Genomic DNA, 56450 nt, shown 5'->3' on the forward strand with positions numbered 1-56450 from the left:
AAAACGCTTCGCCCCACCACTCGGCACCTCGCCCAGGCTCGGTGTGCCCGTAATCCGACAGTGATTTGGGTGGCCGCCGCCACGCGCCATCCATGGCGCGGGGCGGCTAAACCGGCATCCCTGCCGGTTTACCCCCCAAATCACTATCGAATTCCGGCCAGCGTGGTTTAACGGGGCGCCTGAGATCAAGATCAAGATCTAAAGCAAGATCAAGAGCGGCTCGCTTCGCATCGTGGTTAGCGTTGGCTGCTACACAGCAGTGTAGGTGGCGCAGACAACCCCAGTCGTATCGCGAGCTGAGCTGTTGCTCTGTTTTTGATTTGGATCTTAGGCGCCCCGTTAACCACGCTGGCCGGAGTGAGGGCACACCCCCACATTTTGAATTACGGTGTTCAGCGGGTATTTGTCCTTGCGGGTATCCAGGATTTTCTGGTGCGCGGCGATCAAGCCCGACAGCGGTGGCGATAGTTTGAAATTTCTCATGAAAACTTCCCGCGTCTGCCGCACCATTGCGCCCAACAGGTTTTAAGAGGAACACCGCGTCCATGAGCGCACTGATAGAAACCCGCGCCCTCACGCGCATGGACGAGCGCCGCCAAGTGCCCTTGCTGCAGCCCACGGATTTCACCTTGAACCGCGCCGACCGGGTGTCGATCACCGGCGCTTCCGGCTCCGGCAAGAGCGTGTTGCTGCGCGCATTGGCGTTGCTGGATGCGCCTACCAGCGGGCAGGTCCTGTGGAACGGCCAGCCGATTGCCAATGCCGAGATTCCCCATTACCGCAGCCATATCAGCTACCTGTCCCAGCGGCCGGCGCTGCTTGAAGGCACGGTGGAGGACAACCTGCGCTTTCCCTTCAGCCTCAAGACCCTGCGTCAGCGCCGCTTCGACCGGGACGCGGTGACCATTTTGCTGGGGCATGCCGGCAAGGCGGTCGATTTTTTGACGAAGAACGCGCTGGACCTGTCGGGTGGCGAATCCCAGGTGGTCTCGCTGATCCGCACCCTGCAACTCAACCCCGAGGTGCTGCTGCTGGACGAGCCCACCGCGGCCCTCGACCCCACCTCATCCCGTGACGTGGAAGCGTTGATCAGCGCCTGGTTTGCCGGTGATAACGCTCGCGCCTATCTCTGGGTGTCCCACGACCTCGACCAGGCGCGGCGCATGAGCGACATCCACTGGCAGATGAGTGCCGGCGTGTTGAGCAAGGCGGCCCAGCCATGAACTATCAAAACCTCACCGCCCTGGACATGGGCATCGCCGCTGCGCTGATCCTGGTCAACGGTGCGCTCTCCCTGCTGCTGCGCCTGGGCCTGGGCCGCCAGTTGCTGTGGGCGGCGGTGCGCACCGTGGTGCAACTGTTGGCCATCGGTTACCTGCTGGGCTGGGTGTTCGAGTTCGCCTACTGGTATGTGGTGCTGCCGTTGATGTGTGCAATGACCCTGATCGCCGGGCTGTCGGCGGCGGGGCGTGGGCGCCGCACGTACCGTGGGCAAAGGGTCGACAGCATCCTGTCGGTGTGGGGCAGTTCGTGGCTGGTGACGGCAGTGGGTTTGTTTGCGGTGATCCGCATCCACCCGTGGTACGAGCCGCAGTACGCGATCCCGATCCTCGGCATGATTCTCGGCAACACCCTCACTGGCGTGTCCTTGGGGATTGAGCGCATGACCCAGGAGCTGACCTCGGGGCGCAACACCATCGAGATGATCCTGGCCCTCGGCGGCTCACGCTGGGAAGCCGCCCAGGAAGCGATCCGCCAGGCGGTGCGTGCGGGGATGATCCCGACGCTGAACCAGATGACCGTGGTCGGCATTGTCAGCCTGCCCGGCATGATGACCGGCCAGGTGCTGGCGGGGGAGAGCCCGGTGGACGCGGTGCGCTATCAGATCGTGATCATGTTCCTGATTGCCGCGTCGTCGGCGTTGGGTACGGTGGGGGCGGTGTTGCTGACCTATCGGCGGTTGTTTTCCAGGAGCCACCGGTTTTTGCGTGAGCGCTTGCAAGAGCGCTAAGCGTTCATTTGGCGAAGGGGTTTTCTGTGGCGAGGGAGCTTGCTCCCTCGCCACAAGAATCTTGCTGACCGGAAGGGCTCGTCACAGGTTCAAGGCTGATCCGCCACGCCAAAATCCAGCACCACCTTCATCGCCTGGGTCTTGTCCGCAGCCAGTTCAAACGCCTGCACGGCCTGCTCGAACGGCACCGTGTGGGAGATCACCGGGCGCACGTCGACGACCTGGCGATTGAGCAAGTCCACCGCCTGGGCAAACTCGCTGTGGAAGCGGAAGGTGCCGCGCAGGTCGATCTCGCGGCTGACCAGCAGGTTCAGCGGCAGCGACACCTCGCCGCCCAAGCCGACCGTGACCAGCACGCCGCGCGGGGCGATGCAGTCCAGGCCGTTACGCAGGGCCTGGGCGCTGCCGGAGACTTCGAACATCACCTCGAAATAACCCTTCTCGGCGGTGTAGCGCTTGAGCGCATCGATGCCGTCGGCGATGTTGTGGGTGCGCGTGGCGCCCATTTTTTTCGCGCAGGCCAAGGCACTGGCGGACAGGTCCACCGCGACGATTTCAGCGGCACCGGCGGCGCGCAGGCTGCCGATCAGCAGGTTGCCGATGGGGCCGCAACCGGTCACCAGCACGCGCTTGCCGAACACCGCGCCGGCCCGTTGGATCGCATGCAACCCCACCGACAATGGTTCGGCCAAGGCACCTTCGGCGAGGCTGACGTGATCGGCCAGCACATGGGCCTGATGCGTCTCGATCACCAGGCTCTGGCGAAACGCGCCCTGGATATGCGGGAAGGGCATCGCGCTGCCGTAGAAGCGCATGTTCAGGCAATGGTTGGGCAGGCCTTGATGGCAATAACGGCAAGCGCCGCACGGGCGCGATGGCGATACGGCAATGCGCTGGCCGACCTTGAACAGGCCGGCGTCCGCGCCCACGGCATCGATCACTGCTGACACTTCATGGCCGAGCACCATCGGCTCGCGCAGGCGCACGGTGCCGAAGCCGCCGTGTTGGTAGTAGTGCAAGTCCGAGCCGCAGATACCACCGCGGGCGATGCGCACGCGCAGTTGCTCGGCCCCCAGGGTAGGGGGCTCGTCCTGGGGGCTGACCCGCAGGTCTTTTGAGGCGTGGCAGACAATGGCGTGCATAAGGTTCTCCAGGGTTACAGCGACGCGGTGATGCCACCGTCGACATACAGGATATGACCGTTGACGAAACTCGCGGCATCGCTGGCCAGGAACACCGCCGCACCGGCCAGTTCGGCGACGTCGCCCCAGCGGCGGCTCGGCGTGCGTTGCACCAGCCAGTCGCTGAATTCAGGGTTGGCCACCAGGTTGGCGTTCAACTCGGTCTTGAAGTAGCCGGGGCCGATCCCGTTGACGGTCAGCCCGTGCGGGCCCCAGTCGATGGCCATGCCCTTGGTGAGCATCTTCAACGCGCCTTTACTTGCCGCATACGGCGCGATGCCCGGGCGGCCCAATTCACTTTGCACCGAACAGATATTGATGATGCGCCCACGCTTGCGCGGGATCATCGCCCGCGCCACGGCCTGGCCCACCAGAAAGGCGCTGTCGAGGTTGGTGCTGATCAGTTCGCGCCAGTGTTGCTCGCTGTAGTCTTCCAACGGCCCACGGCGTTGCATGCCGGCGTTGTTGACCAGGATGTCCAAGGGCCCGAGGCGTTCCTCGATAGTCGCCACGCCGGCCTGGATCGCCGCGCTGTCGGTGACGTCGAACGCCTGGGTGTGCACCTCCAGGCCTTCGAGGGTCAGCAGCGCGGCGGCGTCGCGCAAGGTGCTGTGGTTACGCCCGTTGAGCACCACCCGTGCACCGGCCTGGGCCAGGCCTCGGGCGATAGCCAAGCCGATACCGGCACTGGAACCGGTGACCAGCGCCAGCCGGCCGTCGAGGCGAAAGGTGTCTAGAACGCTTTGCATGGGCCTATTTCTCCAGGCGCGCTTGTGATAGTCAAAACGCGGGTTGATGAGCTTAACTTCACTCCTGTGTAGGGCGCAGGTCCAATGTTCATTTATGATCGGCTGATCAATATTCGTGATAACCGTGGAGGCTGGATGGAACTCAAGCACTTGCGCGCCTTTGTGGTACTGGCCCAGGAGCTGCATTTCGGCCGGGCGGCGGCGCAGTTGTCGATTGTGCAACCGGCGCTGAGCATGCAGATCAAGCTGCTCGAAAGTGGCCTGGGCGTACGCCTGCTGGACCGCAATCGCCACTCGGTGACCTTGACCGATGCCGGTCGAGTGTTTCTGCCCGAAGCCCAGGCGACCCTGCACCAGGCCGCGCGGGCGGCGGAGGCGGCGCGGGCTTCCAACCGGGGGGAAATCGGTCGGGTGCGCCTGGGCTTTGTGTCGTCGGTATTGCCGCAACTGTTGCCCGAGTTGATCCGCACGGTGCATCAGCGCTACCCGCGTATCGAACTGGAACTCAAGGACATGCCCGGCCCCGAGCAAGCCGCCGCGTTGAAGAGTGGCCGCCTGGATTTCGGCTTGATGCGCCTGCCCGCCGCCTACCCTGGGGTGCAGACCCGCGTGGTGTTGCGCGAGCCATTCTGCGTGGCCTTGCCGATGGATCATCCGTTGGCCACGCAGGATTCGATCCAGCCCGGCGACCTGCTCGACGTGCCGATATACATCCTCGCGCGGCGGTATGCGCCGGGGTTCTACGACGAATTTATCCAGGCCGTGGGTACCCCCTTGCAGATCGCATCCGAACTGGGCGAGTTCACCACCATGCTCGCGCTGGTCTGCGCCGGGTTGGGCGTCGGCGTCTTGCCGCAGCAGGCCGCGCGGGCGTTGCCGGCCAATTGCGTGTCGCGACCGCTGGCGTTGGGGGCGTTCCAGGCCAGCACGGGGTTGGCCTGGACCGAGTTGGACAGCGCGGTGAAGACCACACTGTTCACGCTGATCGTCGAATTGTTTGGCGAGTGATTGTTTCGCCCAGTGAAATGCTGGATTGTAAAACCTGGTGATTCCAGTGATCGGCGCAGCGGTGGAACATGCCGGGTGTCAAAACCCAACCCCTTGGAGCGTTACATGTCCCAGCCTGCGATCAAACTCTATGGTTTCCCACTGTCCGGCCATTCCCATCGGGCCGAGCTGATGCTGTCCCTGCTGGGGCTGCCCAGCGAATTCATCCTGGTAGACCTCAAGCAAGGCGCGCATAAAACCGCAGGTTTCACGGCGACCATCAACCGTTTCGGCCAGGTCCCGGCGATTGACGACGACGGCACTGTGCTGGCGGACTCCAACGCGATCCTGGTCTACCTCGCCACGAAATACGGCAAAGGCCAATGGCTGCCAAGCGACCCGGTCGGGCAGGCGCGCGTACAGCGCTGGCTGTCGGCGGCCGCCGGCCAACTGCACGCCGGGCCCGCCACCGCACGGCTGGCCGTGGTGTTCGGTGCCGACGTGGATGCAGCGGCGGCGATCAGCCGCGCCCATGCCTTGTTGGCACTGATGGAACAGCAACTGAGCGAAACCCGCTTCCTGGCGGGCGAGCAACCGAGCATCGCCGATATTGCGTTCTACACCTACGTGGCCCATGCGCCGGAAGGCAATGTGTCGCTGGCCGACTACCCTAAGGTGCGCGCCTGGCTTGCCAGCATTGAGGCCTTGCCGGGTTTCGTGGGCATGCCGCGTACGGCAGTGGGCTTGCAATCCCAGTAATCTTCAAGAGGTGCGCGGATGGACCGCTTCCATGAAATGCAGGTGTTCCTGGCGGTGGCCGAGGAGGAGGGATTTGCCGCCGCCGCGCGCCGCCTGAAAACCTCGCCACCCAGCGTGACCCGTGCCATCGCCGCCATGGAGGCGCGCATTGGCACCCAACTGCTGGCGCGCACCACCCGCAGCCTGCACCTGACTGAAGCCGGCCAGCGTTACCTCGAAGATTGCCGGCGCATCCTCGCCGAGCTGGACGAAGCCGAAGAAGCGGCGGCGGGCAGTTATTCGATCCCCTGCGGCCACCTCACGGTGACCGCACCGGTACTGTTTGGCGAGCTGTATGTGGCGCCGGTGCTGGGCGAGTACCTCGACCGTTTTCCGCTGGTGAATATCAATGCCTTGCTGGTGGATCGTGTGGTCAACATGGTCGACGAAGGGGTGGATGTGGCGGTGCGTATCGGTCATCTGCATGAGCCGGGGCAGCAGGCGATCAAGGTCGGTGAGGTGCGCCGGGTGGTGTGTGCGGCGCCGGCTTACCTGGCGCAGCAGGGCCGGCCTCGGCACCCGTCGCAGTTACGCGAGGCGAAGCTTGCTGCCTCGTCTTCCAGCCAATTGCTGAGCGAGTGGACATTTGTCGAGGGCGGCCAGCCATTGGCGGTGCCGGTGGAGCCGCGCCTGGTGGTCACGGCGAACAACGCGGCGATCAATCTGGCGAGAGTGGGTTGGGGCATCACGCGAGTGCTGTCCTATCAGGTCGCGGCGGCGGTGGCGGCGGGTGAGCTGGAGATTGTCCTGGAGGACTTTGAACCGGCAGCGCTGCCGATCCAGGTGGTGTTCCAGAAAAGCCCACGGGTGCCGGCCAAGATCCTCACCTTTGTCGATTTCCTCAGCCATCGCCTCGGCCAGGACGCGGCTTTGAACCCGGCGATGCAGCGGCGCGGCTGATGGAACGTTATCGCGACATGCAACTGTTCGCCGCGCTGGCCGGGCAACCGAGCCTGGCGTCGGCGGCGCGCAGTGCCCAGGTGTCCGGCCCGACCTTGGTGCGCGCCGTGGCCCGCCTGGAAGCGCGCCTGCGCGTGGCATTGCTGGCGCGCAGTACGCGCGGCGTCAACCTGACCGACGCCGGCCACGCGTACCTGGCCGACTGCGTGCACCTTCTGGCCGCCGTGGACGCCGCCGAAGCCTCGGCCAAGGGCTTGCATGTGCAGGCCCAGGGCAATCTGCGCGTGTTCATGCCGTTGCTGTTCAGCCGCTATGTGATGGCACCGCTGTTGGCCAGCTATATGGATCGGTACCCCGCGGTGCAGCTTGTCGCCCATTACCATGACTATTACCCCAACCTGCACGAAGAAGGGCTGGACGTGGCGATCCTGGTCGGCGAGTTGCCCAGCTCATCGCTGATCGCGCGCCCGGTAGGGCACGTGCGGCAGATCCTCTGCGCCAGTCCCGATTACCTGGCGGCGCACGGCGAACCCCGACACCCGGACGACCTCAAGCAGCATCGCCTGATCGCGAATGCCAACCCGGTGCATTGGGAATTCCAGGGTTGCCAGCTCAAGGCCCGCGCGCGGCTGAGTTGCGCCACGGTGCAAGGCGCGATCAATGCGGCGCTGCACGGCGCGGGGCTGGTTCGTTGCTTCAGCTACCCGGTGCATGAGCATCTGCTCGGCGGCCAGTTATGCCGCCTCCTGCCGAGCTACGAGCCAGCGCCCTTGCCGGTGCACGTGGTGTACCGCGAGGGCCGGCATGCGCCGATGCGCGTGCGTAGCTTCGTCGACCACTGCGTGGCGGCGCTGCGTGAGCACCCGGCATTTCAGTTGGCGTAATAGTGGATTGCCTGGGGTGGGCATTCTGCATTTGGCTGGCAGGGCGCAGCATGGGGGCAACCAACTTGAGGTGATCGCCATGAACCCTATCGAACAGTCCCCCTGGCATGCCGGCGAACGGCAGTTACAAGCAGCAGTCGGCGTGGCCGAGCGCATGGCGGTGGTCGGGCCCAAGGTGATACGCGATCACCTGCCGGAGCAGCATCGGGACTTCTATCCCTTGTTGCCGTACCTGATGCTCGGCGTGGTGGATGAGCAGGGGATTCCCTGGGCGACGATGGTCGAAGGCGCGCCGGGGTTTGCCCATTCTCCCGATCCTTATACTTTGCAGATTGACAGCCTGCCGTCTGCCAGCGACCCGGCTCGGGCCGCTTTGCACGAGGGTGCCGCAGTGGGCCTGCTCGGCATCGACCTGAACACCCGGCGCCGCAACCGCATGAACGGCCGTGTCGGCGGGCTTGATCAGTACGGCTTGTCAATCGACGTCGTGCAGACCTTCGGGAACTGCCCCAAATACATCCAACTGCGGCCGGTCGATGGGGTTGCGCGTAAACCCGGCACGCAAGTTGAGCGTATGGGCGGCCTGGACGCTGCAGCCGAAACCATGATCCGCAACGCCGACACATTCTTCGTCGCCAGCTACGTGGATGTCGACGGTGAACGCTCGGTGGACGTTTCCCATCGCGGCGGCCACACCGGCTTCGTGCGCGTGGAGGGCGACGTGCTGACCATCCCGGATTTTGCCGGCAACCTGTTCTTCAACACCCTGGGCAACCTGGCGGCCAATCCGGTGGCGGGGTTGTTGTTTATCGACTTTGAATCGGGGGACCTGTTGCAGGTCGCCGGGCGTACCTCGTTGATTCTCGACGGGCCTGAGGTCGCCCGCTTCGAGGGCGCGCAGCGGTTATGGACAGTGACCGTGGAACACGTGGTCCGCCGCCCGGTGGCGTTGGCGTTGCGCTGGCAGTTCGCGGAGTTTTCGCCGTTCAGTTTGGGGATGGGGAGTTGGTAGCGTGGGTGCCGTCCTGGTTAAAGTGAACCGTGTGCTAATGACAATAAGTAATAAAAAGTACGTGCTTAAACCTGTCATAAATCACAGGTTACGGACCTCATTTTTTTCTATCCAATACAGGTTGGCGCGGCAACTACACACTGATACTGGAGAGGAGATGAACATGTTTGAAGGTATCGAACTTCAGAAGCCGGGTAGAGGGACAGCCACCGGGACTATGACCGGGACGGTCAAGAACCTGTACACCAATGTAGTGTCGACCTTTAAGGCTGAATGGATCTGGCGTGACAACCAGGAGGGGACGTTGCGTTTCCATGGCACCGTGGATGATCTGGAAAAACCTGGTGAGACAGCGCTCATTGGCCTTCTGCTTGATCGCGAGGACGTTTCCAGCGGCACCTATAGGATTGGCGACACGCAGGTGAAACTGACGATGAGTTACATGACTTTTATCCGAGAGACCGGTGCAGGGAAAAGACAGTTCATAGGGCTTGAAGGTTGGGTTGAGTTGAAAAACAGCTACCCTGACAAACCGATTAGCGGAACGCTGTGGTTCAAAACCAAATCAATTGTGCTTAATAATTACGAGGTCAATCTGAACTTCGACATCACAGACTTTTAACCCTTCCAGGATCGCAGAGGCTCAGCGTTAATGGCAGGTCACCGTGGGCCCGGCCGTCTGGTTAGTTTGCGCAAGTGTCAGCGTTCAGTCTGGCGATGGGCAGTTGGTAACTTCACTGCATTTATCCTGCCTGATGAAGATCCAGTGCGGGCGTTGTCGAGCTTCAGCGAGGCTTCGATAGCGGCCGGTCAGTCGACGAATTGACCGCCCGCCCCGGCCCCATCGCAGCCTCGCTGAAGCTCGACAACTCCCACAGGGGGCTTTGCTGTGCTGATTGGATTTGCGCTGTGTGATCAGGCCGCCGGGCATTCCCGATTAAGCGTCTCATCCACCAGTAACTGCGCAATCTCGATCATCTGCACCATTGCCAGCACATGCCGGCGGTTGTGACCGTCAAGACGTTCGGCGCAGCCGTATGCGCAGACCGTGGCCGATTCAAGCATCTCGCTGGCGTTGCTCAACGCCGCTTCCGTACTCAGGCCGGGACGCACGGTGAAGATGACATCGGGGGGGATTTGCGGATTGTCATCCGAGGTGGGTAGCGGGGGATTGGGTGTGACTTTCTTCATACGGTTGCTCCTGGAGTTGAAGGAGCCGCCACAATCACTTCCACATGATGGGTGGCGACTGTACGCAGGTGTGGAAGACCGGACTCCAGGACCCCGGCGCACCCGAGGGTGCCCCGCGCACAGCCGCCATAACACTTTATCGCGGACATGAAAAAAGCGCCCGCTAAGGCTATGGGCGCTTATACGCCTGGAGAGTTCGGGCTTCCACACCCGTTCGCTGAATTTGCAGCGACCCGCGAAGGTTAGCGGCGAGGTTCATCAGACGCAACCCGAAAGTCGTGTAAGAGCGGTCCGATGAAAACCCGGATTGCGCTGAGATAAGGCCGCACGGCATTGGCGTGTGGCGAGTGGGCTTGCTCCCGTTGGGACGCGAAGCGGCTCCAAAACCTGTTGTGGCGGGCGCGGGGAGCACACCCGGTACGCAGCTATCAGCGTGACGCAGGGATAAACGCCACACTCCCATCCTCACGCTTGTGAAACAGCCGCTCGCCATTGTCCGGCTGGGTCGTGATCACCTGATGATCCGCCCCCAGGAATGCCAACGGCGTCGGATCCTCCTTGGAAAACTGCGCGACGATGATCGTGCGCTGCGGGTCGAAAGCCCGGCTGCTGGTTTTTTCCAGCCAGGCCATGAACGCGGCGCTGTCGCCCTGGCGGGGGAAGTCCTGGGTTTCGGCGACGTAGTAGAAAGGCTTGCCGCCATTTTGCAGGTACATCGGTACCTTGTTGTCGACTTCCACCAGCACCATCTGCCATTGGTTCCAGGGCGCGCTTTTCACGGCCTCGGCTTGCACATCCTCGGCGAAGCGGGTCACGCCGCCGTTGCCGTTGGACCAGGGATAGGCCACGCCAAGTATCAACAGCATGAGTGCGGCAGCGACCCCAAAGCCCTTCTGCCAGCGCGGCCAACTGGCGGGCTTTTTCAACACGCGCTCACTCACCCACCACGCCGCCAGCAACTGGGCAAACGGCACCAGCGGCAGCACGTAGTAGCTGCGCCGGCTGCCGCTGGCGGTAAAGAACACAAACAGCAGGCCCAGGCCCCACACCAGCCAGCGCACGTTGGGCGGGGTGTGGCGCCAGTGCCGCACGGCCAGCCACAGGCCCAGCAGCCAGCACGGGGTCCAGGGCAACGTGTAGGCGGGCAGGTAGATCAGGTAGGTGTAGATCGGTCCCATATGGTCGAACGGGTCGAAGAAGCGCACCACGTTTTCCCGGAACACCAACGCCAGGCCGCTCTCGCCATAGGTCGGTGCGCCGTACAAGTGCGACAGCACGAACGGCACGGCATACACGGCGGCCGCGATCAGCACGGCCAGCAGCAGGCGCAGATTGAGGTGGCGCTTGTAGCGCTGTTCGCTGAGCAGGTGCGGCAGCAGCACCAGGCCGGGCAGCACAAAGCCGATCAGGCCCTTGAACAACGACGTCAGGGCCAGCAACAAGAAAAACACCGTATAGCGCCACAGCCGCGTGTCGTCGGGGCCGCGCCAATACCACGCGACTGCCGCCAGCACGCCGCACACGGTGAGCACATCCGCCGTGGCCACGCGGGCCCAGAACAGGAAGTAGAAGGTGGTGGCGAGCATCCAGCCGGCGATCAGCCCTGTGCCCTTGCGGAACAGGCGTTCGCCGATCAGGTACACCAGCCACACACTCAGCCACGCGCCGATCACCGACGGCAGGCGCAATGACCAGGGCCCGAGGCCTCCCATCAGGTGCGCCGCGCCGGTGATCAGCCAGTAGGAGGGCAGGGGTTTGTCGTAATACGGCCCGCCCTTGAGGTATGGGTCGAAATAGTCACCGCTCTGTAGCATCTGCAAGGCGATATTCGCCCAGCGGGTTTCCGGGCCCCACAGGTCGCGCGCGCCCAGGCCGGTGAGCAGCAGCAGGGCCGAGACGGCCAGCAACAGCGGCAGGGCGCCGCGTTCGGTCTTGAGATAACCCGGCATCATGGCGCCTGCGGGTAGAGGATAAGTTCCAGGTAGCCCTTGTAATAGCGTTTGCCTCCAGGCGGCAATTGCCCGGCCTCGCGCATTTCACTGGTGCTGTTGACCCGCAGCAGCACGCCGACCGAGCCGTGTTGGCGGGCGTCCTTGAGCCAGGCTTGCACCTGCTCCAGATCGACTTTGCGCGGAGCCGAATCGGCATATTGCAAGCCGTAGCGCAGCTCGCCTTCGGTGTCATACAGCGTCACGTCGGGTCGTTGCAGGCGCCAGGCCAAGGCGCTGGCGCTCTCCAGTTCATTGCTCAGCAGCGCGTGGGTGTGCTGCAACTCATCCACATGCTCCAGCACAAATTGGTCGGGCATTTCGTTATCGGCGATGTAGGCCGGCATGCTCGACGGCAGCAGCACCACCAGCAGGCCGATGCCCAGGGCTGGCATTGCCCACAACGTCAGCGGCCGAAAGCTTTGCAGCAGGTTGGTGAGGATCCAGCCCAGCAGCACGATAAAGGCCAGCGACAGGCTGAACATCTCGGCATGGCTGTTGCCGTAGAGCGGCCTCGCGATTTGCAGGTAGATCAGGCCGATCATGGCGGCCATGCCGATCACGAAGTTGAACAGGCCATTGAGGCGCAGGGTTCGGGTTCTGCCTTGGCTGACCAGCTCGCTCAAGGTATGCCCCATCAGCAACGCCAGGGGCAGCAGGCACGGCATGATGTAGGTCGGCAGCTTGCCGTTGCTCAGGCTGAACAAACCCAGCGGCAGCAGCAACCACAGGGCCAGGAAGGCGATCGCCGGTTGGCGCTTTTCTGTCCAGGCCTGGTGCAGGGTGTTGGGCAGCAGCCCGGCCCACGGCAGGCAAGCCACCGCCATGATCGGCAGGAAGAACCACCATGGCCGCACGTGTTGCGCGTTGTCGGCGCTGAAACGGCGGATGTGTTCATTCCAGAAAAAGAAGCGCCAGAAATCCGGTTCCTGGTTGTGGATCGCCAGCACCCAGGGCAAGCACACCAGCACGGCCACGCCGATTGCCAGCGGGCCATACCGCAGCAACTCGCCCAGGCGCCGCTGCCAGAGCATATAGGGCACGGCGATCAGCACTGGCAGCGCCCACGCCAGGAAACCCTTGGTCATGAAGCCCATGGCACAGGCAAATCCCAACACGCCCCAGGCCACCAGGCGGCTGCGCAGGGTGCTGCTGTCGAGGGCAAACCACAGCGCCACCAGGCTGAGGTTGACCCACCAGGTGAATGGCGGATCGAGGTTGGAGTACCCCGCTTGCCCGGCCACCAGGCCAAAGCTCAGGTAGAGCAGGGCGCAGGCGAAACTTTTGCGTGGGGCATTCCACAGGCGGCGGGCGATCAGGTAAGCAAGCAGCACGCTCAACCCACTGGTCAGGGCCGAGGCGATGCGTACACCGAACAGGTTCTGGCCAAATACGGCCTGGCCCAGGGCGATCAGCCAGTAACCGGCGGCAGGTTTTTCGAAGTAGCGGATGCCCATGAAGTGCGGCGCCACCCAGTTGCCGCTCAGGAGCATCTCCTGGCTGATCTGGGCGTAGCGCGTTTCATCCGGTATCCACAAACCGTGCAGGCCCAGTGGCAATAGATAAAACGCGACGAAGGCCAGCAAGAGTACCGGCAGGGGTTTCAGGCGGGTCATGAAAACGTCGCTCCTTGACGTCTGGTGGTTGTTTTTTCAACTAATGAAGTAATGGATAAAGTCGTCACAGCGTTCACTAAGTAACAGGAAATAGTCATAACGACCTTAATTAAAGGGCGCAACTAAACATGCCAGAACAGGGCTGTCTTTTTGCTGAACATATGCCGTAGTGGCGGGAAGGGAATGACTTAGATTTGTTTGAGTGCGGCTGGCCAATCCTGGTTTTTCATGATGCCCAGGGCCTTGAACTTGCCGTTGGCCAACACCTGTACGAACAGCGCGCTGCCGTACTCGGAAAACTTGGCGTGGGGGAAGCCCAGGGCGGTTTCGAAGTCGGCGATGCAACCGCTGTGGGTGACGAATACGAGGTTGCGTCCAGCCTGTTTGTGGCTGAGCAGTTCTTCGCCGATGGCCTTGCCGCAGATGGCTTGTTCGCTGGAGGTCGTGTCGGTTTTGCCGAACATGAAGCGCGAGGTCTGGGCGGTGCGAATGGCGGGGCTGGAGAGTACGTCGGTGCCGTCCATGCCCAGTGATTTAAAGGCTTTTCCAAGGTTTTCGGCGTGTTGGCTGCCATTGATCGTCACGCCTTCCACCGGGCCCAGGCAAGGGTTGGCCGAACGGTCGCAGCGCTCTTCATGCCGCACCAGTACGATCAGGTCGCCGTCGCGCCACAGCGGCAGCACCTGGGATGTCATCAGCCGATCGCCTACGCCCAGGTCCCGTGGCGATGTCGGCCAGAACAGGGCGCAAGTAAGCAGTACGGTGACCACGGCAAGCCCGAGCCAAAGCGGTTTGAGGCGCTTGAAAAAGGCCCGGCGCGAGCGTGGTTTAATCAGGGTAAGGTCAACCACTTCATTCACCTTGGACGCTGTTGGCAATGTTGTATTAGTTAGGCGCAACGTGTTGGCGAATAGCCGCAGTGGAGCAAAAGGCTGTCACAGGGCTGCTGTCTTTTCGCTGAACATGCTGCGGTTAAAAGTTGCCAGGCGTGGCAACTAAAAAGTTGCCGACGAGTGACGCTTGGCCGGTAATTTAAAGTGGGGTGGGTGGGCGGTCGGTGAAAACCATGTGAAAAATTTGCGTGACCGCGATCCTCAGCCGTTATTCTCGATTGCCAGCCATCAAATGAGTGTTCCCATGTTGCAGGTGCAAGGTGTCTTCAAAAGCTACGCCACCCCCCTGGGCCCATTGGCGGTGTTGGCGGGGGTCGACTTGCACCTGGGCGCGCGCAGCAGCCTGGCGTTGATGGGCGAGTCAGGCAGCGGCAAGAGCACCCTGTTGCACTTGGTTGCCGGGCTTGATCGGGTGGACGGTGGCAGTATCCAGGTGGGCGAGCAGCGCCTCGACCAGATGAGCGAGGCGCAACTGGCCCACTGGCGGCGTACCGAAATCGGCCTGGTGTTCCAGCAGTTCAACCTGATCGGCAGCTTGCGCGTCGACGACAACCTGGCGTTCCAGGCCCGCTTGGCGGGGCGTTTTGATCCGCAGTGGCAGGCGCAATTGGTCGAGCGCCTGGGCCTGGGGGATTTGCTCAAGCGTTACCCGGAACAACTCTCGGGCGGCCAGCAGCAACGGGTGGCCGTGGGGCGTGCCCTGGCGTCGCGCCCGGGGTTGCTGTTGGCCGACGAGCCCACCGGCAACCTCGACGAAGCCACCAGCGATGAGGTGCTGCAACTGCTGCTGGACCTGTTGCGCGACAGCCCCACCAGCCTGTTGATGGTCACCCACAGCCCACGCATCGCCGCGCGGCTTGACCGGCAGGTGGTGCTGCATCACGCAAAGGTCGTGCCGACGTGAGCGTGTTTTACTGGACCTTGCGCGCCTTGCTCAGCCATTGGCGACGTCATCCGGTGCAGTTCTTCAGCGTGCTCACCGGCCTGTGGCTGGCCACCGCGCTGCTGACCGGGGTGCAGGCCCTCAACAGCCAGGCCCGCGACAGTTACGCGCGCGCCAGCCAATTGATCGGCGGCGAACCCCAGGCCAGCCTCAGTGCGCCGGACGCTGCCAGTTTCCCGCAAACGCTGTTTGCCCAACTGCGCCGCGCCGGGTGGCCGGTGTCGCCGGTGGTACAGGGGCGGCTGCAACTCAAGGGGCATGAGGACGTGCGCCTGCAATTGATGGGCATTGAACCGCTGTCGTTGCCCGGCAGCGGCGCGGTGGCGGGGCAGCACTTGAGCCAGGCGCAGATGCTGGCCTTCTTTGAACCGCCGGGGCGGACCTGGATCGCGCCGCAAACCTTGCAGGCCCTGGGCCTGCGCGCAGGCCAGCAACCGCTCACGCTGAAGGGGCAGCGCCTGCCACCGTTGCAGGTCCAGCCGGATATGGCGCCCGGCCTGTTGCTCACCGATATCGGGTTTGCCCAGCCGCTGCTGGACATGCCCGGCCAGCTCTCGCGCCTGCTGGTGGACAAGGCTTTCGCCGCTCGCCATCCCACAGCGCCCGCCGGGCTGCAACTCAAGCAGGGCGAGGAAAATAACCTCGCGCGGCTGACCGAGAGCTTTCACCTGAACCTTGATGCACTTGGCTTCCTGTCGTTTGTGGTGGGGCTGTTTATCGTGCACGCGGCCATCGGCCTGGCCCTGGAGCAGCGGCGCGGACTGTTGCGCACCTTGCGCGCCTGTGGGGTGAGTGCACGGATGTTGATCCTCGGCCTGGGGGTGGAGCTGGGTGCCTTGTCGGTACTGGGGGGCGTGCTCGGCGTCGCCAGCGGTTACCTGCTGGCCAGCCTGTTGCTGCCGGATGTGGCCGCCAGCCTGCGTGGCTTGTATGGCGCCGAAGTGCCGGGCCAATTGAGCTTGAGTCCCTGGTGGTGGGCGGCGGGGTTGGGCTTGAGTCTGCTCGGCGCCGTGCTTGCCGGCGCCAGCAGCCTGTGGCGCGCGGCGCGTTTGCCGTTGCTGGCGCTGGCCAACGCCCAGGCCTGGCACGAGGCCCATGGGCGCTGGTTGCGGCGCCAGGGCTGGGTCGCGGCTACGGCCTTGTTGATCGCGTTGTTGGCGTTATGGCGGGGCGACAGCCTGGCTGCCGGTTTTGTGCTGATGGCGGGGTTGTTGCTCGGCGCGGCCCTGGGCTTGCCGGTCGTGCTCAATGGGTTGTTGAAAGCTGTATTGGGGCGCAGCCGTTCGGTGCTTGGCCAGTGGTTTCTGGCCGACTGCCGCCAACAATTGCCGGTCTTGAGCCTGGCATTGATGGCGCTGCTGTTGGCCCTGGCCGCGAATATCGGCGCGGGCTCCATGACCTCGGGCTTTCGCCACACCTTCAATAACTGGCTGGAGCAACGCCTCACCGCCGAGCTGTACCTCAACCCGCAAAACCCGGCCCAGGCAGAGCAACTCAGCGCCTGGCTGGCGCAGCAACCGCTGGTGCAAACGGTGCTGCCCACGTGGCAGGTCGCGGTGCAATTGCAGGGCTGGCCGGCGGATCTGTTTGGCGTGGTCGACGACCCGACCTATCGTCAGCACTGGCCGTTGCTGGAAGCGGCGAACGCGCCGTGGGACCAGTTGCAGCAAGGCGAGACCCTGATGCTCAGCGAACAACTGGCGCGGCGGCTCGGTGTGAAGCTGGGTGACACGGTGAGCATTCCCACGCCGCGCGGTGTGTGGTCGCCCACCGTGGTGGCGGTGTACGCCGATTACGGCAACCCCAAGGGCCACGTGCTGGTCAACGCCCGGCACCTGCTGGCCCACTGGCCGACACTGACGCCGGCGCGTTTCAACCTACGGGTATTGCCGGAAAACGTGGCGCCGCTGGTGGGTGAAGTGCAGCGCGCCTTTGCCCTGGAAGACAGCCGTATCGTCGATCAACAGCAACTCAAGGGCTGGTCGAGCCAGGTGTTCGAGCGCACCTTCGCCGCCACCGCCGCGCTCAACAGCCTGACCCTGGGCGTGGCCGGGGTGGCGCTGTTCATCAGCCTGTTGACCCAGAGCCAGAGCCGCCTCGGCCAACTCGCCCCGCTGTGGGCATTGGGGGTGACGCGGCGGCAATTGATGTTGCTGAACCTGGGGCAAACCTGGCTGCTGGCGGTGCTCACGCTGCTGCTGGCATTGCCGCTGGGCCTGTTGCTGGCGTGGTGCCTGGATGCGGTGATCAACGTGCAGGCCTTTGGCTGGCGCCTGCCATTGCAAGTGTTCCCGTGGCAGCTCGCACAATTGCTGGGGTTGGCGCTGCTGGCCACGTTGTTGGCGTCGGCCTGGCCGCTATGGCAGCTGTATCGCAGCCGTCCGGCGGATTTGTTGAGGACGTTTGCCCATGAAGATTAGGTCGCTGATGTGTGCATTATTACTGCTGGCGGCCTGCGACAAAGTCCCCGCGCCGCAGGAAAGCTTCGCCGGCCTGGGCAGCGACGCGGCCGACTTTGCCCAGGTGTTGCCCGGCAAGGTCTTCAGCTTTCCCGAGGACCACGGCCCCCACGATGGCTTTCGTATCGAGTGGTGGTACGTCACCGCCAACCTCAAGGACGCCCAGGGCAATGTGTTCGGCGTGCAATGGACGCTGTTTCGCAATGCCCTCAAGGCCGGGCCGACGCAAGCGAGCTGGCACGACTCGACCGTATGGCTCGGCCACGCCGCCGTCACCTCCGCCACCCATCACTACGCCGCCGAACGCTTCGCCCGCGGCGGCGTCGGCCAGGCCGGGGCACAGGCAGTGCCGTTCAACGCCTGGATCGACGACTGGAATTTCGCCAGCCAGCCCGGTGCCGCGAGCGCGTTGGCGGACATGCAACTCAAGGCCAGCGGTGCGCAATTTGCCTACGACCTGCGCCTGACCTCCAGCCGGCCATTGGTGTTGCAGGGCGACAACGGCTACAGCCGTAAATCCGACCAGGGCCAGGCGTCGTACTACTACAGCCAGCCCTTCTTTACCGCCGATGGCAGCGTCAGCATCGACGGCAAGACGTATCAAGTCAGCGGCCCGGCCTGGCTCGACCGCGAATGGAGCAGCCAACCGTTGACCGCCAGCCAGACCGGTTGGGACTGGTTCTCCCTGCACCTGGACCGTGGCGAACAGTTGATGCTGTTTCGTGTGCGGCAAACCGACGGCGCCTCCTACCTGACCGGCACCTGGATCGACCGCGAAGGCCACACCCAGACCCTGCACAACGCCGACATCCAACTGGCACCGCTGGACACTACGGTGATCGACGGACGCCACATTCCCACACGCTGGTCGCTGAAGATTCCCAGCAAGCAGCTGGATATCACCACCCAGGCCGTCAACCCGAACGCCTGGATGAACCTGAGTATTCCGTACTGGGAAGGACCGGTGCGCTTTGACGGTGGGGTGGGTTACCTGGAAATGACCGGTTATTAGGGTTGTTTCTGTAGGCGCTGTTTCTTCGTGAGGTAGGCAACTTCCCAAATGCAATTCAGCCCCCCTGCGCTTGTGTCCGGGGCGTAGGTGCTTGCTTATATTTCGACGCCATCTTCTTTGCATCTCGGATGTAGGGCATGGCGCAGAGCTATATCAACGACCGCACAACGAACTACACCCGTTTGAAATCCCGCCTCATGGGCGGCGCCCCGAGCCAGCAGCGCGCCGATCATTTTGATGTGCTCAATCGGCACCTGCGGCCAGGCCTGGTCGCGCCGGGGCAACTGGTGATTATTCCCGATCCCTACAGTGTGAGCTGTTCGGGCGAGGAAGCCTGGTTGATGCGCCATGCCGAAGAGGTTCGGCGCAACCTGGAAATGAATACCGAGGCGGGCAGGGAGTTGCTCGGCAACTATGACTTGCTGCAGAGCTTCATGACGTACGGCTCGATGGGTATCGGCAGTGCGACATCGGCCTGGGCGCGGCATCTGAATGAGGTGGCGCAGACCCTGGAGGACATCGAGGGGTTGCATCAGCGCTTGAAGGACGGTGCGTTGGACCGGGATGGCTTTATCAAACAGCGCCAGGCGTTGTTCCGGCGCCTGGATCTGCAACTGCAAGGCGCGGCACGGTTCGGCACGGGGTTGCAGGGTAATGAGTCGTTGAAGAAGGTGCTGGGGATTTCGACCAAAAGCTATCTGCATAGAGGCGAGATTGCGGGGTATGCACAGCGCATGCGCGAGATTGCGCAGATGTCCAAGTGGCTGGGTAAAGGGACTTTCATTGGGATCGCGCTGGATGCGGGCGCAACCGGGCTGGAGATCAAGGAGGCGTGTGTGACGGGGCGGTTGGTGGGGGGAGTGGCTGGGGCTGCTGTCGGGGGAAAGTATGGTGCAGCCTTCGCTCTTCGTGCTTGTCACCTATTTTTGGGTATTTCGATGAAGGGACAAGGTGCGCTTGCGTGCGCAGTCATCGGCGGCGCTGCGGGTGGGCAGGCGGTAGGCTCTGGTCTAGGTGATGAAGGTGCGTTATTGGGTGGAAAGATCCTGGAGGTCAACGGTGATTTGATCTTCGAGCCAGAGGGGGCTTAATCGTGTCGTTTTTTCTTGCCTTCACCATTGTGCATTTTGTGGGGGCGTTTGTCGTTTTGGGGCTGGCGCTGTTTGCCGAATATACAAAACTCGACGAGGTAGAAGGTTATTTCAGTCATAACGAAAGGGTCCGCGCCAATAAGCGATTTTGGAGACGAAACCGATGGCTCGACAGGCAATACCGCATGCTGTTGATGTTTGATTTCCTGTCTGACTCAGCACGCTATGTGAAAGCAGGTGTTGTGACCGAGGCCGAGCTGGCGTCTGTTCCATTAGGGCTGAAGCGTTGGGTGTTGTGGCCCTATTACGTCGGCTTTATTTGGGTTGTCGCAACAGTGGTTTGGACCGTTTGGCGTAGATGGGCCGACATCCCCATTTGAATGGGGCTGCATTTTTTCATAAAAAATACTGTACATACATACAGTCTTGTCCTACATTCCATCCCAGGTGACCGGATGTCACCTGACCTTCAGTTTTTAACTATGGATGGATAAAAAATGAAATCGAAAAAAGCCTTTATGCTGGGCGCGGCCATGGCGGCCACCTGCTTTGTCTCGGCCTTTGCCCTCGCTGAGCAATACCCTCACCTGGCTGCGCAAGCGGCGCCTCCCGCGGTCAAGCAAGGGTTGAAAAACGCTGCGAAGATCAAGGCCAACAAGGCGACGGCTGCCCTCAAGCAGCAGCTGCAAGCGGGTGCCCAACTGAAGAAACCGCTGTTTGCCGCCAAGGCGAAAGCCGATTCGGTCGTGGAAGACAACACCGCGCCGGCCAGGGTGACCAAGGTACAAAAAGCCACGGCCCAGTCGGCGCCCGCCGTGCAGGCTGCGCTGGTCCAGGGGTGTGAACAGACGCTGGACGTCAACTCGCTCTACACGATCGATGGTGTGCAAACCGGCGACCTGCTGTGCTACCACTTCAACCTGCCGCAGAAAGCGCGGATCAACGTCTTGTTGGTCAACCAAACGGCAGGCACCGACATGTCGTTGTCGCTGTTCCAGGATGACGGCCAGGGCAATCCGCTGCCGCTGGGCACCTCCAATAACCCCGGCACTGGCGATGAAAGCCTTGGCGGCGTGGTGCCAGCCGGCGATTACTACTGGTTCATGGAAGCCAACGCGGCGGTTCAGGGTTCGAGCTTTCAGTTCGGTGTTGCGGTCGATACCAACCTCGACGCCTTTGAACCCAATGACACCCCCGACACAGCCTTCCAACTGCCGGATACCCTCAACTACATCAACGGCAATGCCGACAGCCTGGATGACGTCGATTACTTCGATTTCACCGCTGTCCGTGGCCAGAGTGTGGGTATTGCGCTGACGGCCGATGCAGCCAGTGGCAGCACGCGTAACAAGTGGATTCTTGAGCGTTTCGATGGCGCCCAGTGGGTCACCGCGGGTGCCAACGTCCTGTCGACATCGATCCCGAGCCCGGGTGTCGGCGGCGTGGTCAAGGTACGTGTGCGGCCGAACCAGCACCCGAATGAGCCGTGGAGCGCGACCGGCAAGTACAACCTGTCGTTTGGTTCCAACCCTCGGGTGAACAGCCCGGATGTGAAGGGCGAGGCGAGCGTGTTGCGCATCCCGTATTCGGCTTCCGACGTGGGCTATGGCTACATGACAACGCAAGCTTATCGCGACCTGACCTGGACCATGGGCCTGTCGGACAGCACCGGTGCACCACTGGTGGGCCTGCACCCGATCGTCTATCTCGACCAGCGGATTGACCCGGCCAACGGCGACATCGTCTACAAGGCGTATTCGGCGCCGACCGACAGCTCGGGGCAAGCGTCTGGCACGATCAATGTGGGCACTTGCTTCGGTGATTTCCAGACCACCTTTGTCGATTACGCCCAGGGCTACAACAACACCTGGCGTACCGACTTCAACTACGGCGTGTGGCGCATGGAAGTGTTGGAGTACCCAGGCATTGGTGTCGGTGGCGATAACACCGAGTTCGTCAGCTTCGGCCATCTGTGCAAGCAGACCTTGCTGAGCAGCACCAAGAGCTAAACGCGGTTAACCCGTCGTACCGAGGGCATACAGGCCGACGCCTGTATGCCCTTTTTGCTTTACTGCGCCAACGCCAGCTTCAATGGCAACCGCGCCATGCTCGTATTCTTCAAAGAGCCCAGGTACAACCAGTCGCCATACTCCCGCGCGGTGGTGATCGGCGAGTAGTTGCCCGCGCTGCCATCCTGCAAATTGGCGATGACCTTGCCCTCGGTATCCAGCCCCAGCACGAAGGCTTTGCGCTCGATGGGCTTGGGCACCACCATCAGTGCGCGCACCATTACTTTGCGCAACAGCGGGTAGCCGGCAAAGCTGTCGAGCAATGGGTTGCGCGGTGAATACAGCGCCACCCAGAAACGGTCCCTGCCGTTGAAACTGAGGTTGTCCGGCAGGCCGGGCAGGTTGTCGATAAACAGGTCGTGCTGGCCCGCGCGCTCGCCCTTGAGCCAGTAACGGCTGATGCGATACGCGCCGGTTTCATTGACCAGCACGTAGTGCTCATCCGGGCCGAGGGCCACGCCGTTGGCGAATTGCAGTTGGTCCAGCAATACCTCGGTGGTGCCGTTGCTGAAGTCATAGCGCAGCAGGCGTCCATCGCCGCCATGCTCGATCACCGCCTCGCCATCCTGGCCATAGCCCCAGCGGCTTGAAGCATCGCTGAAGTACGCATAGTGCCCGCTGGCATCCACTGTCACGTCATCGGTAAAGCCAAATGGCACGCCGTTGGCGCTGGTGCTCAGGGTGGTGAGCTGGCGCTGGGAGTCCAGCGCGAGCAAGCCCTTGACCCCATCGGCAATGATCAGGCGCCCGTCCGGGTGCAGCGCCAAGCCCAGTGGTCGCCCACCGGTGTTGGCCAGCACTTCCAGGGTGGGGCTGTCGGGCGACGTGCGGACGATGCGCCCGTCATGCAGCCCGCTGATCAGAAAACCCTGGGCATCCAGCAGCAACGCCTCGGGCCCGGCAATGTCCTGGGCACCGATTTTCTGCACGGCCTTGAGGCGTTGGTTGTCGGCATAGGCCCCTTCCTTCGTCGATGGCGCCCTGGGCGGGGCCCAGTTCACCGGTTGCACTTTGGTCGGCATCAGCAGCAGGAAAGCGATCACCGCCAGCAGCAGTACAAACAGCAGGTGACGGATTTTTTTTCGGCGGATACTCATGACGACTCCTGGTGGTCGTTGGGGTTCGGTTCCCAGTGCAGGGTGCCGAACAGGTAATCCATCAGCGGGAGGACGATATTGAAATTGCGCCCCTGCATCAGTTCGCGGTGGTGATGCAGGGCATGCAGTTGGTGCATCTGGCGAATCCACGGCAGGCGCGCCACCCTGTGGTCGGCGGGTAAGTGCTCGCAGGCGTGGAACACTTCGTAGAGCAGGTAGCCGAGGATCATGCACCCGGCGAACAGCCCGGCGACATTGGTGTTCAGGTGCTGGAGCAACCACCAGGCGGGGAGGGTGATGACCACGCTGTGCAGCACGATCAACCACGCCGGGAAGAGAATGACGCGCCAGTCCCGTGGGCTGTCGTAGGTCATGTGGCCTGGGGTGAAGAAGCTGTGGTGATCGCCGGTGTGGCGTGCATAGAACAAGCGCGCCAGGGCGTGCTTGTGATGGCCGAGGTGACGGTGCACCAGGTAGATACAGAGGTTGAAGAACACCAGGGTCAGCGGCACGGTCAGCCACTCGATCGGCGTAATCCGGTGGGTGGAGGACCACGCCAGGGCGATGCAGGACACGCCATAGCCGAGCACAAAGGCAGCGTGCAGCCAGGGCTTGTAATGCGGGCTGACCTCGGCGCGGTAGCGGCGGCGAAACGTCTCGGTGGGGTGGACCATGGCGGGCTGCTCAGTTTTTTTTGTTGGAGACTGAGCTTAGTTGGTACACGGGAATCTGCGAGTTTTGCGCGCTGCACCGCTCAAGCGATTCAGATCAACGGGTCCCAGCGTTGCGACCAGTCACTCTCGGCCTTGACCACTTCACGCAGCAGCCCCAGCGCCTGCTGCAACACCGCCGAATCCCGCGCCCGCGAGTACACCAGGAACGTCGGGAAGCTGAACTCAGGGGCCTTGGGCACGCGCTGCATCACGCCGCTGTCCAGGTAGCTCTGTACCACCCGCGTGCGGAAATACCCGGCGCCGCCATTCTCGAGGATGTACTGCAACGCCAACGGCCCGAGGTTGAAACTCAGCGCAGCGCGGGCCCTGTCGGGCAGGGCGGCGTCGTGCTGCTGGCGAAAACCCGGGCCCCAATCGATGTAGACGTACGGGTCCGGCTTACTCACCAACTGCACCAGGATCAGCTTTTCTTCGAGCACCTGCTCCACCTGCAACCCCGGCCAGTACTGCGGCTGGAACACCAGCGCCGCATCGAGTACGCCGAGTTCCAGTTGCCGCAGCAGGTATTCACCTTCACGCACTTCGGTACGCAGCGCATGCCCGGGAATCTGTTCGCGCAAGGCCCGGGCCCAACCGAGCATCAGCGGGTTGCACAGGCTGACTTCACCGCCGATATGCAGCACATTGCGATAGCCATCCGGCAACGGCAGGTCACGCCGCGCGGCTTCCCAGGTTTGCAGCAACTGATTGGCATACACCACAAACGCCTCGCCGTCGGCGGTCAGGCGCGCGCCGGCGCGGTTGCGCACGAACAGCGTACTGCCCAGTTGGCTTTCGAGGTTTTTAACGCGTGCGGTGATGGCGGTCTGGGTGACGTGCAGTTTCTCGGCGGCGGCGGCCAGGCTGCCGCAGCGGGAGATTTCGAGGAAGGTGCGTGCCAGTTCGATGTCCATGAAGCCCCCAGGGATGAATGGGGGACATTGTAGAGGCAGCGCGTTGGAATACGATCAGAAAATGTGGGAGGGCGCTTGCCCCCGATTGCGATGGGTCAGCTACAAATAAACTGGCTGTCCACCGCCATCGGGGGCAAGCCCGCTTGCCACAGGTTACTGTTTGCCCGTTCTATCTCTTAACTGACTGGCATTAGGGCAAGCCCCCTCCCACATTCTGATCTACGCTGTTCCGGTGATCGGCGTCCGCAAATGCTGGGTCGGGAACGCCTTGGCATACGCCCGGCACACCCTCAACACCTGCTCATCGGCAAACCGCGCGCCCACCACATGCAAGCCCACCGGCAAGCCATTCGCGGCCAGCCCGCACGGCACCGACGCCGCCGGTTGTTGGGTGAGGTTGAAGGGGTAGGTGAACGGCGTCCACTCGGTCCAATCCTGCAGGCCTGAACCGGGCGGGACGTTGTGCCCGGCCTCGAACGCGGTGATCGGCATCATCGGCGAGACCAGCACGTCGTAATGCTCATGGAACGCCGCCATGCGGGCCACCAGCGCCGCCCGTGCTTCCAGGGCCGCGTTGAAGTCATCCAGGCTCAACTGCTCGCCACGCTGGGCAATGCGCAACAGCCCAGGGTCCAGCAGTTGTTTTTGCGCGTCGCTCATGGACCCGGTCAGGCGTGCCGCTCCCGCCGCCCACAAGGTGCTGAACACCTCCAGCGGGTCGCTGAAACCTGGGTCGATCTGCTCGACATGGGCGCCCAATTGCACCAGGCCTTCGACCGCCTGGGCGACCACCTTGGCCACCTGCGGGTCGACATCCACGTAGCCAAACGTTGGGCTGTAGGCCACGCGCAGGCCTTTCAAATCCGTCTCCGGCGTGAGCCATGGCGTGGTCCTCGGCGCACCGATCAAGCCATCCCGCGCATCCGGCTGTGCAACGGCCTGCAACATCAACACGCTGTCTTCCACGGTGCGGGTCATCGGCCCCAGGTGCGAGAGGATGGTCATCGAACTGGCCGGCCACTGCGGCACATAGCCGAACGTCGGCTTGATCCCGAAGGTGCCGGTAAACGCGCAAGGGATGCGGATCGAGCCGCCGGCATCGCTGCCCTGGTGCAGCACGCCCAGGTTCAATGCGGCTGCCGCGCCCGCGCCGCCGGATGAGCCGCCCGCGGTGGTGCGGGTGTCCCACGGGTTGCGCGTGATGCCGTACAGCGGGTTGTCGGTGACGCCTTTCCAGCCGAATTCCGGGGTGGTGGTCTTGCCCAGCAGCACCGCGCCGGCCTTGCGCATAAAGGCCGGGAAGGGCGCGTCGACGTCCCACGGGCCCTCGGCCGATGAGGTGCGCGAGCCCTTGCGGGTGGGCATGCCGATCGTCAGCGTGAGGTCCTTGATCGACGCTGGTACGCCGTCCAGCGCGCCGCAGGGCGCGCCCTTGAACCAGCGTGCTTCCGACGCCCGCGCCGCGTGCAGCGCACCCTCGGGGTCGACATGGCAGTAGGCGTTGACCGCCGGGTTGCAGCGCTCGATGCGCAGCAGCGCATCTTCGGTGACGTCCACCGGCGACAAGGTCTTGTTGCGAAAATGCTCCAGCAGTTGCACCGCCGTCAATTGGCCCATTTCACTCATGCTCGGTCCCCCTGTGCCGCGTTGACCATGGCGCGTAGTAACACTGCGCAACCGGCCGCCAGGTCATCCGGCGCGGCGTTTTCGATTTCGTTATGGCTGATGCCACCTTCGCACGGCACAAAGATCATCCCCGCCGGGCCCAGCTCGGCGACGAAAATCGCGTCATGCCCGGCGCCGCTGACGATGTCCATATGGCTCAGGCCCAAGGCAGCCGCCGCATCGCGCACGGCGTTGACGCAGGCCGGGTGGAAGTCCAGCGGCGGGAAGTCGGCGGTGGGTGTCAGCTCGACACTCAGGCCGTGGCGCAGGGCAGTGGCGTCGATCACGCCGCGCACTTCATCGACCATGGCTTGCAGCTTGTCGGCATGCAGGTGGCGCAGGTCGATGGTCATGTGTACCTGGCCGGGAATCACATTGCGCGAGCCCGGGTGCAGGCTCAGGCAGCCGACGGTGCCGCAGGCGTGAGGTTGTTGCTGATGAGCGATACGGTTGACCGCGCTGACCACCTCGGCGGCGCCGACCAGGGCGTCCTTGCGCAGGTGCATAGGCGTCGGGCCGGCGTGGGCTTCGACGCCGGTGAGGGTCAGGTCGAACCACTTCTGGCCGAGGCAACCCATCACCACGCCAATAGTGGTGGCCTGGTCTTCCAGCACCGGGCCTTGCTCGATATGCGCTTCGAAATACGCACCGACCGGATGGCCCAGCACCGCGCGGGAACCGGCATAGCCGATGCGCTGCAATTCGGCGCCCACCGACAAGCCTTGCTCGTCCTGCTTGTCGAGGGTGTCCTGCAAGTCGAACTTACCGGCAAATACCCCGGAGCCCATCATGCACGGCGGGAAGCGCGAGCCTTCTTCGTTGGTCCACACCACCACTTCGAGCGGCGCTTCGGTTTCGATCTTCAAGTCATTGAGGGTGCGGATCACTTCCAGCCCGGCCATCACCCCATAACAACCATCGAACTTGCCACCGGTGGGCTGGGTGTCGATATGGCTGCCGGTCATCACCGGGGGCAGGGCCGGATTGCGCCCAGGGCGGCGCGCGAAAATATTGCCGATGGCGTCGACACTCACGCTGCACCCGGCGGCTTCGCACCACTGTACAAACAGGTCACGGGCCTGGCGGTCCAGGTCGGTGAGGGCCAGGCGGCACACGCCGCCTTTGACCGTGGCGCCGAGTTGGGCCAGGTCCATCAGCGATTGCCACAGGCGGTCGCGGTTGATCAGCGGGGCGTTGCCCTGGAGCGGTTGCGCAAAACTATTCATCTGCAATCTCCCGTCAGGCGCTCAGCGCCAGGTAGCGGTTCTTGATCGTCGGGTCGGCGCGGAAGGCGGCGGCGCTGCCCTCGTAGACCACGCGGCCCTGTTCGAGGACGTAATGGCGGTCGGCGAGCTTGTCGCAGACCATCAGGTTTTGTTCCACCAGCAGCACCGGCAGGCCGTCGTCCTTGATCTTGCGCAGGATCTTCACCAGTTCGTCGACGATCACCGGGGCCAGGCCTTCGGTGGGTTCGTCGAGGATCAGCAGCTTCGGATCGTTGAGCAGGGCGCGGGCGATGGCGAGCATCTGTTGCTCGCCGCCGGAGAGCGCATGGCCGGCGTTCCTGCGCCGCTCCTTGAGGCGCGGGAACATGCCGTACACGTCTTCGAGCTGCCAGCGGCTGGTCTTGCGGACGGCGATGCGCAGGTTTTCCTCGACGGTCAGCAGGCGGAAGATCCCGCGATTTTCCGGCACCAGTGCCAGTCCCTGGCGTGCGATTTCAAAGATTTTCTGCCCCACCAGCGCCTGGCCGTTGAAGTGGATCTGGCCCTGGCGCGGGCAGATGATGCCGAGGATGCTGCGCAGGGTGGTGGTCTTGCCGGCACCGTTGCGCCCGAGCAGCGTCACCAGTTCGCCGGGGTTGACGCTCAGCGACACGCCTTCGAGCACGTGGCTCTTGTCATAGTAGGAATGAATATTCTCGACGATCAGCATCAGGCGGCCTCCCCAAGATAAGCACTGCGCACACGTTCATCGGCGCGCACGAACTCCGGCGTGCCTTCCACCAGGATCTGCCCGTGGCTCATCACCGTGATGCGTTGGCTGATGGACATGACGATGCTCATGTTGTGTTCGATCAACAGCACCGTATGGTCGCGGCCAAGGTCGCTGATCAACTGGGTCATGATCGGGATGTCATCGATGCCCATGCCCGAGGTGGGCTCGTCGAGCATCAGCAGTTTGGGCTTGGAGCAGATCGACATGCCCACCTCCAGCACCCGTTGCTGGCCGTGGGACAACTCGCCGGCCAGGGTCTCGGCGCGGGCGCTGAGTTGCAGGCGCTCAAGCACCTGGTCGGCCATTTCCAGGTGCTCGCGTTTGCTGTCCACGCGGCGCCAGAAATTCAGCGCGCGCGCACCGTCGCGGCCTTGGGCGGCCAGGCGCAGGTTCTCGCGCACGCTGAGGTTCTGGAACAGGCTGGTGAGCTGGAACGAGCGCGCCATGCCGAGGCCGACGCGTGCGTGGGCGGGCTTGCGCATCAGGTTCCTGCCGTCGAAATGAATCGCGCCGGCCGTGGCCTGGCGCTCGCCGGTCAGGCAGTGGAACAGGCTGGTCTTGCCCGCGCCGTTGGGGCCGATGATGGTATGGATGGTGCCGGCTTCGACCTTGAGGTTGACGCCGTTCACCGCACGGAACGCGCCATAGGCCAGTTCCAGGTCTTTGGTTTCCAGCAGGATGCTCATAGCCCTTCCTCCTTGGCGACGACGGCTGCCTTGCGACTGCCACGCACGCGCTCGAACAACGCGGCCAGGCCGCCCCACAAACCGCCGCGCATGAAGATCACCACCAGGATCAGGATCACCCCCAGCAGCATCAGCCAGCGCGGCCACAGGTCGGAGAGAAAATCTCCCAGCAGCACGATGGAGCCGGCGCCCAGCAACGAGCCGAACAGCGAGCCGGTGCCGCCGACAATGGTCATGATCAGGATGTTCTCGGACATCGCCAGGTCGATATTCGACAGCGGCACAAAGTGCAGCAGCATGGCGTACAACGCCCCGGCAATCCCGGTGACCGCGCCGGACAGCACGAACACCAGGATCTTGAAGTGCCGCGTGTCGTAGCCGATGGCCGAGGCGCGGGTTTCGTTTTCGCGGATCGCCATCAGCGTGCTGCCGAACGGCGAGGCGATCACCCGGCGCGCGCCGATGAAGATCAACAGGAACAGCACCGCGACAAAGCCATAGAACGCACGGGCGTCGGCCAGGGACAGCAGCACGGTGTCACCGAGGCGAATCTCCGGGCGCGGCACGCTGAGCAGGCCGTTGTCGCCGCCGGTCCAGTCGCTCAAGGTGTAGGCGACGAAGTAGGCCATCTGGCTGAACGCCAACGTGAGCATCACGAAGTAGATGCCGGTGCGGCGGATCGCCAGGGCCCCCACCAGCAAGGCCAGGAAGCCACCGGCGATGGCGGCACCGAGCAATGCGGTGAACAACCCCAATTGCAGATGGATCATCAGCAGCGCCGCGCAGTAGGCGCCGGCACCAAAGAAGATGCCTTGGCCAAACGACAGCAGCCCGGTGTAGCCCAGCAACAGGTTGCAGGCCAGGGCGGCCATGGCAAAGATCAGGATCTCGGTGGCCAGGGTCGCCGAGGGCAATAGCAAGGGCAGGCCGATCAGCACCGCCACGACCCACAACAACATGGCGCGCGATTGCGTTTTGGCAAACGGCAGGGGATTTTTCTCGCTCATGTCAGGCTCTCCCAAACAGGCCGTAAGGACGCACCAGAATCACCGCGGCCATGGCGCCGTAGATCATCAGGCTCGCGCCTTGGGGCCAGAGTGTGGTCATCAGGCTTTGCACCACGCCCACCAGCAAACCGCCGACCAGTGCACCGCTGAACGAGCCCATGCCGCCGATCACCACCACCACGAAGGCGATGCCGAGAATTTCCGGGCCAACGAACGGCTGGGCGCCGCGCAAGGGCGCGAACAGCACACCCGCCATGCCGGCCAGGCCAACGCCGAGGGCGAAGGTCATGGAGAACAGGCGGAAGATATTCGTGCCGAGCAGCGACACGGTCTCGGTGCTTTCACTGCCGGCGCGCACCAGGGCGCCGAAACGCGTGCGTTCCAGCAGCAGCCACAGACCCAGGCCGACCAACCCGGAAAACACAATCAGGAACAGGCGGTAGTAGGGGTAGACGAAATCACCCACCACCAGCACGCCGCGCAGCAGTTCCGGCACGGCGACGCTTTTGCCCACCGGGCCCCAGATCATCACGCTGGCTTCCTGGATGATCAGCGCGATGCCCAGCGTGACCAGGATCTGGAACATGTGTGGCAAGTGATAGATCCGTTGGATCAACACGCGCTCGATCACCCAGGCCAGCGCGGCCACCACCAGCGGCGCGATCAACAGCGCCAGCCAGAAGTTGCCGGTGAGGCTCACGGCGGTGTAGCAGATGTAGGCGCCCAGCAGGAAGAACGCACCGTGGGCGAAATTGACGAAGTTGAGCAGGCCGAAAATAATCGTCAGCCCGACCGCGATCAGGAAGTAGATCATCCCCAATCCAAGGCCGTTGAGTATCTGGAACAGGTAAAGATTAAGCATGCAGAAACCCTCGAACAGGTGGCCGCGCGGGCGGCCCTGCCGTGTACAACCGGTGATGTTTTAACGGATCAGGCGAGCGTGCAGCCCGTGGCTTCCACCGGCGGGAATGACTGGCCGGCACTGAGCACCTTGGCCAGGTCATCCTTGTCGGCCATGTCGGCGGCGGCCTTGCCGACCAGCAGGTAGTAGTCCTTGATCACCTGGTGGTCGCCGGCGCGGATCGACTCCTTGCCGGTGGGGCCTTCGAAACTCAGGCCCTGCATGGCCTTGGCCACGGTCGGCCCGTCGAAGCTGCCGGTGGCGATGATGGTGTCGAGCATGACCTTGGTGCTGATGTAATCGGCGGCCAGCGGGTAGGTGGGGTTGATGCCGTACTTGGCCTGGGTCAGCTTGACCAGCTCGCGGTTGAGCGGGGTGTCGACCTGATGCCAGTACTGCGCGCCGAGGTACACGCCTTCGAGGATGTCGCTGCCCAGTTCCTGGAACTGGTCGAGGCCGGCGGACCACACCAGCAGCACTTTCATGCGTTCCTTGATGCCGAAGTTCACCGCCTGGCGCAGGGTGTTGGACGACTGGCTGCCAAAGTTGAGCAACACCAGCACGTCGGGCCTGGTGGAAATGGCATTGGTCAGGTAGCCGGAGAACTCCTGTTCCTGCAGCGAGTGGTAGCTGTTGCCGACGTGTTCCAGGCCGTGTTCCTTGAGCACGTTTTTGGCGCCTTCGAGCAGCGCTTCGCCGAACACATATTGTGGCGTGATGGTGTACCAGCGCTTGGCGTCCGGCAGCAGTTTGATCAGCGGCACCATGGTTTCGCGGATGGCGCCGTAGGTGGGCACCGACCAGCGGAACGTGGCGTGGTTGCAGTCTTTGCCGGTGACTTCATCGGCACCGACCGGGGTCATGAATACACCGCCGACCTTGTCGACTTCCTTGGCCACCGCCAATGCCGATGACGACAGCGTGCAGCCCTGGAAGAACCGCGCTCCGTCCTGCTGGATCGCCTCCTGCACCTTGCGCACAGCCTTGCCGGCGTTGCCCTCGGTGTCGATGACCTTGTAGTTCAACGGGCGGCCCAGTAGCTCGGTATGTTGGGCCACCGCCAGGCGCGAACCCATGTCGGCAAACTTGCCATAGCTGGCAAAGGCGCCGGACATGGACTTGAGGCCGTAAAAGGTAAAGGGCTCGGCGGCGAATGCGGACCGTACGCTCAGCGGGAGGCTGAGGGCGGCGGCTGCGGTAAGACTGGCTTTCAATAACGTACGACGCTGCATGGGGTGACTCCCTGGTTTAATTATTGGCAGGAGTAGCAAGGGCGATACGGTGGAGCAGGGCCTGTGGGCAGGCCTGTTATTGGGGTGAAGCGGTCGCTTGGTTGGAGCCGGGTCAAACTGTGGGAGGGGGCTGGTGTTTTCAGTGGTTGTGGTCGAACTCCAACAGAAAATGCGGGCTGACCTGGCCTTCCAGTGCCGTCATGTGGTGTTCGGCGTCGCACATATGTTCATGCATCAGGCTGCGTACGGCGTGTTCATCGCCGGCGCGAAAGGCGCTCAGCAGCTGTTTGTGATAGTCGAGGTTGGCCGCGTCGAACTGCTTGCGCTTGGGCTTGTAGGCTTTTTTCAGCACCACCAGGTCGCGCAGCAGGTCATTGAGAAACTGCGCCATAAAGCTCAGCAACGGGTTGGGGCAGGCCTTGGCCAGCAGGTTGTGGAACTCCAGTTCCGCCAGGCGCTGTTCGCGCTGGCCGGCTTCGCTGTCTTCGGGGGCGCTGCAGAAATCCACGTTGTCCTGCAATGCCCGGTAGTCGTCTTCACTCAGGCGCCCGAGCACCGACACCGCCAGTTCCACTTCGATGACCTTGCGCAACTGGTACACCTGCTCCCCATCCAAGTGCTGGAAGTGCAGGTAGTTGCGCAGCGCGCGGCTGGCGGGTTCAGTGCCGGCCTGGTTCAGGTAGGCGCCGCCGCTGGGGCCGGTGCGCGTACTCACCAGCCCCTCGACCTCCAGGGCCTTGAGCGCTTCACGGGCCGAGCCCTTGGAGCACTGGAAGCTTTCCATCAGCTCACGCTCGGTGGGCAGGCGGTCGCCGGGCTTCAAGGCGTCGGTGACGATGGAGCGCTTGACCGACTCGACAATCACGTCGGACAGCTTCTGGCGTTTGCGGCGTAGCGGGCGAGTCAGCATGGGTTCGATTTATCGTATTAATGCGGATAAATAGCACTTAATAACGATTGAGGGAGAGCGTCAACGCAGGGTGTCGTTTTCGGCAGCAACAGGTCGTAAACGACGCGTTACTGCGTGCCATCCGCGTCCAGGCAGCGTGTCGACGGTGGTGGCTTTTTGCCGAAGGCCAGGAAGTCGCCCACCCAGCGGTTGATACAACCACCGGCGTCCGGTTTGGCGGGTTCCTTGAGGCGCAACTGTTCGACCTTAAGCGTGCCGGCCATGTCGTGTTCGGCGTTGACCAACACCATGCGTGCGACGCGATCTGGAAACCGCGCGGCATAGCGGCTGCCCAGGCGCGTGGCGCTGGTGTCACCCAGGTAATGCAGCTGTGCGTCGCCCAGTTGGGCGCGTACATACTCCATGTCCCGTACGGCCTGTTCGACGTCATGCTCCTGAGTGAGGTCGCGGGGGCCGAGTTCGATAACGTCGTAGCGGTTGAGCAGCGTGCGATAGGCTTGCGTGGAATAGCGGTGCCAGCGGCTGGCGAGGTGAATGGCGAAGGTACTTACGTGGTCTTTTGGTGGCGTGTCGCCGGCCTGGGCGAATACCAGGCCCTCGCGGTTCAGCGGATCGCGGGCGCCGACACGGGTCAGGTAGAGGCGCTGTTTGCCCTGCCGGGGGACGGCGTAGTTGAGGGGGACGGTGACGATGCCGCACTGGGTACGCGACAGCACCTCGGGGTCCAGCCGTTCGACGCTGGGGAGGGGGCAGTCGAGCAGCCAATCGATGGCAGTGGGTTTGATCAGTGGCTCTGCCTGGCCAAGGTTTGCCATCAACCAGAGACAGCCACACGCGAGGTGTTTTGTAACATTCATCAAGAGATCCCGGGCAGCCGTGTAATGGCGGCTTTTTTACCAAGGATCCTTAGGCGAAGAATGTAGGGGTGGTAGACGACTGGTGTACGAAACTGGAGTTTCGTTTATCAGATGCTGGTTTTCCAACCGCCGCCCAATGCCTTGTACAGCGCGATGCTGGCCTGCAGGCGTGACAGTCGCAATTGCACGTTCAAGTCCTGGGCGGCATACAGGGTGCGCTGGGTTTCCAGTACCGTCAGCAAGTCTTCGGCACCCGCCTGGTAGCGGCTTTCGGCGATCTGGAAGGCCGTCCGGGCCTGTTGCAGTTCTTCCGTTTGCCATTGGCGCTGCTGGTCCAGGCGCGTGATGCTGCTGAGGGCTTTTTCCACATCGGCAAACCCGTTGATGATCGCGCCTCGGTAGGTGTACAGCAGCTCATCCTGGCGCGCGCGGGCCTTGTCCCGTTCGGCGCTTAAACGGCCGTTGTTGAAGATCGGCCCGACCAGGCCGGCGGTCAGCGTGTAGTAGGGGCTGCGCAGGACGTCCAGGGCCTTGTAGGCGTCGGAGCCGAGTGTGGCGCCGAGGGTCAGGGCTGGCAGCATGGCGGCGCGGGCCACGGTGACATCCGCTTGCGCTGCCGCCAGTTGGGCCTCGGCCTTGGCGATGTCCGGCCGGCGACTGAGCAACTGGCTGGGCATGCCGGCGCCGATGGTGGGCCAGGCCAGGTCCTGGAAGGGTTCGGTGCCCAGGTCCAGGGCCTGGACCGGCTGGCCGAGGAGGGCGGCGAGGGTGATCTGGGATTCTTCGACCAGTTGTTGAATCAACGGCAGTTGGCGTTGCTGGCTGGCCACCAGGCTTTTCTGCTGGGCCAGTTCGAGGGCCGTGGCGGAGCCCGCGTCGTAGCGGGTTTGCACCAGAGCGAGCACGTTACGTGCGTTGGCCAGGTTCAACTCGGCGATCTGTTGGCGCTGGCGCGCGGCCAGGGTTTGCGCGTAGCGGTCGGCCACGTTGCTGAGCAGGGTCAGTTCCACGGTGGCCTGGTCGAACTCGCTGGCACGCAGGCTGTGCAGGGCGCTGTCACGGGCAGCGGCGCGGCCTCCCCAGAAGTCCACCTCATAGCTGGCGGTAAGGTTGGCACCGAAATTGTCCACGGCGTCATCGCTTTGCGAGGCGTCCAGCTCCGGCCCGCCGGGGCCGTGCAGCAGTTTCTGGTGACTGGTGGCGAGGTTGAACTTCACCTCGGGCAACAGCGGTGCCCCGGCGATCACCGCACTGGCCTGGGCCTGGCGCACGCGGGCCATGGCGGCGGCGACGTCGACACTGTCATGGCGGGCCTGCTCGACCAGGCGGTTCAACTGCGGGCTGCCGAACTGCGTCCACCAGCGCTGGTTGGTGGCCTGGGCCGCGTCGCGCTCGGCGAACTGCCAGGCGGCTGGCGCTGCAATGCCGCTGTCCACGGCGGGCGGTTCACCGGCGCAGGCAGTGAGCAGCAGGCACAGGCTAAATGCAGACAGGTGCGAGGGGATGGATCGTTTATTCACTGGTCAACGCCTTAACCGGATCGAGCCGGGCAGCTTTACGGGCCGGCATGAAGCCGAATACGACGCCGGTGACCAGTGCGCAACCAAATGCGCCAAGCACCGCCACCAGGGAAAACTGCACCGCCACCTGGGCCAGTACCAGCATGCCGCCAACCAGCAGTGCCAGGGCGATACCGCACAGGCCGCCGACCACCGAAAGCATCACCGCCTCGGTCAGGAACTGGCGCAGGATGTCGCGCTGGCGCGCGCCGGTGGCCATGCGGATGCCGATCTCGCGCGTCCGTTCACGCACGGTCATCAGCATGATGTTCATCACGCCAATACCGCCTACCAGCAGGGAAATCGCAGCAATCGAGCCGAGCATCAGCGACAGGGTGTTCTGGGTGTGCGCCTCGGCCTGGATCATCGCCGCGTTGTTGGTCAGCTCGTAGTCGCGCTTGCCGTTGTGCAGCTTTTGCATCAACTGATCGATGGCCACCTCGGCCTCGCGGACCTTGCGCGCATCGGCGGCGGCAATCACCACGTATTCGGGGTTGTAGCTGCCGAACAGCCGCACGCTGGCGGCGGTGTAGGGGATGGCGATACGGTCATCGCTGTCCTTGTTACCGGAGCTGGCGCCTTTTTCCGCCAGCACGCCGATCACTTGGAACGGTACGTTTTCAATCAGGATGTACTGGCCGATGGGGTCGACTTCACCCTTGAACAGCTTTTCACGCACGCGATGACCGATCACGGCCACGGTGGCGGCCGCACGCTCGTCGGCCGCCGTGAAGTAACTGCCCTCGACCACCGGCCAATTGAAAATATCCGGGAAGTTGGTGTCATTGCCGCCCACATAGGCCATGTAGTCGACGTTGCCGAAGCGCACCCCGGCTTCGCTGCCGTTGACCGGCATGATGCGTTGGACCTGGGGTAATGCCGCGAGTGCGTGGACGTCATCGATGGTGACGATACCCGGCGGCGTGCGCGGGTTGGGCGACGATCCGCTGAGGTAGATAATGTTGGAGCCGAACGCCCCCATCTGCGCCATGACCTGGCGCTTGCTGCCCTCACCGACGGCCAGCATCACCACCACCGAGGCCACGCCGATGATGATCCCCAGCAGGGTCAGTGCGGTGCGGAACCGATTGATCCACATCACCCGCCAGGCGGCTTGCACCGCGTCGAGCAATTCGGCTTTCCACGCGCCATTGTGTTCGGCGCCGTCGGCCAGGCGCTGGCGCAGGTCCACGGCTTGCAACGCGCCGCGGGTGGCCGGTGGCGGGGCTGCGCCGTCATCGGCCGAGTCACTGATGATCAGGCCATCGCGAATTTCAATCATGCGGTTGGCGCGCGCCGCCACTTCACGGTCGTGGGTGATCAGGATCACCACGTGGCCCTGGCTGGCCAGTTCGTCCAGCAGGGTCATCACCTCGGCGCCGCTGTGGCTGTCGAGGGCGCCGGTGGGTTCATCGGCGAGGATGATGTGGCCGCCGTTCATCAGCGCCCGAGCGATAGAGACGCGCTGTTGTTGCCCGCCGGACAGCTGGTGCGGCCGGTTGCCGGTGCGCTCGGCCAGGCCCAGGCGGGTGAGCAGCGCATGGGCGCGGGCATGGCGCTCGGCGGCGCTGATACCGGCGTAGATCGCCGGCATCTCGACGTTCTCCTGGGCCGAGCCCGAGGGGATCAAGTGGTAGCCCTGAAACACAAAGCCAAAGGCCTCGCGGCGCAGCCAGGCGAGTTCGTCGCTGTCCAGGTGGGCGACGTTTTCCCCGGCGAACAGGTACTCGCCTGTGCTTGGGCGGTCGAGGCAACCGAGGATATTCATCAGCGTGGACTTGCCGGAACCGGAAGCCCCGACGATGGCGACGAATTCCCCGGCATGGATCGACAGGTCGATGCCGCGCAACACATCGACCTGCGGGCTGTCGCCGCCGCCGTAGGATTTGCGGATGTTCTTGAGTTCGATCAGCGGCGTGGTCACCTCAACCCCCGTTGCCGTCGGCCGGGCCGATCAGCAGGTGATCGCCTTCGTGCAGGCCGTCGAGTACTTCGACCCGCAGGCGATCACTGATGCCCAGGCGCACTTCACGTTCTTCGATGCGGCCGTTGGTGGCGACCACGCGGGCGATCTGCTTGTCGGCACTTGAGGTGCCCAGCAGCGCGGCGACCGGCGCGGTGAGGACGTCCTTGGCCTGGCTGGCGACGAAAAACACCTGGGTGGTCATTTCGGCCATCAAGGCGTTGTCGCCGTTGTCCACATCCAGCAGCACGGTGTACAGCACCACGCGGCCGGTACCGCTTTTGCCGGAGCTGTTGGGGCTGCCGCTGCCTTGGGTTTCATTCAGTGGCTTGGGTGGGATCGGCAGGATCTGGCGCACGGTGCTGGTCCAGCGCCGGTTGCCGCCGCTGAGGGTGGTGAAATAGGCGGTCATGCCGGGTTTGACGTGGCCGATGTCGGCTTCCGAGACTTCGGCCCACACGGTCATCGGCGACAATTTGGCGATGCGCAGGATCAGCGGCGTCTGCTGCTGGGCATTGAGGGTCTGGCCGACCCGCGCGTCTACCGCGACTACGGTGCCGGTCATCGGTGCGTAGATGCGCGTGTAGCCCAGTTCCGCTTCATCGCTGCGCAGGCTGGCCTGGGCCTGGAGAATCTGGGCCTGGAACATGTCCATCCGGGCCTGGGTGGCGCTCAGTTCGGCCTTGGCGGTTTGCACGTCTTCCTCGCGCGTGGCGTTGCCTGCGGCCAGGCGCTGCTGGCGTTGGTACTTCTGGCGCGCCAGTGCGTGCTGGGCCTTTTGCTCCTGCAACTGCGCCTTGAGGTTTTCGATGGCATAACGGCTGGCGTCGAGCTTGGCTTTTTGCGTGGAAGGGTCGATCTCCACCAGCAATTGGCCTTCCTGCACCTGATCGCCGGCTTCAACGTGGATCTTGCGGATCTGCCCGGACGCCTGGGCGCCCACGTCGACATAACGGCGCGGTTGCAGGGTGCCCAGGGCCGTGACGCTGTTTTCGATATTGCCGCGGGTGACGGTGACGGTGGTCAGGGTCTCACGCCCCGGCGGCAACACCTGCCAGGCGGCGACGGCGATGATGGGAATCAGGCACGCGATAGCTAGCAAGGCGCGTCGGGCAGGGCGAGGGCGTTTCATGCTTAGGTTCCAGCCAGGAAAGTTCGGAGCGCAGTTGCGCAGAGCTGACAGTTAAACGAGAGAATTGGCCGAGGATTTAGGCCGTTACATAAGCGGTTACAGGTCTTGTGCGAAAAAAAATCGGCCTGTGGATGCAAGTCTTGTTTAAAAGTAGATGAGAATTACTATAAATTGCACCTACCCAAACTGCCATTACTGAATACGCTGTCTTTTTTGCACCCAAGGACCTAATGCCGCGGCCTGGAGGCCAGGAGTCATGTTGGAAAACTACTATCGCGAGCTGGTGTGCTTCCTCAACGCCAAGCTGGGCAACCGTCAGGTGGCCGAGGATGTGGTGCATGACGCTTACGTCCGGGTGCTGGAACGATCCAGCGGTACCCCCATCGAACAGCCGCGCGCCTTTTTGTATCGCACCGCGCTGAACCTGGTGATCGACGGCCACCGGCGTAACGCCTTGCGCCAGGTCGAACCCCTGGATGTACTCGACAGCGAGGAGCGCTTCGCCGCCTGTTCGCCCCATGCCACCCATGCCTACGCCCAACGCCTGGCCATGCTCGAACGCGCCCTGGCCGAGCTGCCGGCGGCCTGTCGCGACAGCTTCCTGCTGCGCAAGCTTGAGGGCCTGAGCCACCTGCAAATCGCCGAGCGCCTGGGTATTTCCCGCACCCTGGTGGAAAAACACATCGTTAACGCCATGAAGCATTGCCGGGTGCGGATGCGCGAGTGGGACGCGCACTGATCGCTGATCAGTTAAATTTTAATTCACTGTCCTCGTTTCCTATCAACACATGACCTGTTGTGCAGGTCTCGAAGGTATTCCCGCCCCACCGCCAAGGGGCTTATCCAGAGGACACTGGAATGACACAGGCAATTGCTTCGCCCGCGGTTCACGACCTGATCGGTATCGGTTTTGGCCCTTCGAACCTGGCGCTGGCCATCGCCCTGCAGGAGCGCGAAAAGGCGCAGGGCAAACTGGACGTACTGTTTCTCGACAAACAGGCCGATTACCGCTGGCACGGCAATACCCTGGTGACCCAGAGCGAGCTGCAGATTTCGTTCCTCAAGGACCTGGTGACCCTGCGCAACCCCACCAGCCCGTACTCCTTCGTCAATTACCTGAAAGCCCACGACCGCCTGGTGGACTTCATCAACCTGGGCACCTTTTACCCGTGCCGCATGGAGTACAACGACTACCTGCGCTGGGTCGCCGGGCAGTTCCAGGCCCAGGCCCGCTACGGCGAGGAAGTGCTGGCCATCGAGCCGATCCTGCACCAGCAGCAGGTGGAGGCGCTGCGCGTGATCTCCCGCGATGCGGTGGGCGAGCAGCATGTGCGCACTACGCGTTCGGTGGTGGTCAGCGCCGGCGGCACGCCGCGCATTCCCGAAACATTCAAGGCCCTCAAGGGCGACAGCCGGGTGTTCCACCATTCCCAGTACCTGGAGCGCATGGCCACCCAGCCTTGCGTGGACGGCAAGGCGATGCGCATCGCAATCATCGGTGGTGGCCAGAGCGCGGCCGAAGCCTTTATCGACCTGAATGACAGCTTCCCCTCGGTGCAGGTCGACATGATCCTGCGCGGTTCGGCGCTCAAGCCGGCCGATGACAGCCCGTTCGTCAACGAAGTGTTCTCGCCGGCCTTCACCGACCTGGTGTTCCAGCAAGTCGGTGCCGAGCGCGAGCGCCTGGTCGCCGAGTACCAGAACACCAACTATTCGGTGGTCGACCTCGACCTGATCGAGCGCATCTACGGGATTTTCTACCGCCAGAAAGTCTCCGGCATCGCCCGCCAGGCCTTCCGCACCATGACCGTGGTCGAGAAGGCGACCCCCGGCCCCCTGGGCATCGAACTGGCCCTGCGCAACAACGCCAATGGCGAAACCAGCGTCAACCATTACGACGCGGTGATCCTTGCCACCGGCTACGAGCGCGAGACGCATCGCGCACTGCTGGCGCCGCTGGAGGAATATCTGGGCGATTTTGAAGTCGCGCGCGACTACCGCATCGTCACCGATGAGCGCTGCAACGCCGGCATCTACATCCAGGGCTTCAGCCAGGCCAGCCATGGCTTGAGCGATACGTTGCTGTCGGTGCTACCGATTCGTGCGGATGAGATTGCGGCGTCGCTGTTCGAAAACGACCGTAGCCGTGGCAAGGGCCGGTCGGTGCAGGATCTGCTCCTGGCCACCGCCAGTTGACGAAAGCTGCAAGCTACAAGCTACAAGCTACAAGCTGCAGGCTCCAAGCTTGTAGCTTGTAGCTTGTAGCTTGTAGCTATGCTCTGATACTGTACAAAAAACCAGTATCGGTAGCCCTCCATGCAGTTGATCGAAAAACTCAGCATCCTTGCCGACGCCGCCAAGTACGACGCCTCCTGCGCCAGCAGTGGTGCGCCCAAGCGCAGTTCGGAGGGCAAGGCGGGGCTGGGTTCCACCGATGGCATGGGGATCTGCCACAGCTACACGCCGGACGGTCGCTGCGTGTCGCTGCTCAAGGTGCTGCTCACCAACTTCTGCCTCTACGACTGCCAATACTGCGTCAACCGCCGCTCCAGCGACGTGCCCCGCGCACGCTTCAGCCCGGAGGAGGTGGTCACCCTGACCCTGGATTTCTACAAGCGCAACTGCGTCAGCGGCCTGTTTCTCAGCTCCGGCATCATTCGTTCGGCCGACTACACCATGGAGCAGTTGGTGCGCGTGGCCAAACTGCTGCGCGAAGAGCATGACTTTCGCGGTTACATCCACCTCAAGACCATCCCCGAAGCCGACCCGGCGCTGATTGCCGAGGCCGGGCGCTACGCCGATCGCCTCAGCGTGAATATCGAACTGCCCACCGATGCCAGCCTGCAAACCCTGGCGCCGGAAAAACAGATCGTCTCGATCAAGCAGGCCATGCAGACCATCTACACCGGCGAGCAGACGGTCCTGAACGAACCCCGCGCGCCGCGTTTCGCCCCGGCCGGGCAGAGCACGCAGATGATCGTCGGCGCCGACGAGACCGACGACAGCACCATCCTTCACAGTGCCGAGGCGCTGTATGGCAACTTCAAGCTGCGCCGCGTGTATTACTCGGCCTTCAGCCCCATCCCCAACAGCCCGAAAAGCGTACCCCTGGCCGCGCCACCGTTGATGCGCGAGCATCGCTTGTATCAGGCGGATTTTTTGCTGCGCAGCTACGGCTTCAGTGCCAACGAACTGTTCGAAGGCCCCGGCCACCTGGCCCTGGACATCGACCCCAAGCTGGCCTGGGCCCTGGAGCACCGCGAGGTGTTCCCCCTGGACCTGAATCGCGCCGAGCCGACCTTGATCGCACGTATTCCGGGGATCGGCCTGCGCACCACCCAGCGCCTGGTGGACCTGCGTCGCGAACGCAAGATCCGCTTCGAAGACCTGGCACGCATGCGCTGTGTGCTGGCCAAGGCCAAGCCGTTTTTCATCACCAGTGACTACCACCCGCAACAGGCGGACAGCACCAGCGTGCTGCTGCGCGAACAGCTGCGCGACCGTCCGCAACCGCAACAGATGGGGTTGTGGGGATGATCAGCCTGGAATGCGATGACCTCTTCAGCACCTGGCGCGAACAGGCACGCTGGCTGCTCAGCCATCAGGTCGACCCGAGCCAGGTGAGTTGGGGCGAGGTGCAGGCGGCGGACCTGTTTGCGACCGATGAGCCGATCCCCGAAGGCTTGGGGCCGTTCCAGGCGCGAATTCCCAAGGCGCTGCTGGAGCTGTTGGAATCGGCCGCCTGTTACCACGGCGACCAGCGTTGGAGTGTGTTGTACGAAGTGCTGTGGCGCGTCAGCCATGGCGACCGCACCGCGATGCTGGCAGGGGATAAACTCGGCAGTGAGCTGCAGCGGCGCATCAAGCAGGTGAGTCGCGAGGCCCATCACCTGCATGCGTTCGTGCGCTTTATCGCCCTGCCGGCAGGGGCGGGGCCTGAGTTACCGGAGTACGTGGCCTGGCATGAACCGGCCCATGACATCCTCAAATCGGCCAGCCAGCATTTTGTCGGGCGCATGGGGCGCCATCGCTGGATGATCGCCACGCCGCTGGACGGGGTGTATTACGACGGTGAGCAGTTGATCCACCAGCGAAAGTGCCCCGAGGCATGGCAGCAGCTGGCGCAGAATGTCGAGGATCCCCACAGCGCGATGTGGCTGACCTACTACAGCCATATCTTCAACCCGGCGCGGTTGAACCCCAAGGTGATGGAGGGGCACTTGCCGAGTCGGTTCTGGAAGAACTTGCCGGAGGGCAAGCTGATCCCGGGGCTGATCAGCGAGGCGCGTACGGGGAAGCAGAAGGATGGGCAGGCGAAGCTGGTGGGGGCACGCCAAGGTAAGAAAATCTTAAGCGGGCATGGTTAAAAATGTGGGAGGGGCGGTGCGACGATTCGACTTGCTCCTGATAGCAGTGTGTCAGTCAGCTCATCTTTCACTGACCCACCGCTATCGGGAGCAAGCCCCCTCCCACATTCGATCCTCATTGGCTTGGCGAGTGGGGCTCAGGCCAGTTCGATGGCGGTATTTTTCACCACCGCCAACTCCGGATGCGCAACCAACTTATCGATGTGCAGCTCATCATTGTTCAGCCAGATCTCCGATACCACCCGGTAGTGCTCCATATCCCGGCAGCGCATGCGCAGGCTGTAGTCGAACGGCCCGCTGATCAGTTGGCATTCGAACACCTGGGGGCAAGCCTTCATACACGCTTCGAAGGCCTTCTGCGCCGAGCGCCCGCTCTGGTTGGACAAGGCCACCAGCACCAGCAGCGACAGTCCTGGCGAGACCATCTGCACATCGATGATCGCGCCGTACCCACGGATCACTCCGCGTCGCTCCAGCTTGCGCACCCGCTCCAGGCAGGGTCTGGGGGTGAGGTGTACCAGCGACGAGAGCTTTTCGTAGGTGATACGCCCCTGATGGCGCAGTACTTCGATGATCGCCTCATCGATGCGATCCAGCGCAGGGGCGGAGTGGGGTCCGTTGGCCTTGGTATCCATGGGTTCACTTCAAGCGGTTGGGAAGAAGGGGAGCAAGCGTTCGTCGATTGCGTGACGAGTATGGTACGGCCTTCCCTGGCCAACGTCTGCACGACTTTGCCACTGGGCCTGCACGTGTCAGGCGCGTTTCTTCTGTTGCGCGGCAGGTTGGCGGGCCAAACGGGCAAACAGGTCCTTGGGGTCGGCCAACACGGGCACCAGTTCCAAGTCGCTGCCCAGGTCCAGTGCCTTGGCGGCATCCAACACATATCGAAGGGCTGAATAGTCCTCGATGGCAAACCCGACTGAGTCGAACAGCGTGATCTGTTGCACATGTTCGCGGCCAGGGAGCTGGCCGTTGATCACCTGCCACAGTTCGGTCACTGGCGAGTCGTGCGGCATGTGCTGGATCTCACCTTCGATGCGGCTTTGGGGTTCGTACTCGACGATCACACGGGCGCGCTCGACGATGCGTCGGTCCAGTTCGGTCTTGCCCGGGCAGTCGCCGCCCACGGCGTTGAGGTGCATGCCCGGCTCAATCATCTCGTCGGTCAGAATGGTGGCGTAGGCTTTGTCGGCGGTAACGGTGGTGACGATATCCGCGCCTTTCACAGCGTCTGCCACGCTGGCGGCGAGGATCACCTTGATCGCCGGGAACGCTTTGAGGTTGGCTGCGAGCTTGGCGGTGGCCTTGGTGTCGATATCGAACAGGCGAATCTCGTCGATGCCGAGCATCGCGTGGAAGGCCAGGGCCTGGAACTCACTCTGGGAGCCGTTGCCGATCAACGCCATGCTGCGGCTGTTGTCACGTGCCAGATAGCGCGCCACCAGTGCCGAGGTGGCGGCAGTGCGGATGGCGGTGGTCAGGGTCATTTCGGCCAGCAGCAACGGTTTGCCGGTGTCCACATCGCCCAGAGCGCCGAATGCCATGACCGTGAGCATGCCCGCCAGCGTGTTTTTCGGGTGACCATTGACGTACTTGAAGGCATACAGCGAGGCGTCGGACACCGGCATCAGTTCGATCACACCCTCCGGGGAGTGATTGGCCAGACGTGCGCACTTCTCGAAATCCTGCCAGCGCAGGTAGTCGGCGCGAATGTACTCGGCCATTTCGATGAGGCAGGTTTGCAGGCCTTTTTGCGCGACCAGATAGCTGAGGTCGTTGACGTCGATGTAGCGGGTCATGGAGAGGCTCCTTGTTGTTCGAGAGGGGCTGCGGTGAACGCGGCGAGCGTTTTCTGCTGTGCGTAGCTCGGCGCAGCGAGCGTGGGCAGTCGGGCTATTGTCTGCGTTCGGGCCGATGAATCCCGGCTGAAACAAGGAGCGCGCCCAGCGGGTAAAGCTGAAAAGGTGGGTGATACAGCCGAATCGGCTGTTGGGTCTGTAATGGGATCAAAAGGCGGGAGAGGGTATTGTGGTATTTGCCATAGCTGTCTCAGCCAGGAGGAATCATGTCTACCGTCGTACGTCTTGCCCAATCCGACGATGCCGAAGGGATCAGCCAGGTCATCCTCGCGGCCTTGCACAGCAGCAATGCGCGGGATTATCCGGCGGATGTGATTGCCCGGGTGGCAAGCAACTTCACGCCGGACGCGGTGCTGGAGCTGCTCAAGCACCGTGTGGTGCTGGTGGCGGTCCAGGACCAGGTGATCGTCGCCACGGCTGCGTTGGATGCCAATGTGGTGCGCTCGGTGTTCGTCAACCCGGCGCTGCAAGGGCAGGGCATTGGCCGGTTGCTGATGCTTGAAATCGAACTGCGCGCGCGGGACGCGGGGGTGACGACGCTGAGTGTGCCGTCTTCGCTGACCGCCGAGCCGTTCTACACCAAGCTGGGTTTTCACACGGTACGCGATGTCTACCACGGCAATGAGCGCACGTTGGTGATGGAAAAGGCGCTGCTGTCGCGCCATCCCATCGGGCCGTACCGCGACCGCCAGCATCGGGCGCAGGTGGTGGCGTTATGGCAGGAGGCGTTTGGTTATGACACGGCGCATAACCTGCCGACCTTGGCGATCGATAAGAAACTGGCGGTCAATGACGGGCTGTTTTTCGTGGCGACCGACAAAAAAACCGTGATCGGGACGATTCTTGCCGGCTACGACGGCCATCGCGGCTGGTTGTATTCCGTGGCTGTGCACGCCGACTATCGGCGTCATGGCCTGGGGGCCTCGCTGGTGCGGCATGCGGAACAGGCACTGACGGCCTTGGGCTGCATGAAGATCAACCTGCAGATCACCGGTGGCAATGATGCGGTGGCGGGGTTTTACGAGGCGCTGGGGTATGGGGTGGAGGCGAGGATCAGCATGGGCAAGAAGATTGCCGAGAACATTCCGAAAGAATCTTGAATACGCCGGAGAGCAAATGTGGGAGGGGGCTTGCCCCCGATGGCCATGGGTATCTACACAACGTTGTAGCCGCCAAAGGTAACCACGATGCGAAGCGAGTCGCCCTTGATCTTGCTGTTGATCTTGATCTTAGGCGGCCACCCAAATCACTGTCGGATTACGGGCACACCGAGCCTGGGCGAGGTGCCGAGTGGTGGGGCGAAGCGTTTTGCTTACTTTTGCGCTTTTCAAAAGTGAGCCGCCGTAAGGGCGGAACCCATAGCCGGCGTTACCGCAGCAAAGGATATGTACTCATTCCAACCCCAGCAAATGGTCGGCCCAGAGGCCGCCATCGGGGGCAAGTCGAATCGTCGCACCGCCCCTTCCCACATGGGTTATGCGTTGAAGCTGTTAGACCTTCACGATCCAACCCGCTGGCGCTTCTACGTCGCCGGTCTGCACGCCGGTCAGCTCTTTGTAGAGCTTCTGGGTGATCGGGCCGACTTCGGTCTCGCTGTGGAACACATGCAGCTGGCCGTTGTACTGGATACCGCCGATCGGCGAGATTACCGCAGCAGTACCGCAGGCGCCGGCTTCCTTGAACTGGTCCAGTTTGTCGATGAACACTTCGCCCTCGACCACTTCCAGGCCCAGGCGGGTCTGGGCCAGTTCGATCAGCGACAGGCGGGTGATGCCTGGCAGCACCGAAGGCGACTTCGGTGTGATGAACTTGTTGTCGTGGGTGATCCCGAAGAAGTTGGCCGAGCCGACTTCTTCGATTTTCGAGTGGGTCATCGGGTCCAGGTAGATCGCATCGGCGAAACCGGATTTTTTCGCTTCCGAGCCCGGCATCAGGCTGGCGGCGTAGTTGCCACCGACCTTGGCGGCACCGGTGCCTTGTGGCGCGGCGCGGTCGAAGGTGGATATCTGGAAGTTGTGTGGCACCAGGCCGCCCTTGAAGTAGGCGCCGACCGGGATGCAGAACACCGAGAAGATGAACTCCGGCGCGGTACGCACGCCAATGTTGTCACCGGTACCGATCACGAACGGGCGCAGGTACAGCGCGCCGCCGCTACCGTACGGCGGGATGAACCGCTCGTTGGCCTTGACCACTTGTTTGCAAGCGTCGATGAATGCGTCGGTCGGGACGTGCGGCATCAGCAGGCGGGCGCAGCTGCGCTGCATGCGCGCGGCGTTCTGGTCCGGACGGAACAGGTTGATCGAGCCGTCCTTGCAGCGGTAGGCCTTGAGGCCTTCGAAGCACTGCTGGCCGTAGTGCAGGGCGGTAGAGCCCTCGCTGATGTGCAGCACGTTGTCGTCGGTCAGGGTGCCGGTTTGCCATTCGCCGTTTTTCCAGGTCTGGAGAAACCGCTTGTCGGTCTTGATGTAGTCAAAACCCAGCTTGTCCCAATTGATGCTTTCGTTACCCATGACACCCTCTATCTTTGGTCAAGTCGGTTTTTTTCTGAATGGGCGCAACAATACTTCATTCGCCGGTGCCTTAGCACCCCCTTCAAAGGTGCAAGGCATGCCCCAGCGCTCTTAACGCAGCTTCCTGCACCGCTTCACCCAGGGTCGGGTGAGCATGGATGGTGCCGGCCACATCCTCCAGGCGCGAACCCATTTCCAGGCTCAGGCCGAAGGCGGTGGACAGCTCGGACACGCCGGCGCCAACCGCTTGCCAGCCCACGATCAGATGATTGTCACGTCGTGCCACCACCCGTACGAAGCCGGTTTTCGACTCCAGGGTCATCGCGCGGCCGTTGGCGGCAAACGGGAAACTCGACACGATGCAGTCCAGGCCGGCGGCCTTGGCTTCATCGGGCGTCTTGCCGACCACCACCAGTTCCGGGTCGGTAAAGCACACCGCCGGGATCGCCGCCGGGTTGAATTCGCGGTGTTGACCGCTGATCAGTTCGGCAACCATTTCGCCCTGGGCCATGGCCCGGTGCGCCAGCATCGGCTCGCCGCTCAGGTCGCCGATGGCATACACATTGCGCATGCTGGTCTGGCAGCGGCTGTCGATCCTGATCGCCGCGCCGTTCATCTCCAGGCTCAGCGCTTCGAGGTTCCAGCCCTGGGTAGTGGGTTTACGACCCACGGCCACCAACACCTGGTCCGTCGCCAGCGATAACGTGTCGCCATTCGGATCGCGCACTTGCAGGCTGTTGTGCTCGAAACCGGTGACGCTGTGCTTGAGGTACAGCTTCACGCCCAACTGCTTGAGCGATTCGTGCACCGGTTGCGTGAGTTCGGCGTCGTAAGCCGGCAGGATGCGGTCCTGCGCCTCGACCACACTGACCTCGGCGCCAAGCTTGCGATAGGCAATCCCCAGCTCCAGGCCGATGTAGCCACCGCCCACCACAATCAAGCGCTTGGGCACGCGGGTCGGCGCCAGGGCTTCGGTGGAGGAGATGATCGGCCCGCCAATCGGCAGCATCGGCAGGTTGACGCTTTTCGAGCCGGTGGCCAGCAGCAGGTGTTCGCACTGGATGCGCTGGTCGCCGACGTCGACGGTCTTACCGTCCACCACCGTGGCCCAACCGTGGATCACCTGCACTTTGTGCTTTTTAAGCAGTGCGGCGACGCCCGTGGTCAGGCGATCGACGATGCCGTCTTTCCATTCCACGCTTTTGCGGATGTCCAGGGTCGGCACATCCACCTCGATTCCCAGTTGGGACCCCTGGCTGTGGTGCACGGTTTGCTGGAACTGCTCGGCCACGTGAATCAAGGCCTTGGACGGAATGCAGCCGATGTTCAGGCAGGTGCCGCCCAACGCCCGGCCTTCCACCAGGATCGTCGGGATGCCCAGCTGGCCGGCGCGAATGGCGGCCACATAACCGCCAGGGCCGCCGCCGATAATCAGCAGCGTGGTATGCAATGTCTGGGTCATGCCCTTACTCCAGGAACAGGCTGGCGGGTTGTTCGAGCAGGCCGCGAATGGCCTGGATGAATTGCGCCGCGTCCATGCCATCGACCACGCGGTGATCGAAGGAGCTGGAGAGGTTCATCATCTTGCGGATCACGATCTGGCCCTTGATCACCATCGGCCGCTCAACGATACGGTTGACGCCGACGATGGCCACCTCTGGCAGGTTCAGCACCGGGGTGCTGACGATCCCGCCCAAGGCGCCCAGGCTGGTCAGGGTAATGGTCGACCCCGACAGTTCATCGCGACTGGCCTTGCCAGTGCGCGCGGCGCTGGCCAACCGCGCAATTTCCTCGGCATTGCCCCACAGGCTGCGCGCTTCGGCGTGACGCACCACCGGCACCATCAGGCCCACATCGCTCTGGGTGGCGACGCCCACATGCACCGCGCCGAGGCGGGTGATGACCTGGGCTTCGTCATCGTAACGTGCATTGATCTGCGGGAAGTCCCGCAACGCCACGACCATGGCGCGCACGATAAACGGCAGCAACGTCAGCTTGCCGCGCGTGGCGCCGTGCTTCTCGTTGAGGTGCACGCGCAGCTCGTCGAGGGCGGTGACGTCGATCTCTTCCACATAGCTGAAGTGCGCGGCACGCCGGGTGGCGTCCTGCATGCGCTGGGCGATCTTGCGGCGCATGCCGATCACCGGGATCTGTTCTTCGTCGTTGCGTTCGGCGTAGGGGTTGGCTGGCGTCGAAGCTTTTGGCGCCCCTTGTTGCAGGTAGGCGTCAAGGTCTTCGTGCAGGATCCGCCCGGCGGGGCCGGAGCCCTGTACCAGACGCAGTTGAATCCCGGCATCCAGCGCGTGCTTGCGCACGGCGGGGGAGGCCAGGGGGCGTTCGTCGGCATCGCGGGCCACGGGGGCCTGTGCGGTCACGACGGGCGCGGGCCTGCTTTCAACCACCGGTGCAGGTTTGGCCTCGACAGTGGGCGCAGCCTTGGGCGCTTCTTTCGCCACCGGCACATCTTTGGCGTTGGCGTTGCCCGCACCTTCCACTTCAATGCTGATCAGAATACTGCCCACCGCCATGACTTCACCCGGCTCGCCGCCGAGGGCAATCACCTTGCCGTGGACCGGCGAGGGAATGTCCACCATCGCCTTGTCGGTCATCACATCCGCCAGCACCTGGTCTTCGACGACCATGTCACCGACCTTCACATGCCAGACCGACAGTTCAACTTCCGCGATGCCTTCGCCAATGTCCGGCATCTTGATAACGTGCGTGCCCATTCAGACCTCCATGACCCGTTTCAACGCCGCGCCCACTCGGGACGGGCCTGGGAAATACGCCCACTCCTGCGCGTGCGGGTAGGGGGTGTCCCAACCGGTGACGCGTTCGATCGGCGCTTCCAGGTGGTGGAAGCAATGCTCTTGCACCAGCGCCACCAGCTCGGCACCAAAGCCGCAGGTGCGGGTGGCTTCGTGCACCACCACGCAACGGCCGGTTTTCTTCACGGATTTGACGATGGTTTCCAGGTCCAGCGGCCACAGGCTGCGCAGGTCGATGACTTCGGCGTCGATGCCGGTTTCTTCGGCGGCGACTTGCGACACATACACGGTGGTGCCGTAGGTCAGCACGGTCACGGCCGAACCCGGACGCACGATGGCGGCCACGTCCAGCGGCACGGTGTAGTAGCCGTCCGGCACTTGCGCTTGCGGGTGTTTCGACCACGGTGTTACCGGGCGGTCGTGGTGGCCGTCGAACGGGCCGTTGTACAGGCGTTTAGGCTCGAGGAAGATCACCGGGTCATCGTTTTCGATCGAGGCGATCAGCAGGCCCTTGGCGTCATACGGGTTGGACGGCATCACCGTGCGCAGGCCGCAGACCTGGGTGAACACCGCTTCGATGCTCTGGCTGTGGGTCTGGCCGCCGTAGATGCCGCCGCCGCAGGGCATGCGCATGGTCAGCGGCGCGGTGAACTGGCCGGCCGAGCGATAACGCAGGCGCGCCGCTTCGGAGATGATCTGGTCGGTGGCGGGGTAGACGTAGTCGGCGAACTGGATTTCGGCCACCGGGCGCAGGCCATAGGCACCCATGCCCACGGCCACGCCGATAATGCCGCTTTCCGAGATCGGTGCGTCGAACACCCGCGAGCTGCCGTATTTGGTCTGCAAGCCTTCGGTGCAGCGGAACACGCCGCCGAAGTAACCCACGTCCTGGCCGAACACCACCACGTTATCGTCACGCTCAAGCATCACATCCATGGCAGAGCGCAGGGCCTGGATCATGGTCATGGTGGTGGTGGTCATGGCGGTTTCCAATTCGATGCTGTTGTTGTGATCGTTCATGTCAGATCCCCAACTCTTGACGCTGGCGCTTCAAGTGCTCCGGCATCTCTTTATAGACGTCTTCGAACATGGTCGCGGCGCTTGGAATCTGGCCACCGGCCAGGGTGCCGTACTGTTCGGCTTGTTTCTGCGCGGCGATCACCTCGGCTTCCAGTTCGGCACTGACCGCCGCGTGTTCCTCGTCGGACCACTGGCCACTCTTGATCAGGTGCTGCTTGAGACGGGCAATCGGATCGCCCAACGGGAAGTGGCTCCAGTCATCGGCGGGGCGGTATTTGGATGGATCGTCCGAGGTGGAGTGCGGGCCGGCGCGGTAGGTGACCCATTCGATCAGGGTTGGCCCGAGGTTGCGGCGCGCACGCTCGGCAGCCCAGGCGGAGGCGGCGTACACCGCGATAAAGTCGTTGCCGTCCACGCGCAGGGAGGCGATGCCGCAACCGACGCCGCGTCCGGCGAAGGTGGTGGCTTCACCACCGGCGATGGCCTGGAAGGTGGAAATCGCCCATTGGTTGTTGACCACGTTGAGAATCACCGGCGCGCGGTACACGTGGGCAAAGGTGAGGGCGGTGTGGAAGTCGGATTCGGCGGTGGCGCCGTCGCCGATCCAGGCCGAGGCGATCTTGGTGTCGCCCTTGATTGCCGAGGCCATGCCCCAGCCCACACCCTGTACGAATTGGGTGGCGAGGTTGCCGGAAATGGTGAAGAAACCCGCGTCTTTTACCGAGTACATGATCGGCAGCTGGCGGCCCTTGAGCGGGTCGCGTTCGTTGGACAGCAGTTGGCAGATCAGGTCCACCAGCGGCACGTCGCGGGCCATCAGGATGCTTTGCTGGCGGTAGGTGGGGAAGCACATGTCGTCGATGTTCAAGGCCAGGGCCTGGGCGCTGCCGATGGCCTCTTCGCCGAGGCTTTGCATGTAGAACGACATTTTCTTCTGACGCTGGGCGACCACCATGCGGTTGTCGAAGATCCGCGTCTTGAGCATGGCGCGCATGCCTTTGCGCATGATTTCCGTGGAGACCCCTTCGGCCCACGGCCCCAGGGCCTGGCCCTGGTCGTCGAGCACGCGGATCAGGCCCTTGGCCAAGTCGGCGGTGTCGGCGGGTTCTACGTCGATGGCGGGTTTGCGCACCAGGCCGGCGTCGGTCAGGCGCAGGTAGGTAAAGTCGGTCTTGCAGCCTGGGCGGCCCGAGGGTTCGGGAACGTGCAGGCGCAGTGGGGCATACGGCTGATTCATGGCTTTCTACGCTCGATCTTGTGAATTTCTTGTAGTGGGCGCGCTAGCTGACAGTCAGTCTTCGGGTAGAAGAAATTTTGTCCTACAACAATCATAGGCGTGGCGTAGAAGAATATTTATCTATGTTTCATTGCGTCCGCGATCATTTGCGGATAAAAAAACTGCATAAACATAATAAACAGGTGATTTTGTCTCATGCGCAAACTGGACCGTACCGATATCGGCATTCTCAACGCCCTGCAGGAGAATGCGCGGATCACCAACGCCGACCTGGCCCGCTCGGTCAACCTGTCGCCCACACCGTGTTTCAACCGGGTCAAGGCGATGGAAGAACTAGGCCTGATTCGCGAGCAGGTCACGCTGCTCGACGCCGATTTGCTGGGGCTGCACGTCAACGTGTTTATCCATGTGAGCCTGGAAAAGCAGAACGAGCTGGCGTTGCAGCAGTTCGAAGGCGCGATTTCCGACCGGCCCGAGGTGATGGAGTGCTATTTGATGGCCGGCGATCCGGACTATCTGATCCGGGTGTTGGTGCCGACGATCCAGTCGCTGGAGCGGTTCATGATGGACTTTCTGACCAAGGTGCCGGGCGTAGCCAACATCCGCTCCAGCTTTGCTCTCAAGCAAGTGCGCTATAAGACGGCGCTGCCGTTGCCGCCGGGTGGGTTAATGGTTTGATCTCAACCTGGGTTACACACTAATCCTAATAGTTAGCTACGTAATAATCAGTGTGGATTTTTTATTTTTAGTTAATGAAAAATTGCATAAGCGGTCACGTATTTTTCACACTCCTTTCAACACATTAGCCCCATCAGGCCGTGAAGTTCGCGGCCCAGGAAAGGGGTGAGCCGTGATGTCCATGAGAGCCTTGAAGTTGAACTTTCGTACCACACTTTGTTTTGGTGTGGTGTGCCTTCTACTGTTGATACAAGGAGCAATGACGCTGATAAAAGTCGATAAAGTCTATTCATCGACAGTTGAAATCGAAAGTAACTGGCTTCCCAGTATTCGTTTGGCAGGTGAGATAGATTCGGCTTTTTACAAACTTCGCCTTGATTTGCGTCGTTATGCGATGGATATCGGCCGCCAGGATCCGGCCTCCCTGGAAAAACTCAAAGCCACACGCACGGAAGCCCTTGATCTTGCCGAGCGTTATGGACCGTTAGTCTCGAGCCCCGAAGAACGGGCCAAGTACAACGACGCCTTGACCGGCATAAAGAACTACAGCCAGAAGATGGATGAGTTTCTTGTGCAAGCCTCCACCCTGTCCGCTGAACAGATGTCGACCTATTTGCGTGACGTCAACGGGCCAATTGCCGTTGCTGTGCAGCGTTCGATCAGCGAGTTGATCGCGCTGAATGAACAGGGCTCCAAGGCGGCGGTGCAGGTGGCTTCCAGCGAATATGACGCGGCGCGCCTGTTCACCTGGATATTGATGGGCGCCTCCTTGCTGATCACCGTCGTGGTTGCAAGCCTGTTTACCCGCAGCATCATTACTCCGGTGCGTGAATTGTTGGTATCGACCGGCAAGATTGCCGACGGCGATCTGCGCGTGGCGATTGCCATCAATGGCAATGACGAGCTGACCGCGTTGCAACGGTCCACGGCGTCCATGCAGATGAACCTGAAAAGTACCTTGCAGCATATCTCGGAGGCGTCCGGGCAATTGGCTGCGGCGGCCGAGGAGATGAGCGCCATCACCCGCGAGTCCAGTGCCGGTATTGAACGTCAAAGCATGGAAACCGATCAGGCCGCCACGGCGGTTAACGAAATGACCGCGGCCGTGGAAGAAGTAGCGCGCAATGCGGTATCGGCTTCCCAGTCCACGCAGGACTCCCAGCGCTCGGCCAAAATCGGCCAGGAGCGTGTGACGCAAACCATCGCCTCAATCGAGAAGCTCAGCGCCACGGTGCAGCAGACCGGCGTCGAAGTCGAAGGGTTGGCCAAGCAGGCACAGGATATTGCCCGAGTGGTTGAAGTGATCCGCTCGATTGCCGAGCAAACCAACCTGCTGGCCTTGAACGCCGCCATTGAAGCAGCCAGGGCAGGGGAGCAGGGCCGCGGCTTTGCGGTGGTGGCCGACGAAGTGCGGGCACTGGCCCATAGAACACAGAGCTCGACCCAGGAAATCGAGCAGATGATCGCGAAGATCCAGACGTGCTCCAGTGAGGCGGTGTCTTCCATGGCCGTCAACCGCAACGAAGCGGTGGATTCCTTGAAGATTGCCCATGAAGCGGGCCTGGCGATTACTCAGATCACCGAAGCCATTACCGACATCAATGAGCGCAACCTGTTGATCGCCACGGCCTCCGAGGAACAGGCCCATGTGGCCCGCTCGGTGGACCAGAACCTGATCAGCATCCGTGATCTTTCCATCCAGAGTTCTTCGGCGGCCGGCCAGACGTCGATCGCCAGCCAGGAGCTGTCGAGGCTGGCGGTGGATCTCAAGCAGGTCGTGTCGAAATTTGCGGTAGCCTGATCGCACCTGCGCAACGCCCCGGAGCATGGAACGGCATGGACGCCATGCAGGACGGCTTTAGAGCTGGTTCAACGGAATCTTCAAGTACACCACCCCGTTCTCCTCCGCTGGCGGCATATGGCCGGCCCGCACATTCACCTGGATCGCCGGCAACAACAGCGTGGGCATCCCCAGCCCGGCATCGCGTTGGGTGCGCATCGCCACGAACGCCGCTTCATCCACCCCGTCATGCACATGAATATTGCCCGCGCGTTGTTCCGCCACGGTGGTCAGGCATTTGGCCTCGCGACCTTCGGGCGGGTAGTCATGGCACACGTACAGTTGGGTGTCGGGGGCAAAGGCCAATAGCTTGCGCATCGACGCATACAACTGGCGCGCATCGCCGCCGGGGAAGTCGCAGCGGGCGGTGCCGACATCGGGCATGAACAGGGTGTCGCCGACCAGGATCAAGCGGTCGTCGATCAAGTAGGCCATGTCTGCCGGGGTATGCCCGGGCACGTGCAGGGCCTGGGCCTTGATGTTGCCGATGTGGAAGATTTCATCCGGCGCAAACAGGTGATCGAACTGCGAGCCATCGACGCGAAATGCCGGCTCCAGGTTAAACAGGTGCTTGAACACGTCCTGCACCTTGCTGATGCATTGGCCGATGGCGATCTTGCCGCCCAGGGTGCGGCGCAGGTACGGCGCGGCCGACAGGTGGTCGGCGTGGGCGTGGGTTTCCAGCAGCCATTGCACCTGCAAGCGGTGCTCACGCACAAAGGCAATGACCTTGTCGGCCTGGGCGGTGTCGGTGCGTCCGGAGGCCGGGTCGTAGTTGAGCACCGAATCGACGATGGCGCAGGGGCCGCCGTCCGTTTCATAGACGACGTAGGTGTAGGTCGACGACGCCTCGTCCAGAAAGGAATGAATCAACGCTGACATGACGGCTGCCCCTGATGTTGAAAAAAGTGATTACAATCACTTTACATTTACACATAATGTTTTGAGCTTAAGTGACGCAAAGGACCCGAGGCAAATGGAATCTACTCTGAGTGAAGGTGAAGTCGCGCAGTTGCGCGCGTCGGCATCCAAGGCCTGTGCCTTGCTCAAGGCCCTGGCCAATGAGGATCGTTTGTTGATTCTGTGCCAACTGACCCAGGGCGAACGCAACGTCGGCGAGCTGGAAACCATGACCGGCGTACGCCAGCCCACACTGTCACAGCAGTTGGGCATCCTGCGTGACGAAGGGCTGGTCGCCACCCGTCGCGAGGGCAAGTACATCTTCTACGGGCTGGCCAGCCACGAAGTGATCCAAGTGATGAAAACCCTGTCCGGTCTTTACTGCGGCGCGGTGATAAAAAGCTGGGCGTGACGCCATACGGCAGCGACCCTTGTGTGCATTGACGATAAAAGGCAATAGACCATGACCGACCAACACTGGGGGCCAACCATCAGTGGCGATATCGTCGTCATCGGCGGCGGTTCGGCAGGCATCGGCCTGCTGGCCAGCCTGCTCAAGCGCGACCCCGACCTGAACATCACCCTTATCGAACCCAGCGACCATCACTGCTACCAGCCGGCCTGGACCCTGGTCGGCGGCGGTGCCTACGACCTGAAAAAGACCCGACGGCCCCTGGCCGACGTGCTGCCCAATGGCGTCACCTGGGTGCAGGCCGCCGTCACCGAACTGCTGCCGGACGAGCACACCCTGGTGCTCGACAGCGGCCAGCGCGTCAGCTGGAACAACCTGATCGTCTGCCCCGGCCTGCGCCTGGCCTGGGAGAAGGTCGAAGGCCTGGAAGAGACCCTGGGC

The 56450-nt window shown here is 62.7% G+C and carries 53 protein-coding genes (1 of these 53 running past the window's edge); 23 read left to right on the forward strand and 30 right to left on the reverse strand.

The window, feature by feature from the left end:
• Nucleotides 1–339: 339 nt before the first annotated feature.
• Nucleotides 340–483, reverse strand: coding sequence for a hypothetical protein (locus FIV39_RS33165; RefSeq protein WP_159440131.1), 144 nt, complete (start codon nucleotides 481–483; stop codon nucleotides 340–342).
• Between the two features lie 62 nt (nucleotides 484–545).
• Between FIV39_RS33165 and FIV39_RS29635 the strand changes: the two genes are divergently transcribed.
• Entirely contained in the window at nucleotides 546–1223 is a 678-nt protein-coding gene (locus tag FIV39_RS29635) for an ABC transporter ATP-binding protein (RefSeq protein WP_090406166.1), read from the forward strand.
• Complete coding sequence (locus tag FIV39_RS29640) at nucleotides 1220–2011, forward strand: ABC transporter permease (protein ID WP_090406163.1); 792 nt, start codon at nucleotides 1220–1222, stop codon at nucleotides 2009–2011. The genes FIV39_RS29635 and FIV39_RS29640 overlap by 4 nt, the downstream gene beginning before the upstream one ends.
• Nucleotides 2012–2100: 89 nt before the next feature.
• Here the strand turns inward: FIV39_RS29640 and FIV39_RS29645 are convergent, their stop codons facing one another.
• Nucleotides 2101–3153, reverse strand: a complete 1053-nt coding sequence (locus FIV39_RS29645) for an L-idonate 5-dehydrogenase (protein WP_090406160.1) — start codon at nucleotides 3151–3153, stop codon at nucleotides 2101–2103.
• A 14-nt stretch (nucleotides 3154–3167) separates the two neighbouring features.
• Nucleotides 3168–3941 carry a glucose 1-dehydrogenase gene (locus FIV39_RS29650; RefSeq protein WP_090406157.1) on the reverse strand — a complete coding sequence of 258 codons (774 nt, stop codon included), beginning with the start codon at nucleotides 3939–3941 and terminating at the stop codon, nucleotides 3168–3170.
• Nucleotides 3942–4076: 135 nt separating this feature from the next.
• On the opposite strand from FIV39_RS29650, the gene FIV39_RS29655 reads away from it, so the two are divergent.
• The 6 genes from FIV39_RS29655 (at nucleotide 4077) to FIV39_RS29680 (ending at nucleotide 9144) form a co-directional block, all read left to right on the forward strand.
• Nucleotides 4077–4949: a LysR family transcriptional regulator gene (locus tag FIV39_RS29655; RefSeq protein ID WP_090410062.1), complete on the forward strand. Its 873-nt coding sequence runs from the start codon at nucleotides 4077–4079 to the stop codon at nucleotides 4947–4949.
• 105 nt (nucleotides 4950–5054) lie between these two features.
• Nucleotides 5055–5687 carry a glutathione S-transferase family protein gene (locus tag FIV39_RS29660; protein ID WP_090406155.1) on the forward strand — a complete coding sequence of 211 codons (633 nt, stop codon included), beginning with the start codon at nucleotides 5055–5057 and terminating at the stop codon, nucleotides 5685–5687.
• Between the two features lie 18 nt (nucleotides 5688–5705).
• Nucleotides 5706–6626 carry a LysR family transcriptional regulator gene (locus tag FIV39_RS29665; protein ID WP_090406154.1) on the forward strand — a complete coding sequence of 307 codons (921 nt, stop codon included), beginning with the start codon at nucleotides 5706–5708 and terminating at the stop codon, nucleotides 6624–6626.
• Complete coding sequence (locus FIV39_RS29670; protein WP_090406151.1) at nucleotides 6626–7510, forward strand: LysR family transcriptional regulator; 885 nt, start codon at nucleotides 6626–6628, stop codon at nucleotides 7508–7510. Before FIV39_RS29665 ends, FIV39_RS29670 begins: the two co-directional genes overlap by 1 nt.
• A 79-nt stretch (nucleotides 7511–7589) precedes the next feature.
• Complete coding sequence (locus tag FIV39_RS29675) at nucleotides 7590–8522, forward strand: pyridoxamine 5'-phosphate oxidase family protein (protein WP_090410060.1); 933 nt, start codon at nucleotides 7590–7592, stop codon at nucleotides 8520–8522.
• A 163-nt stretch (nucleotides 8523–8685) separates the two neighbouring features.
• Nucleotides 8686–9144, forward strand: coding sequence for a hypothetical protein (locus tag FIV39_RS29680; RefSeq protein WP_143513889.1), 459 nt, complete (start codon nucleotides 8686–8688; stop codon nucleotides 9142–9144).
• A gap of 293 nt (nucleotides 9145–9437) precedes the next feature.
• Here the strand turns inward: FIV39_RS29680 and FIV39_RS29685 are convergent, their stop codons facing one another.
• The 4 genes from FIV39_RS29685 to pmrG all read right to left on the reverse strand — a co-directional run bounded on the left by FIV39_RS29685 (nucleotide 9438) and on the right by pmrG (nucleotide 14177).
• On the reverse strand, nucleotides 9438–9713 hold the full coding sequence (locus FIV39_RS29685) for a DUF6124 family protein (protein WP_090406146.1): 276 nt from the start codon (nucleotides 9711–9713) through the stop codon (nucleotides 9438–9440).
• Nucleotides 9714–10141: 428 nt separating this feature from the next.
• Nucleotides 10142–11662 carry an ArnT family glycosyltransferase gene (locus FIV39_RS29690; protein ID WP_146371670.1) on the reverse strand — a complete coding sequence of 507 codons (1521 nt, stop codon included), beginning with the start codon at nucleotides 11660–11662 and terminating at the stop codon, nucleotides 10142–10144.
• On the reverse strand, nucleotides 11662–13317 hold the full coding sequence (gene arnT / locus FIV39_RS29695; RefSeq protein WP_090406140.1) for a lipid IV(A) 4-amino-4-deoxy-L-arabinosyltransferase: 1656 nt from the start codon (nucleotides 13315–13317) through the stop codon (nucleotides 11662–11664). The genes FIV39_RS29690 and arnT overlap by 1 nt, the downstream gene beginning before the upstream one ends.
• 188 nt (nucleotides 13318–13505) lie before the next feature.
• Nucleotides 13506–14177, reverse strand: coding sequence for a lipopolysaccharide core heptose(II)-phosphate phosphatase PmrG (gene pmrG / locus FIV39_RS29700; protein ID WP_244176363.1), 672 nt, complete (start codon nucleotides 14175–14177; stop codon nucleotides 13506–13508).
• A gap of 277 nt (nucleotides 14178–14454) precedes the next feature.
• Between pmrG and FIV39_RS29705 the strand changes: the two genes are divergently transcribed.
• The 6 genes from FIV39_RS29705 to FIV39_RS29730 all read left to right on the forward strand — a co-directional run bounded on the left by FIV39_RS29705 (nucleotide 14455) and on the right by FIV39_RS29730 (nucleotide 21724).
• The gene (locus FIV39_RS29705; protein ID WP_090406134.1) at nucleotides 14455–15114 is read left to right on the forward strand and encodes an ABC transporter ATP-binding protein; all 660 of its coding nucleotides are present in this window, start codon (nucleotides 14455–14457) and stop codon (nucleotides 15112–15114) included.
• On the forward strand, nucleotides 15111–17573 hold the full coding sequence (locus FIV39_RS29710; protein ID WP_090406131.1) for an ABC transporter permease: 2463 nt from the start codon (nucleotides 15111–15113) through the stop codon (nucleotides 17571–17573). Before FIV39_RS29705 ends, FIV39_RS29710 begins: the two co-directional genes overlap by 4 nt.
• On the forward strand, nucleotides 17563–18624 hold the full coding sequence (locus tag FIV39_RS29715) for a lipocalin-like domain-containing protein (RefSeq protein ID WP_090406128.1): 1062 nt from the start codon (nucleotides 17563–17565) through the stop codon (nucleotides 18622–18624). Before FIV39_RS29710 ends, FIV39_RS29715 begins: the two co-directional genes overlap by 11 nt.
• Nucleotides 18625–18761: 137 nt before the next feature.
• Nucleotides 18762–19715 (forward strand): hypothetical protein, encoded by a 954-nt coding sequence (locus FIV39_RS29720; protein ID WP_090406125.1) that lies wholly within the window; start codon nucleotides 18762–18764, stop codon nucleotides 19713–19715.
• A gap of 2 nt (nucleotides 19716–19717) precedes the next feature.
• Complete coding sequence (locus FIV39_RS29725; protein WP_090406123.1) at nucleotides 19718–20095, forward strand: hypothetical protein; 378 nt, start codon at nucleotides 19718–19720, stop codon at nucleotides 20093–20095.
• Nucleotides 20096–20212: 117 nt separating this feature from the next.
• Complete coding sequence (locus FIV39_RS29730) at nucleotides 20213–21724, forward strand: hypothetical protein (protein WP_090406120.1); 1512 nt, start codon at nucleotides 20213–20215, stop codon at nucleotides 21722–21724.
• 59 nt (nucleotides 21725–21783) lie between these two features.
• Here FIV39_RS29730 and FIV39_RS29735 read toward each other — a convergent pair whose 3' ends face one another.
• The 15 genes from FIV39_RS29735 to FIV39_RS29805 all read right to left on the reverse strand — a co-directional run bounded on the left by FIV39_RS29735 (nucleotide 21784) and on the right by FIV39_RS29805 (nucleotide 38418).
• Nucleotides 21784–22881, reverse strand: coding sequence for an SMP-30/gluconolactonase/LRE family protein (locus FIV39_RS29735; protein WP_090406117.1), 1098 nt, complete (start codon nucleotides 22879–22881; stop codon nucleotides 21784–21786).
• Complete coding sequence (locus FIV39_RS29740) at nucleotides 22878–23555, reverse strand: sterol desaturase family protein (protein WP_090406114.1); 678 nt, start codon at nucleotides 23553–23555, stop codon at nucleotides 22878–22880. Before FIV39_RS29740 ends, FIV39_RS29735 begins: the two co-directional genes overlap by 4 nt.
• An 89-nt stretch (nucleotides 23556–23644) precedes the next feature.
• A complete protein-coding gene (locus tag FIV39_RS29745; RefSeq protein WP_090406109.1) occupies nucleotides 23645–24508 on the reverse strand; it encodes a LysR family transcriptional regulator in 864 nt (287 codons plus the stop codon).
• 219 nt (nucleotides 24509–24727) lie between these two features.
• The gene (locus FIV39_RS29750; RefSeq protein ID WP_090406106.1) at nucleotides 24728–26134 is read right to left on the reverse strand and encodes an amidase; all 1407 of its coding nucleotides are present in this window, start codon (nucleotides 26132–26134) and stop codon (nucleotides 24728–24730) included.
• A complete protein-coding gene (locus FIV39_RS29755) occupies nucleotides 26131–27399 on the reverse strand; it encodes a Zn-dependent hydrolase (RefSeq protein WP_090406103.1) in 1269 nt (422 codons plus the stop codon). Before FIV39_RS29755 ends, FIV39_RS29750 begins: the two co-directional genes overlap by 4 nt.
• 13 nt (nucleotides 27400–27412) lie before the next feature.
• Entirely contained in the window at nucleotides 27413–28108 is a 696-nt protein-coding gene (locus FIV39_RS29760) for an ABC transporter ATP-binding protein (protein WP_090406100.1), read from the reverse strand.
• Nucleotides 28108–28857: an ABC transporter ATP-binding protein gene (locus FIV39_RS29765; RefSeq protein ID WP_090406097.1), complete on the reverse strand. Its 750-nt coding sequence runs from the start codon at nucleotides 28855–28857 to the stop codon at nucleotides 28108–28110. The genes FIV39_RS29760 and FIV39_RS29765 overlap by 1 nt, the downstream gene beginning before the upstream one ends.
• Nucleotides 28854–29864, reverse strand: a complete 1011-nt coding sequence (locus tag FIV39_RS29770) for a branched-chain amino acid ABC transporter permease (RefSeq protein WP_090406094.1) — start codon at nucleotides 29862–29864, stop codon at nucleotides 28854–28856. Before FIV39_RS29770 ends, FIV39_RS29765 begins: the two co-directional genes overlap by 4 nt.
• Before the next feature lies 1 nt (nucleotide 29865).
• Entirely contained in the window at nucleotides 29866–30726 is an 861-nt protein-coding gene (locus FIV39_RS29775) for a branched-chain amino acid ABC transporter permease (protein ID WP_090406091.1), read from the reverse strand.
• Nucleotides 30727–30794: 68 nt separating this feature from the next.
• Nucleotides 30795–31997 (reverse strand): ABC transporter substrate-binding protein, encoded by a 1203-nt coding sequence (locus tag FIV39_RS29780; RefSeq protein WP_090406088.1) that lies wholly within the window; start codon nucleotides 31995–31997, stop codon nucleotides 30795–30797.
• Between the two features lie 139 nt (nucleotides 31998–32136).
• Nucleotides 32137–32907 carry a FadR/GntR family transcriptional regulator gene (locus tag FIV39_RS29785; RefSeq protein ID WP_090406085.1) on the reverse strand — a complete coding sequence of 257 codons (771 nt, stop codon included), beginning with the start codon at nucleotides 32905–32907 and terminating at the stop codon, nucleotides 32137–32139.
• Between the two features lie 107 nt (nucleotides 32908–33014).
• Nucleotides 33015–33764 (reverse strand): alpha/beta fold hydrolase, encoded by a 750-nt coding sequence (locus FIV39_RS29790; protein ID WP_090406082.1) that lies wholly within the window; start codon nucleotides 33762–33764, stop codon nucleotides 33015–33017.
• 107 nt (nucleotides 33765–33871) lie between these two features.
• Entirely contained in the window at nucleotides 33872–35284 is a 1413-nt protein-coding gene (locus FIV39_RS29795) for an efflux transporter outer membrane subunit (protein WP_090406079.1), read from the reverse strand.
• Nucleotides 35277–37247 (reverse strand): MacB family efflux pump subunit, encoded by a 1971-nt coding sequence (locus FIV39_RS29800; RefSeq protein ID WP_146371672.1) that lies wholly within the window; start codon nucleotides 37245–37247, stop codon nucleotides 35277–35279. The genes FIV39_RS29795 and FIV39_RS29800 overlap by 8 nt, the downstream gene beginning before the upstream one ends.
• 1 nt (nucleotide 37248) lies before the next feature.
• Nucleotides 37249–38418, reverse strand: coding sequence for an efflux RND transporter periplasmic adaptor subunit (locus FIV39_RS29805; protein ID WP_090406073.1), 1170 nt, complete (start codon nucleotides 38416–38418; stop codon nucleotides 37249–37251).
• Nucleotides 38419–38674: 256 nt separating this feature from the next.
• On the opposite strand from FIV39_RS29805, the gene FIV39_RS29810 reads away from it, so the two are divergent.
• From FIV39_RS29810 to FIV39_RS29825, 4 genes are all read left to right on the forward strand, one after another.
• Complete coding sequence (locus FIV39_RS29810) at nucleotides 38675–39157, forward strand: sigma-70 family RNA polymerase sigma factor (protein WP_090406070.1); 483 nt, start codon at nucleotides 38675–38677, stop codon at nucleotides 39155–39157.
• 119 nt (nucleotides 39158–39276) lie between these two features.
• Nucleotides 39277–40614, forward strand: coding sequence for a lysine N(6)-hydroxylase/L-ornithine N(5)-oxygenase family protein (locus FIV39_RS29815; protein ID WP_090406067.1), 1338 nt, complete (start codon nucleotides 39277–39279; stop codon nucleotides 40612–40614).
• A 120-nt stretch (nucleotides 40615–40734) separates the two neighbouring features.
• Nucleotides 40735–41955, forward strand: a complete 1221-nt coding sequence (locus FIV39_RS29820) for a putative DNA modification/repair radical SAM protein (RefSeq protein WP_027606175.1) — start codon at nucleotides 40735–40737, stop codon at nucleotides 41953–41955.
• The gene (locus FIV39_RS29825; RefSeq protein WP_090406064.1) at nucleotides 41952–42785 is read left to right on the forward strand and encodes a TIGR03915 family putative DNA repair protein; all 834 of its coding nucleotides are present in this window, start codon (nucleotides 41952–41954) and stop codon (nucleotides 42783–42785) included. Before FIV39_RS29820 ends, FIV39_RS29825 begins: the two co-directional genes overlap by 4 nt.
• A 137-nt stretch (nucleotides 42786–42922) precedes the next feature.
• Here FIV39_RS29825 and FIV39_RS29830 read toward each other — a convergent pair whose 3' ends face one another.
• Nucleotides 42923–43420, reverse strand: a complete 498-nt coding sequence (locus FIV39_RS29830; protein WP_090406061.1) for an Lrp/AsnC family transcriptional regulator — start codon at nucleotides 43418–43420, stop codon at nucleotides 42923–42925.
• A 117-nt stretch (nucleotides 43421–43537) separates the two neighbouring features.
• On the reverse strand, nucleotides 43538–44584 hold the full coding sequence (locus FIV39_RS29835) for an ornithine cyclodeaminase (protein ID WP_090406058.1): 1047 nt from the start codon (nucleotides 44582–44584) through the stop codon (nucleotides 43538–43540).
• A gap of 266 nt (nucleotides 44585–44850) precedes the next feature.
• On the opposite strand from FIV39_RS29835, the gene FIV39_RS29840 reads away from it, so the two are divergent.
• The gene (locus tag FIV39_RS29840) at nucleotides 44851–45744 is read left to right on the forward strand and encodes a GNAT family acetyltransferase (RefSeq protein ID WP_090406055.1); all 894 of its coding nucleotides are present in this window, start codon (nucleotides 44851–44853) and stop codon (nucleotides 45742–45744) included.
• A 390-nt stretch (nucleotides 45745–46134) separates the two neighbouring features.
• Here the strand turns inward: FIV39_RS29840 and FIV39_RS29850 are convergent, their stop codons facing one another.
• The 5 genes from FIV39_RS29850 to FIV39_RS29870 form a co-directional block, all read right to left on the reverse strand.
• Complete coding sequence (locus tag FIV39_RS29850) at nucleotides 46135–47154, reverse strand: branched-chain amino acid aminotransferase (protein ID WP_090406052.1); 1020 nt, start codon at nucleotides 47152–47154, stop codon at nucleotides 46135–46137.
• A gap of 82 nt (nucleotides 47155–47236) precedes the next feature.
• The gene (lpdA, locus tag FIV39_RS29855) at nucleotides 47237–48616 is read right to left on the reverse strand and encodes a dihydrolipoyl dehydrogenase (protein ID WP_090406049.1); all 1380 of its coding nucleotides are present in this window, start codon (nucleotides 48614–48616) and stop codon (nucleotides 47237–47239) included.
• Between the two features lie 4 nt (nucleotides 48617–48620).
• Nucleotides 48621–49883: a dihydrolipoamide acetyltransferase family protein gene (locus tag FIV39_RS29860; RefSeq protein WP_090406046.1), complete on the reverse strand. Its 1263-nt coding sequence runs from the start codon at nucleotides 49881–49883 to the stop codon at nucleotides 48621–48623.
• Nucleotides 49884–50942, reverse strand: a complete 1059-nt coding sequence (locus tag FIV39_RS29865; RefSeq protein ID WP_032888135.1) for an alpha-ketoacid dehydrogenase subunit beta — start codon at nucleotides 50940–50942, stop codon at nucleotides 49884–49886.
• Nucleotide 50943: 1 nt separating this feature from the next.
• Nucleotides 50944–52179, reverse strand: a complete 1236-nt coding sequence (locus FIV39_RS29870) for a 3-methyl-2-oxobutanoate dehydrogenase (2-methylpropanoyl-transferring) subunit alpha (RefSeq protein WP_090406042.1) — start codon at nucleotides 52177–52179, stop codon at nucleotides 50944–50946.
• 195 nt (nucleotides 52180–52374) lie between these two features.
• Between FIV39_RS29870 and FIV39_RS29875 the strand changes: the two genes are divergently transcribed.
• The gene (locus FIV39_RS29875) at nucleotides 52375–52857 is read left to right on the forward strand and encodes an Lrp/AsnC family transcriptional regulator (protein ID WP_027606189.1); all 483 of its coding nucleotides are present in this window, start codon (nucleotides 52375–52377) and stop codon (nucleotides 52855–52857) included.
• A gap of 181 nt (nucleotides 52858–53038) precedes the next feature.
• Nucleotides 53039–54658 (forward strand): methyl-accepting chemotaxis protein, encoded by a 1620-nt coding sequence (locus FIV39_RS29880; RefSeq protein WP_390620719.1) that lies wholly within the window; start codon nucleotides 53039–53041, stop codon nucleotides 54656–54658.
• A 57-nt stretch (nucleotides 54659–54715) separates the two neighbouring features.
• Here FIV39_RS29880 and FIV39_RS29885 read toward each other — a convergent pair whose 3' ends face one another.
• Nucleotides 54716–55579, reverse strand: coding sequence for an MBL fold metallo-hydrolase (locus FIV39_RS29885; protein ID WP_090406036.1), 864 nt, complete (start codon nucleotides 55577–55579; stop codon nucleotides 54716–54718).
• Between the two features lie 94 nt (nucleotides 55580–55673).
• Here FIV39_RS29885 and FIV39_RS29890 point away from each other — a divergent pair, with 94 nt between their 5' ends.
• Together FIV39_RS29890 and FIV39_RS29895 are read left to right on the forward strand one after the other, a co-directional pair.
• Entirely contained in the window at nucleotides 55674–56009 is a 336-nt protein-coding gene (locus FIV39_RS29890) for an ArsR/SmtB family transcription factor (RefSeq protein ID WP_017527038.1), read from the forward strand.
• Between the two features lie 51 nt (nucleotides 56010–56060).
• A protein-coding gene (locus FIV39_RS29895; RefSeq protein WP_090406033.1) for an NAD(P)/FAD-dependent oxidoreductase crosses the window boundary here: on the forward strand, nucleotides 56061–56450 show its 5' portion. 855 nt of this gene lie beyond the right edge of the window; the window shows 390 of its 1245 coding nt (coding positions 1–390); its start codon is at nucleotides 56061–56063; its stop codon lies beyond the right edge, outside the window.

This window comes from Pseudomonas grimontii (genome assembly GCF_007858185.1).
GTDB lineage: Bacteria > Pseudomonadota > Gammaproteobacteria > Pseudomonadales > Pseudomonadaceae > Aquipseudomonas > Aquipseudomonas grimontii.

Coding starts and splice junctions, on each gene's coding strand:
- FIV39_RS33165 (WP_159440131.1), bottom strand. CDS start 483: ATGAGAAATTTCAAACTATCGCCACCGCTGTCGGGCTTGATCGCCGCG.
- FIV39_RS29635 (WP_090406166.1), top strand. CDS start 546: ATGAGCGCACTGATAGAAACCCGCGCCCTCACGCGCATGGACGAGCGC.
- FIV39_RS29640 (WP_090406163.1), top strand. CDS start 1,220: ATGAACTATCAAAACCTCACCGCCCTGGACATGGGCATCGCCGCTGCG.
- FIV39_RS29645 (WP_090406160.1), bottom strand. CDS start 3,153: ATGCACGCCATTGTCTGCCACGCCTCAAAAGACCTGCGGGTCAGCCCC.
- FIV39_RS29650 (WP_090406157.1), bottom strand. CDS start 3,941: ATGCAAAGCGTTCTAGACACCTTTCGCCTCGACGGCCGGCTGGCGCTG.
- FIV39_RS29655 (WP_090410062.1), top strand. CDS start 4,077: ATGGAACTCAAGCACTTGCGCGCCTTTGTGGTACTGGCCCAGGAGCTG.
- FIV39_RS29660 (WP_090406155.1), top strand. CDS start 5,055: ATGTCCCAGCCTGCGATCAAACTCTATGGTTTCCCACTGTCCGGCCAT.
- FIV39_RS29665 (WP_090406154.1), top strand. CDS start 5,706: ATGGACCGCTTCCATGAAATGCAGGTGTTCCTGGCGGTGGCCGAGGAG.
- FIV39_RS29670 (WP_090406151.1), top strand. CDS start 6,626: ATGGAACGTTATCGCGACATGCAACTGTTCGCCGCGCTGGCCGGGCAA.
- FIV39_RS29675 (WP_090410060.1), top strand. CDS start 7,590: ATGAACCCTATCGAACAGTCCCCCTGGCATGCCGGCGAACGGCAGTTA.
- FIV39_RS29680 (WP_143513889.1), top strand. CDS start 8,686: ATGTTTGAAGGTATCGAACTTCAGAAGCCGGGTAGAGGGACAGCCACC.
- FIV39_RS29685 (WP_090406146.1), bottom strand. CDS start 9,713: ATGAAGAAAGTCACACCCAATCCCCCGCTACCCACCTCGGATGACAAT.
- FIV39_RS29690 (WP_146371670.1), bottom strand. CDS start 11,662: ATGCCGGGTTATCTCAAGACCGAACGCGGCGCCCTGCCGCTGTTGCTG.
- arnT (WP_090406140.1), bottom strand. CDS start 13,317: ATGACCCGCCTGAAACCCCTGCCGGTACTCTTGCTGGCCTTCGTCGCG.
- FIV39_RS29705 (WP_090406134.1), top strand. CDS start 14,455: ATGTTGCAGGTGCAAGGTGTCTTCAAAAGCTACGCCACCCCCCTGGGC.
- FIV39_RS29715 (WP_090406128.1), top strand. CDS start 17,563: ATGAAGATTAGGTCGCTGATGTGTGCATTATTACTGCTGGCGGCCTGC.
- FIV39_RS29720 (WP_090406125.1), top strand. CDS start 18,762: ATGGCGCAGAGCTATATCAACGACCGCACAACGAACTACACCCGTTTG.
- FIV39_RS29730 (WP_090406120.1), top strand. CDS start 20,213: ATGAAATCGAAAAAAGCCTTTATGCTGGGCGCGGCCATGGCGGCCACC.
- FIV39_RS29735 (WP_090406117.1), bottom strand. CDS start 22,881: ATGAGTATCCGCCGAAAAAAAATCCGTCACCTGCTGTTTGTACTGCTG.
- FIV39_RS29740 (WP_090406114.1), bottom strand. CDS start 23,555: ATGGTCCACCCCACCGAGACGTTTCGCCGCCGCTACCGCGCCGAGGTC.
- FIV39_RS29745 (WP_090406109.1), bottom strand. CDS start 24,508: ATGGACATCGAACTGGCACGCACCTTCCTCGAAATCTCCCGCTGCGGC.
- FIV39_RS29750 (WP_090406106.1), bottom strand. CDS start 26,134: ATGAGTGAAATGGGCCAATTGACGGCGGTGCAACTGCTGGAGCATTTT.
- FIV39_RS29755 (WP_090406103.1), bottom strand. CDS start 27,399: ATGAATAGTTTTGCGCAACCGCTCCAGGGCAACGCCCCGCTGATCAAC.
- FIV39_RS29760 (WP_090406100.1), bottom strand. CDS start 28,108: ATGCTGATCGTCGAGAATATTCATTCCTACTATGACAAGAGCCACGTG.
- FIV39_RS29765 (WP_090406097.1), bottom strand. CDS start 28,857: ATGAGCATCCTGCTGGAAACCAAAGACCTGGAACTGGCCTATGGCGCG.
- FIV39_RS29770 (WP_090406094.1), bottom strand. CDS start 29,864: ATGAGCGAGAAAAATCCCCTGCCGTTTGCCAAAACGCAATCGCGCGCC.
- FIV39_RS29775 (WP_090406091.1), bottom strand. CDS start 30,726: ATGCTTAATCTTTACCTGTTCCAGATACTCAACGGCCTTGGATTGGGG.
- FIV39_RS29780 (WP_090406088.1), bottom strand. CDS start 31,997: ATGCAGCGTCGTACGTTATTGAAAGCCAGTCTTACCGCAGCCGCCGCC.
- FIV39_RS29785 (WP_090406085.1), bottom strand. CDS start 32,907: ATGCTGACTCGCCCGCTACGCCGCAAACGCCAGAAGCTGTCCGACGTG.
- FIV39_RS29790 (WP_090406082.1), bottom strand. CDS start 33,764: ATGAATGTTACAAAACACCTCGCGTGTGGCTGTCTCTGGTTGATGGCA.
- FIV39_RS29805 (WP_090406073.1), bottom strand. CDS start 38,418: ATGAAACGCCCTCGCCCTGCCCGACGCGCCTTGCTAGCTATCGCGTGC.
- FIV39_RS29810 (WP_090406070.1), top strand. CDS start 38,675: ATGTTGGAAAACTACTATCGCGAGCTGGTGTGCTTCCTCAACGCCAAG.
- FIV39_RS29815 (WP_090406067.1), top strand. CDS start 39,277: ATGACACAGGCAATTGCTTCGCCCGCGGTTCACGACCTGATCGGTATC.
- FIV39_RS29820 (WP_027606175.1), top strand. CDS start 40,735: ATGCAGTTGATCGAAAAACTCAGCATCCTTGCCGACGCCGCCAAGTAC.
- FIV39_RS29825 (WP_090406064.1), top strand. CDS start 41,952: ATGATCAGCCTGGAATGCGATGACCTCTTCAGCACCTGGCGCGAACAG.
- FIV39_RS29830 (WP_090406061.1), bottom strand. CDS start 43,420: ATGGATACCAAGGCCAACGGACCCCACTCCGCCCCTGCGCTGGATCGC.
- FIV39_RS29835 (WP_090406058.1), bottom strand. CDS start 44,584: ATGACCCGCTACATCGACGTCAACGACCTCAGCTATCTGGTCGCGCAA.
- FIV39_RS29840 (WP_090406055.1), top strand. CDS start 44,851: ATGTCTACCGTCGTACGTCTTGCCCAATCCGACGATGCCGAAGGGATC.
- FIV39_RS29850 (WP_090406052.1), bottom strand. CDS start 47,154: ATGGGTAACGAAAGCATCAATTGGGACAAGCTGGGTTTTGACTACATC.
- lpdA (WP_090406049.1), bottom strand. CDS start 48,616: ATGACCCAGACATTGCATACCACGCTGCTGATTATCGGCGGCGGCCCT.
- FIV39_RS29860 (WP_090406046.1), bottom strand. CDS start 49,883: ATGGGCACGCACGTTATCAAGATGCCGGACATTGGCGAAGGCATCGCG.
- FIV39_RS29865 (WP_032888135.1), bottom strand. CDS start 50,942: ATGAACGATCACAACAACAGCATCGAATTGGAAACCGCCATGACCACC.
- FIV39_RS29870 (WP_090406042.1), bottom strand. CDS start 52,179: ATGAATCAGCCGTATGCCCCACTGCGCCTGCACGTTCCCGAACCCTCG.
- FIV39_RS29875 (WP_027606189.1), top strand. CDS start 52,375: ATGCGCAAACTGGACCGTACCGATATCGGCATTCTCAACGCCCTGCAG.
- FIV39_RS29880 (WP_390620719.1), top strand. CDS start 53,039: ATGAGAGCCTTGAAGTTGAACTTTCGTACCACACTTTGTTTTGGTGTG.
- FIV39_RS29885 (WP_090406036.1), bottom strand. CDS start 55,579: ATGTCAGCGTTGATTCATTCCTTTCTGGACGAGGCGTCGTCGACCTAC.
- FIV39_RS29890 (WP_017527038.1), top strand. CDS start 55,674: ATGGAATCTACTCTGAGTGAAGGTGAAGTCGCGCAGTTGCGCGCGTCG.